A 55,322-nucleotide genomic window follows, 5' to 3' on the forward strand; every position below is an offset into this window, starting at 1 on the left:
GCTGGGGCCCGGACGATTGCACCATTCCGACGCCGCAAATCACCGGCAGCTACAACCACGAGAAGTCGCTGTCGCAGACCGCCGACTTCGAAGCCGAATGGCGCGGCAAGTCGATGGACGGCATTTTCAAGTTCGGCCGTACCTGGGCCAACGGTGGCCCGCAAATGCAGATGACGATGCCGATCAAGCCGCGTGTCCAGAATGCGGACGGCAGCTGGACCCTCGGCAACTACGCCAGCTCCTGGAACACAGTCGGCACGCCGGCCATGGTGTTCTCGCCGGAGCTGATGGCCAACCTGGCCAAGGGCATCGGCGAAATCGACCTCGGTTCCACCTCGTCCTCGTGGACGAAGAACAGCACCCAGCAGAAGTACGCCCAGGCCGACATGACCTGGCATGCCGACAGCAACTGGCTGGATTCGCTGCAGTTCGGCGCCAAGTATCGCAAGGGCGGCACCCATCGCGCCACCGGAAACAACTACTGGGTTTGCAAGGGCGCGGATCCAAAGGATTACGACATGCGCTACCAGGCAGGCTGCGATTCGAGCGCGAACAAGTTCCAGCCGCAGTTCCTGTACGGCCAGTCCCTGGGCAACCTGGCAGGCGGCATCAATGCCAGCGCATTCCCGGCGATTGACTACCCGGCCTATATCTCTTTCCTGAACCAGAACTATGGCCAGATGCAGACGCGTAACGAAGACAACTTCGTCTACAACGTGGACGAAAAGATCTCTTCGGCATATCTGCAGGCCAATGTGAAGGCCGATCGCCTGCGCGGCAACGTCGGCGTGCGCCTGGTGCGTACCCGGCAGCACGCCGATTCGACCGACCAGGTGGAAAGCTACAAAGACTACTTCTTCAACGGCGCCAATGGCAGCCCGGCACCTTGCCAGGCCGGCGGCTTGCCGGCTGCCGGCGCGCCTGCCGGTTCCGGCTGCACCAGCGGCTTTACCCGCCTGCCGGACAGCATCGCCCGTGATTCGTCGTTCGTGGTCAGCTCGCTCGACCGTACCTACAACGACGTGCTGCCAAGCTTTAACCTGGCCTATGACCTGACCTCGAACCTGCTGCTGCGTGCCGCCGCCTCCAAGGTGATCTCGCGTCCAAGCTACAACGACATCGCTTCGCCAGGCGCCCTGCGCTATTACAGCCAGGAGTACGTCAACGACCGCCGCCTGATCGGCGGCGGCGACCAGCAAGGCTGGTTCGGCGAAGGCAGCAACAAGCAGCTCGAGCCCTACAAGGCCAAGCAGGTCGACTTGGGCCTGGAGTGGTATTTCCATCGCGGCTCGGTGCTCGGCATCGACTTGTTCCGCAAGAACGTCAGCAACTTTGCGGTGCCGGTGGTGCGCGACGTGACCCTGAACGTGGGCGGCCAGAACGTGACCGTGCAGCGCTACTCGACCAGCGCCGGCGGCCGCGACGGCGTGTCGAAAGGCGTTGAGCTGTACGCCCAGCATACGCTGGACATGGGCCTGGGCTTCCAGTTCAACTACACCTACAACAAGACCAACCAGGCCGACATCACGATGGAAGATGGCACCAGGATCGGCAAGTCGCCGCTGGTCGGCAGCGCCAGGAACCAGGTGAACCTGACCGTGTTCTACGAGACCGACAAGTTCCTGGCGCGTGCGTCGTACAACCGTCGCGGCGAAGTGGTCGATGGCCTGGTCAACGGCTTGAACGTGTATGAAGAGCCGTACTACCAGGTCGACCTGAACGTGGCCTACAACATCACCAGGGAGTTGAGCCTGACCGCCTCGGTGCTGAACCTGACCAGGGAAGAGACGCGTTCCCACCTGGGTAACGACACCAAGGACCGCTTCTACTCCAACGGTTATGCCGGCCGTATTGCCTACTTTGGCTTGAACTACAAGTTCTGATGCTTCCCTCTTTCCTCCCCATGCCGTGCGGCTGGGGAGGTTTTTTCCTGTTTTGGGCCTGCCATGAACCAGCACAACCGAATCAGCAAGATCACCATCGCCGGCGGAGGGAGCGCAGGCTGGCTGGCCGCGGCAGCCCTGGCCACCTACCTCGGCAAGGGAGCCTCGGTGCGCCTGGTCGAGTCCGAGGAAATCGGCATCGTCGGCGTAGGCGAGGCGAGCGTGCCGCATATCCGCCTGTTCAATGGCCAGATGCTCGGCATCGATGAAGCAGAGTTCATGAAGCGCACCCAGGGCACGATCAAGCTCGGTATTGAATTCAAGGACTGGAGCCGCATCGGCGACAGCTATATCCATGGCTTCGGCACCATAGGCCGCTCGGTCGGGCCGCTGCCTTTCCACCAGTTCTGGCTGAAACTGTTCCAGTCCGGGCGCGCCGCGCCCATTGGAGAATACTCGCCGCAAACCGTGATGGCGCCGCAAGGCAAGTTCGCGCCCGGCGATCGCCGTGCAGCCCAGGGCTCGCCGCTGGCCGACATCGCCTATGCCTACCATTTCGACGCCAGCCTGTATGCGCGCTTCCTGCGCGAGCTGGGCGAGCAGCGCGGAGTGCAGCGCATCGAAGGCAAGATCGTTGGCGTCAAGCAGCGCGCCGACGACGGCTTTATCGAATCGGTGACGCTGGAAAGCGGCCAGGTGGTCGATGGAGAATTGTTCATCGATTGTTCCGGCTTCCGCGGGCTGCTGATCGAGCAGACGCTGAAAACCGGCTATGTGGACTGGTCGCACTGGCTGCCATGCGACCGCGCCATGGCCGTGCCTTGCGAAGGCGTGGCGCCGATCGCACCGTACACGCGTTCCACCGCCCGCACGGCAGGCTGGCAGTGGCGCATCCCGCTGCAGCACCGCACCGGCAATGGCTATGTATATTCGAGCCGGCATATCAGCGATGACGAAGCGGCTGCGACCCTGCTGGCGAACCTGGACGGCAAGGCGCTGGCCGAGCCGCGTGCGCTGCGCTTCACTACCGGCATGCGCCAGAAATTCTGGAACAGGAATGTGGTGGCGCTGGGGCTGGCCAGCGGTTTCCTCGAACCGCTCGAATCCACCAGCATCTACCTGGCGCAATCGGGCATTACCCGCCTGCTGGGGCTTTTCCCCAAGCGCGACTTCAACCCCTTGCTGGCGGAGCGCTTCAACCGCGAATCGGCGTTCGAATATGAACGGGTGCGCGATTTCCTGATCCTGCACTACAACGCCACCGAACGCAACGACTCGCCGTTCTGGGACTACTGCCGCACCATGCCCGTCCCTGACAGCCTGCGCGAGACGGTCGACTTGTTCCGCTGCGATGGCCGCTATTTCCGCAACGGCGAGGATTTCTTCGCCTTGCCAAGCTGGGTGCAGGTGATGCTGGGGCAGCGCATCATGCCGCAAGGCTATCATCCGATCGTCGACGACATGCCCGAAGAAAAGCTGGTTGACGTGGTCGAAAGCATGCGGGCGATGCTGGCCAATGCGGTCGACGCGATGCCGGTCCACCAGGATTGGATTGAGCGCCACTGGAAGGCGGCCGCGCCATGAGCACCCACCTGTACTGGCGTTCCCTGGCGGCCCTGATGCTGGGCCTTTGCCTTGCCGTGGTCGCCGTTGTGGCGACGGCTGCCACGCCAGGGCGCAGCGTAATCGATGGCGGTTGGGCCTTCCGCCTCATGCCCGGCAACGCGCAGCTGGCTGCGCATCCCGAAGCCTTGCCATGGCATGCGGCGAAAGTGCCAGGTACCGTGCATACCGACCTGCTTGCGAACAAGCTGATCCCCGATCCCTACGTTGGCGCGCCGGAAGCCGGCTTGCAATGGATCGGCCTGGCGGACTGGGAATACCGCACCCGTTTCGAGGCACCGCGCAGGGCAAAACGCAGCGACCTGGTATTCGAAGGCCTGGATACCTTCGCCGAGGTTTGGCTGAATGGAGAGAAGTTGTTCGAGGCGGACAATGCCTTCCGCACCTGGCGCATTCCGGTGCAGGACAAGCTGCGCGCGAAGGGCAACGAATTGCGCGTCGTCTTGCGTTCGCCGATCAGCCGCCTGCTGCCGGCCGTGCGGGCCATGCCGCGCAAGCTGGCCGGAAACTATCCCTCGCCCTATGGCGACGAATCGGCGGACGCGATGACAGCCAATTTCGCCCGCAAGCCGGGTTATCACTATGGATGGGATTGGGGGCCGCGCTACGTCAGCGCCGGCATCTGGCAACCGGTTGTGCTGGAAAGTTGGGACGCCGTGCGCATCGATAACCTGCAACTGAGGCAGGACCGCGTCGACCAGGCGCGCGCCGACATTGCCGCGGTCGTGCTGGCCGAAGCGGTGCGCGATGGCGCCTTCGACTTGCGCCTGTGGCAGGTCGCGCCGGACGGCAAGCGCTCGCTGGCGGCACTGCGACGCGTCGAGCTGCGCGCTGGCGACAACCGCATCGAACTTCCCGTGCGCATCGACCGCCCGCAACGCTGGTTCCCCAACGGATATGGGGCGCAGCCGCTGTACCGCTTCGAGCTGGAAATCGGCGACGGCAAGGCGGTTGCGGCCAGGGCCCGCGCCCGCACCGGTTTGCGCAGCGTCGCGCTGCGCCGTGAAGCGGACGACAAGGGCAGGAGTTTCTATTTCGAGGTCAACGGCATTCCGGTATTCGCCAAAGGTGCGAACAGCATCCCGTTCGACATGTTCCAGCCGCGCGTGGGCAAGGCGCAATTGCGCCGCGTGCTGCAATCGGCGCGCGACGCCAATATGAACTTCCTGCGCAGTTGGGGCGGCGGCTATTATGAAAGCGACGATTTCTTCGATCTCGCCGACGAACTTGGCCTGCTGGTATGGCAGGACTTCATGTTCGGCGGAGGCATGCAGCCGGCCTACGACGACGCCTTCCGCGCCAATGTGATCGCGGAAGCGCGCGACAATGTTCGGCGCCTGCGCAACCATCCGAGCCTTGTCCTGTGGTGCGGCAATAACGAGGAAGAAATCGCCTGGAAGTACTGGGGGCCGGGCAAGGCAATGACGGAAGCCGATCCGGAGTTCGCCGGCAAGGTGTGGAATGGCTATGTGCAGCTTTTCGGAACCGACCTGCGCAAGGTCGTGGCGGAAGAGGGGGGCGGGATTTCCTATTGGGCCAGCTCGCCCAGCGACGACCTGGCCGAAGTTGCCAATACGCCGGCCAGCGGCGACATGCATTACTGGGAAGTGTGGGGCAATCCGGCGTATCCGCCGTCGAAGTACCTGGAGATCACGCCGCGCTTCATGTCCGAGTACGGTTTGCAGGCGTGGCCGGTACAGCGCACGATCGAGGCTTTCGCCAGCCGTGGCCAGCAAGGCATCGCCACGCCGCTCATCGAGGCGCACCAGAAATTCATGGCAGGGAAGGGCAATGAACGCCTGATGAAGTACGTGAATTTCGAGTTCGGCGACCCGAAGGACTTCTCCAGTTTTGTCTATTTAAGCCAGGTGGCGCAGGCGGAAGGCATCGAGCTTGCAGCGTTGCACCATCGCGCCAGCCGGCCATACACAATGGGATCGCTGTACTGGCAACTCAATGACGTCTGGCCAGGAGCCTCGTGGTCGAGCGTGGACTGGTTCGGACGCTGGAAGGCGTTGCATTTCCATGCGCGCCGTTTCTACGCGCCTGTGGCCGTTGCAGCCCTGCGGAACGCTGAAGGCAGAACGAGGGTCAGCCTGCTCAACGACCGTACGCACCATGTGCGGGGCGAGCTGCGGCTGCGCCTGATGACGCTGGACGGCAAGCTGCTGCGTGACGAGCGCAAACCGGTGGAACTCGCACCGCTGTCGGCGTCGCAGTTAGCCAACTATAGCGACGCCGAGTTGCTTGGAAATGCTGATCCTGCGTCGACGGTCGCGGTCTTCGATTTGCAGTCGGAGGGCGAACCGGCCTCGCGCCGCGTGGTGTACTTCATGGCTGCCAAGGACATGCGCTGGCCCGATCCCGGCCTGCGCTCGGAATTGCGCCGGGACGGCGGCGGCGCCAGGCTCGCACTGCGCGCGACGAAGTTTGCCCGCGCAGTGTGGATCGACTTCGGCGGCACCGATGCAGGGATTGCCGACAACGCGATGACGCTGCTGCCCGGGGAAGCCGTGGACCTGCACATTGCTTCCAGTGCCAGACTGGCGACGCTGCGCACGGCGCTGCGACTGCGCTCATTGGCCGATGAGCTGCGTGTTTACTAAAACTTGCTAAAGATGATTGCTTCCGGCTGCTTTTGTTGACGCCTGCAAAAGGCGGCTGATATAAAACTTACCTATACCGGGAGCGAGAAAAGGCATTTCCGCTCGACGCTTGAAAGCGCCAGAATAGGCGTTTAATAAACTGAACATTGGAGACTCTTCATGCACTTGATTCCTTGCCCAGGGGTGCAGCCGTGAGCCAGGTCACTTTGCGCGACATCGCCGAAGCTACCGGGCTGTCGATCGGCACGGTCTCGCGCGCGCTGAAGAACCAGGCCGGCATGACCGAAGTCACCCGCAACCAGGTGCGCCAGGCCGCGGAGAAAATGGGCTACGACTTGGGACAGCTCAAGAAAGGGCGCATCCGCCGTATCGCCTTCCTCCTGCACAGCCAGCACAACACGCTGGCATCGAGCCAGTTCTATTCGCCGGTCCTGCATGGCGCGGAAGCGGCGTGCCGGCGCGAGGGTATCGCCCTGTCCTTCATCGCAGTAGGGCCGGCCGAACCGGTGCAGGGCCTGATCCGCGTGCACCAGCCAGACGCCATCCTGTGCGCAGGATTCTTCGAACCGGAAGTGCTGGCTGCCCTGCAGCAGTCCGGCAAGCCTATCGTGCTGGTGGACATGCACCGCCGCGGCTTCACTTCGGTCAACCCGGACAATGTGCGCGGCGGCTACCTCGCCACCCAGCACCTGCTGCGCTGCGGCCGCAAGCGCATCGCAATGATGTCCGGCTCGCTGGCCCACTACAGCATCCAGCAGCGCAACCGCGGCTTCCGCCAGGCGCTGTTCGATGCCAAGGTGTTTGCCGACCCGGAGCTGGAAGTCATCGTCCCTACCATGGGGGAGGGCGACGAGGCGGTGGTGGAAGCCATGCGCAGCCTGCTCAGTCTTCCCAAGCGGCCCGATGCCCTGTTCTGCTACAACGACAGCACCGCATTGGTCGCCATGAAGCATTGCCTGAACGAGGGCATGAAGATCCCGCATGACATTGCCATTGTCGGCTTCGACGATATCAGCAGCGCTGCCGCTGCCATTCCTCCGCTCAGCACTGTCCACGTCGACAAGGAGGACCTGGGGCGGGCGGGCATCGAATTACTGCTCCAGAAACCAGACGAAAACCCCTTTCAGATAACCATGCCAGTCGAATTGATCGTGCGCGAAAGCAGTTGCGACGACTAGCGTACCCACCAGGCCAAACATGAACAAACTCCCGAATTTCCGCAACCCGGACGTCCTGCTCGATCACGCGCGCCACACCATGCGCTTTTACCACCCGCGTGCGCTCGACCCTGCCGGCGGCCTGTATCACTACTTCAAGGATGATGGCACCGTCTACGACGCCGCGCACCGCCACCTGGTCAGCAGCACGCGCTTCGTGTTCACCTATTCCATGGCTTATCGCCATTTCCGCGATCCGGCCTACCTGGAGGGCGCACGCCATGCGTTGCGCTTCCTGCGCGAGGTGCACCGCGACCCGACGGGCAGCGGCTACGCCTGGATGCTCGATGGCCGTGACGTGGAGGACGGCACCCAGCACGCCTATGGCCAGGCCTTCGTGCTCCTGGCTTATTCGCATGCCACCATGGCCGGCCTGGAAGAGGCGCGCGGCTGGATCGGCGAAACCTTCGAGCTGATGGAAAAGCGTTTCTGGAACCAGCAAGACGGCCTGTACGCCGACGAAGCGAGCCGCGACTGGAGCGAGCTTTCGAGCTATCGCGGCCAGAACGCGAACATGCATGCCTGCGAAGCACTGCTGGCGGCGCACCAGGCCACCGGGGAGCTGCGCTACCTGGAACGGGCCTACACCGTGGCCTGCAACATCACCCAGCGCCAGGCTGCCCGTTGCGGCGGCCTGATCTGGGAGCACTACGACGCGAACTGGCAGCCGGACTGGCGCTTCAATATCGACGATCCGGAAAACCTGTTCCGCCCGTGGGGCTACCAGCCGGGCCACTTCACCGAGTGGGCCAAGCTGCTGCTGCAGCTGGAAGCGCGCGGCAGTGTGCTGGGCAAGGACCTGGGCTGGCTGCTGCCGACCGCGGAACGCCTGTTCCAGACCGCTGTGGACAAGGGATGGGATGCCGTGCATGGCGGCCTGGCTTACTCGCTGGCGCCTGACCTGACCGTGTGCGATCCGCACAAGTATTTCTGGGTGCAGGCCGAAAGCACGGCGGCTGCCGCTATGCTGGCCAAGCGCACCGGCAACGACGGGTACTGGGACTGGTACCAGCGCCTGTGGGCCTATAGCTGGACCCACTTCGTCGATCACGAGCATGGCGCCTGGTACCGCATCCTGTCCGGCGACAACCGCAAGCTGAGCGACGAAAAGAGCCCGGCCGGCAAGGTCGATTACCACACCATGGGTGCCTGCTATGACATCGTGGCGGCGCTGGGGGCGGGCGATCATGCATGACGCGCCAGTGATGCTGTGCGCTGGCGAGGCGCTGACCGACATGATTTACCAGGGCGACGAGCGCTGGGTCAGCCGCGTTGGCGGCTCGGTGTGGAACGTGGCGCGCGCGCTGGCCGTGCTGGGCGAGCGCACCGCCTTTGCCGGCGCAATCAGCCGCGATCGTTTCGGCGACGCCTTGTGGAGCGCCAGCGAGGCCGTAGGCCTGGACCTGCGCCTGCTGCAGCGCGTTGAACGCTCGCCGCTGCTGGCGATCGTGGAGCAGGGCGAGCCGCCGAGCTACTTCTTCATTGGCGACGATAGCGCCGACCTGCATTTCGATCCGGAGGCACTGCCTGAATACTGGTCGCGCGATTTGCGCTGGGCGCATTTCGGCGGCATCAGCCTGGCGCGCGAGCCGCTGGCGTCGAACCTGGTCGCGCTGGCCGAGAAGCTGAAAGAGCAGGGCGTGGCCATCAGCTATGACCCGAACTACCGCAACCTGATGGATGACCGCTACGCGCCAACCCTGCGCAGCATGGCCGAACTTGCCGACGTGATCAAGGTTTCCGACGACGACCTGCGCGGCTTGTTCCCCGGCGTGCCGCTGGATTCGGCCCTGCAGCAGCTGCGCGCCGCCGCGCCTTCCGCGTGCTGCTTGCTGACCCGCGGCGGCCAGGGCGCAAGCCTGTTCCATGGCGAGCAGCGTGCCGACGCGCGCGCGCCGGCGGTCTCGGTGGTCGACACGGTCGGCGCGGGCGATGCCAGCGTGGCCGGCCTGCTGCACAGCCTCGCACGCCATCCGGGCCGTTCGCTGCAGTCACACCTGCATGCGGCGCTGGCGGCGGGTTCCGCTGCCTGCCTGCAGTCAGGTGCAACCCCGCCGCCGCCCGCAGCCATGCAGCAGCTGTTCGAATTGCTTGAAGGAGAGGCACCGTAATGAAAGCAATCCGCTTTGCCATTCGCTCCGTCCTGCTGGCGGCATGCGCCCTGCCGCTGGCTGCAGCGCCGGCCGACATGCCGGTCAACACCTTCATCGGCACCCAGGACGAAGGCAATACCTTCCCCGGCGCCTCCGCACCCTTCGGCATGATCCAGGTCAGCCCGACCGGCGAACATTACGCCGGCTGGCACTATAGCGATGCGCGCATCCGCGGCTTTGGCCATTCCTTCCTGTCCGGCGCCGGCTGCTGGGAGCAGGGCGGCCAGCTTTCGGTGCTGCCGGTCACCGGCAGCATCGGCCCCGGCGGCGATTTCGACACCAAAAAGGCGGAAAGCTTCAATTACAAGCGCTATGCAGCCAACTACAGCCACGAAGGCGAAGTTGGCCAGGCAGGCTTCTACAAGGTGCAGCTCACCAGCTATGGCGGCATTACCGCCGAGGCCACAGCGCTGACCCGCGCAGCCGCGGAACGTTATACCTTTGCCCCCGGGACCGCCAGCGGCCACGTGCTGCTCAACCTGGGCCAGGCCAACGAGCGCCATTCCGTGGTCGGCAGCGAAGTGCGCGTACTGGACGAGCGCAGTGTCGAAGGCAAGATCGTCACCAGGAGTTTCTGCGGCGGCGCCCAGTACACCACCTGGTTCCGCATCGTGTTCGACCAGCCCTTCGTGGCCAACGGCATCTGGGATGACCGCGGCGGCTGGCCAGGCGTGAAGGGACCAAGCCAGCAAGGGGACAGCCGTCCGCATGGCGTGTGGCTGACATTCGACCTCAGGAACGGCCAGGCCGTGACGGCGGTCAGCGCCATTTCCCACGTTGACGCGGAAGGCGCACGCATCAACTTGAAGGCGGAAGGCATGGCCGGCGGCAAGCCGCTCACGTTCGACGCAATGCGGGCGCAGGCGCAGGCGGCGTGGCGGAAGGAACTGGGCACGGTCCGCATCGAAGGCGGCAGCAACGATGACCGCACCGTGTTCTACACCGCCCTGTATCATGCGCTGCTGCAGCCGCTGACGGGCAGCGATGCCGATGGCCGTTATCGCGGCTATGACGATGCGCTGCATAGCGCCAGGGACTGGACCTATTACGAGTTCTTCTCTCTGTGGGACACTTACCGCGCGCAGAACCAGTTGCTTGCCTTGCTGCGTCCGCAGCGCTCGCGCGACATCGCCAATTCCGTGCTGAAGATCCGCGAGCAGGGCGGCTGGCTGCCGCGCTGGGGCTACGCCAACTTCGACAGCAATGTGATGACTGGCGACCCGGTCACGCCGTTCCTGGTCGACCTGTGGCGCTTTGGAGCGTTGCAAGGACGTGAGCGCGAAGCGTACGCCGCGCTGCGCGAAAACGCCTTTGGCGTGCCGCCGTCGCGCATCCGCGCCGAGGGCCGCGCAGGCAATCCGAACTACCTGAGCCAGGGCTTTGTCCAGTATGACCGTGGCTTTGTCGCCAAGGGCATGGACATCGACCCGCACCACGGAGCGTCGGCGACGCTGGAATATGCGCTGGCCGACAGCTCGCTCGCGATCATGGCCAGGGCGCTTGGCCAACGCAAGGATGCAAAGCTGCTCGAACAGCGCGCCCTCAACTGGCGCAAGATTTGGGATCCGTCGGTTGTCGACGCACCAACCGGGCAGCGCGGCTTCCCGCGTCCGCGCACGCTGGATGGCAGCTGGTTCACCGACTTGAACGGCAGCTATGACCCGCGCGCCGAGCGCGGCTTCCACGAGGGCACCGCCTGGCAGTACCAATGGCTGGTGCCGCAGGACGTTCCGGGCCTGGCAGAGGCTATGGGCGGACGCGCCAAGGCCTTGCAGCGCCTCGACCAGTTCTTCGATTACGACGCCGTGCTGGCCGATCCGGCGGCCGTGCGCAAGTCGTGGGTGGTGGGCGCGTACAGCTACTACAGCCAGTTCCGCTACAACCCGAATAACGAACCGGACCTGCACGCGCCATGGATGTACACTCTGATGGGGCAGCCGTGGAAAACCACCACCGTGCTGCGCGCGGCGGAAACCCTGTTCGGTAACGGTCCCGGCGGCGTCACCGGCAACGACGACCTGGGCACGATGTCGGCCTGGTACCTGTTCAGTGCCCTGGGCCTGTATCCGGATGTGCCGGGCAGCGGCCGTTTCCTGCTGCACGCGCCGCGCTTTGCGCGCGCCGAGATCGACTTGCCGCAAGGCCGCACCCTGCGCATTGAAGCGCCGCAGGCCAGGCCGGGCGAGCGCCGCTTCGTGCAGTCGGTGCAGTGGGGCGGCCGGCCGCTGTCGCGCGTGTGGCTGGATTGGGAACAACTGCAGGGAGCTGGCACCCTGTCGTTCAAGCTTGCACCGCAGCCTGATACGGCCGGCTGGGGCACGCAGGGCCGTGACCTGCCGCGCCCACCAGCCGGCATGTAAACATAAAAACTGAGGAGACATTCATGGCATCCACCGTACCCAACGCTACGCCAACTGCACCGCCAGCGGCGGCAGGCGGCGCTCAGAACGGAACGAACACCGGCGCGCTGGTCATCGTCACACTGCTGTTCTTCATGTGGGGTTTGATTACCTCGCTGAACGACGTGCTGATTCCGCACCTGAAGGCGATCTATACGCTGTCCTATTTCCAGGCGATGCTGGTGCAGCTTTGCTTCTTCGGCGCTTACTTCATCGTATCGCTGCCGGCGGGCGCCCTGATCCGCCGCATCGGCTACCAGAAGGGTGCGGTAGCCGGCCTGCTGATTGCCGCCGGCGGCTGCGTGCTGTTCTATCCGGCTTCGTTCGGCGGCTACGGCCTGTTCCTGCTGGCGTTCTTTGTCCTGGCGTCGGGCATCACCGTGCTGCAGGTTGCCGCCAACCCGTATGTCACCGTGCTTGGGCCGCCGCGCACGGCCTCCAGCCGCCTGAACCTGACCCAGGCTTTCAATTCCCTCGGCACCACCATCGGCCCTTCCGTTGGCGGCATGCTGATCCTGTCGGCGGCCGGCGTGGCGGGCGCCGCGGCTGATGCAGCCACCGTGCGCGGCCCCTACCTGGCCCTGGCCGGTGCGCTGGCCTTGCTGGCTGTGCTGTTCTTTGTCGCCAAACTGCCGCAGATCGCCGACACCGAAGACGTTTCGCTGGCGGGCGAGGGACACGGTTCGGCCTGGGCCCACCGCCACCTCGTGCTGGGCGCCATCGGCATTTTCCTGTACGTTGGCGCGGAAGTCAGCATCGGTAGCTTCCTCATCAACTTCCTGGGCGAGTCGCACATTGCCGGCCTGGCCCACGCCGAAGCGGCGCATTACGTCAGCATCTACTGGGGCGGCGCCATGGTGGGTCGTTTCATCGGCTTCGTGGTGATGCGCGTGGCCAGCCCGGGCAAGACGCTGGCCGTCAACTCGCTGGTGGCAATCGGCCTGGTGCTGGCGGCGACCTTCGGCAAGGGCAGCGTGGCAATGTGGGCCATCCTGGCGGTGGGCCTGTGCAACTCGATCATGTTCCCGACCATCTTCAGCATGGCGCTGCATGGCCTGGGCAAGTACACCGGCCAGGGCTCTGGCATCCTGTGCATGGCCATTGTCGGCGGCGCGCTGGTGCCGTTCGCGCAGGGCGCGCTGGCGGATGCCATCGGCGTGCAGGCATCGTTCATGCTGCCTGCCGCCTGCTATGCCTTCATCCTTTACTTCGGCGCGAAGTATTCTTCGATGTATGCGGCCCAGTAGTGTCCTGGCCGTCCTCGCGCTGGGCGCAGCAAGTACGCTGCACGCGGAAACCGTGGAGCGCATGGTGCTCTCCCGCGGCGGCGTGGTGCTTGAAGTATCTGCACCGGCCAGCGGCATCGTGCGCATCCGCATGGGCCGCGGGAAATTGCCGGAAGATGCCTCGTGGGCGGTGCCGGCTGCAAGGCGCAGCGCGCGCCTGCCGCTGAAAGTCACGCGCCGTGGCGAACAGGTGCTGCTGCGCACGGCGAACATCGCCGCCCGCATCGATTTGCGTACCTTGCGGACGGACGTGCTCGATGGCGGCGGCCGGCTGCTGCTGGCCGACCTTGCCGGACGGGCCGCGCTTTCAGCCGATGGCGGCTTCCGCATGCGTGGGCGCATGGGCGGCGACGATCATGTCTTTGGCCTGGGAGACAAGACCGGGACCTTCGACCGCAAGTGTGGCGCCTACACCATGTGGAATACGGACACCTACAAGTTCACGCAGGCGACAGATCCCCTTTACAAGACCGTTCCATTCTTCCTGGCCGTGAGCGACCGTGGGCAGGCCCATGGCCTGTTCCTCGACAACACCTGGCGCACCACTTTCGATTTCGGCAAGACCGAACGGGGCGTGCTGTCGATCAGCGGCGAGGGTGGACCTGTCGATTACTACGTCATGGCAGGCCCCGCACCGAAGGACGTGCTGCAGCAATATGCCCGGCTGACCGGCTCGGCGCCGCTGATGCCGCAATGGGCGTTGGGCTTCCAGCAGTCCAAGTGGAGCTACAAGACGGACGCCGAAGTGCGCGCGATCGCGCGGCGCCTGCGCAGCGAAAGGCTGCCCTCGGACGTGATCTACATGGATATCGACTATCAGGATCGCTCGCGCCCATTCACCGTCAACCGCCAGGCCTTCCCCCACGTGCGGCGGCTTGCCGACGACCTTCGCACGCAGGGCATCCGCCTGGTGCTGATTACCGACCCGCATATCGCCAATGCTCCAGGCCAGGGCTACGCCGCCTACGACAGCGGTGCGGCGCAAGACCTTTTCCTGAAACTGCCGGGTGGCCGGTACTACTCGGGCGATGTGTGGCCCGGCGCAGCCGTGTTCCCCGACTTCAGCCGCGCCCAGGCGCGCCGCTGGTGGGGCGAGCTGTATGCCGGATTCGTGAGTGACGGCGTGGCGGGCTTCTGGAACGACATGAATGAGCCTTCGATCTTCAATGCTCCGGGCAAGACCATGCCGCTCGAGGTCGTGCACCGGATTGAAAGCGACGACTTCGCGCCGCGCAGCACCTCGCACGCGGAAATGCACAACGTCTATGGCCAGCTCAATTCGCGCGCCACGTACGAAGGCCTGCTGCGGCTGCAGCCGGACGTGCGTCCCTTCGTGCTGACCCGCGCCACCTACGCCGGCGGCCAGCGTTATGCGGCAACGTGGACCGGCGACAACGTCTCGAGCTGGCAGCACCTCAAGATGGGCATGCAGCAGCTGGTCAATCTTGGTCTGAGCGGTTTCTCCTACGCCGGCAACGACATTGGCGGCTACGCCGGCGAGCGGCCGTCGCCCGAATTGCTGACGCGCTGGTTCCAGCTTGGCGCCTTCATGCCGCTGTTTCGCGCCCATGCGGAAACCGGCCGGGCCGACCAGGAACCCTGGGTTGGCGTCGCGGCGCAGGTCGAGATCCGCCGTCGTTTCATCTCGGAGCGCTACCGCCTGATGCCCTACCTGTATGCCGCAGCGGAGGAAAACAGCCGCAGCGGCATTCCTCTGCTGCGGCCAGTCTTCCTCAACTTCCCTTCAGTACTGGCGCATGGCGACCGGCTTGGCGGTTCGGAGGACCAGTTCATGATCGGCGGCGACCTGCTGCTGGCGCCATCGCCGATGCTTGAATCGCCGGGCGACTACAACGTGGAGCTGCCCGGCAAGGGCTGGTACGACTACTGGACGGGACGGCGCCTGGACGGCAAAGGGCTTGTCGTCAAACCGGATATCGCCCAGTTGCCGGTCTATGTGCGCCCGGGTGCGATCATCCCCCGCCAGCCCCTGGTGCAAAGCACGGCCTTCATCCCTGAGGGCAGGCTGGAACTCCATGTTTATCCTGGTGCCGGCTGCCAGGGCGACATCTACGCCGACGATGGCGTCAGCCTGGCATACCAGCGCGGCGGCTTCCTGCGCCAGCGCATCCGCTGCGAGCAAACGCCATCGGGCCTGAAGCTGTTGTTCGAGCAGCGCGAGGGGAGCTGGAGGCCGTGGTGGAATGGCATGGCGCTTTATGTCCATGGATGGGATGCCGAGGCCGCGCCGCAAGCGTATGCGGCCGGCGGCGCACTGGCCACTTCCGTGGATCGCGAGCAGAATGCGGCCGTGATCCTGGCGCCGGACCTGGCAGGCGGGGTGGTCGAAATCGACCGGCAGCGAGCGGTTGACCCTCAGGGGCCGCCCCAGCCACCGGCAAGCGCCTTGTAGACCACGACCAGCGAAACGGCCGCACCGGACTGCGCCTGCGCCAGCCGGTCGCGCGCCGACAGCAGTTCGCGTTCGGCATCCAGCACCACCAGGAAATCGGTCGAACCAACCGCAAAGCGCTCGCGCGCAATTTTGGCCGCCTGCTCGGAAGCGACGACCGCGTCGTACAGCAGCGCGGCCTGCTGCTGCGAGCGCGTGTAGTTGATGAATGCGCCCTCTGTTTCCTCCAGCGCCGCCAGTACGGCGCGCTCGTAGTTCACCACCGCCGCATCGGCGCGTGCATCAGATGCGGCAATATTGGCGCGGATGCGGCCGAAGTCGAGCAGGTTCCACGCCAGTTGCGCGCCGAGGTTATAGGCGTAGGACGCGCCCTTGCCAAGGTCGCTCGCATGAGAGGCGTTCTGCCCCAGCGTCCCGCCCAGCGTGATGGACGGGAACCATGCGCTGCGAGCGACGCCGGCATTGGCTGCCGCCGCGGCCAGTTGCGCTTCCGCCAGCTGCACGTCGGGCCGGCGGCGCAGCAGGTTTTCCGGCGTGCCGATGCCGCCGATATCGAAGGATTTGAGCCCCGGCAGCGGGCGCGGCTCGCCCAGCTCCGCATCCAGCCCGGTCGGCGGCAGGCCGCAAAGCACGGCAAGCCGATAGCGCGTGCGGGCTAGCGCCGATTCGAATGCAGGCACCGAAGCGGCAGTCGAATTCACCAGCGAACGAGCGCGTTCCGTATCGAGCGCGGTGCCGCGCCCAACGCTCTCGCGGGCCTCGACCAGCTGCAAGGCGGCGCGCTGGGTCTCCAGGGAAGCAACGGCAACGCGCAATTGCTCCTGCAATCCCCGCAAGTTGAAATAGTTGCGCGCCACTTCGGCCGCCACGCTTAGCTGCGCTGCCCGATAGCCCGCCTCGCCGGCCAGGACGCCGGCTTGCGCCGCGCGCCGCGCGTCGCCCAGGCGGCCGAACACATCGACTTCCCAAAGCACGTCCAGGCCCACTAAATAAGCATTGTCGGTCTTGGGAACGCCGTTGCTATCCTTGGCCCGCACGCGTGCTGCCCCCGCGTTGAGGTTCACGGTCGGCCACAGGTCGGCGTCGGCGAAGCGTCCGATTGCGCGCGACTCGGCCAGGCTGGCAGCCGCGCTGCGCACGTCGGTATTGGCCTTCAGTGCGCGCAGGACCAGGGAAGACAACTGCTCGTCCTCGAAGCGGCGCCAGAATTCGGCCACCGGTTCGCTGTTCGCTGCCTGGCCGGGGGCGTTGACGAAGCCCGCCTGCGCGGGAGGCTGGTAGCGCGCCAGTTGCGGCGCATGGGAGCAAGCGCCAAGGAGCAGCGCCGCAAGCAAGGATAAGGTGCTTTTCATGATTTTCCCTCGGGCGGCGGACTGGCGTCGTCAATGCCGGCGTGGAAGGGGTGGGCGGCGGCGTCGACCGCGCGCCGCACTTCGGCCGCGTGTTCACGGCGCTTGGCTGTGCTCTTGCGCACCATGCTGTAGAACACCGGCGTCAGGAAGATGCCGAAGAACGTCACGCCAACCATGCCCGAGAAGACCGCAATGCCCATGGCCCGGCGCATTTCGCTGCCTGCGCCGCTGCCGAGTATGAGCGGGACGACGCCGGCGCAGAATGCGATGGACGTCATCAGGATCGGTCGCAGCCGCAGGTGGCAGGCTTCAAGCACCGCTTCGACCATGGGCCTTCCGCGCTCTTCCAGCTCCTTGGCAAACTCCACGATCAGGATCGCATTCTTGCAGGCCAGGCCGACCAGCACCACCAGCGCCACCTGGGTAAAGATATTCAGGTCCCCGGTCTGCCCGAAGGGCGGCCAGTGCGACAGCCAGACCCCGAACAGCGCGCACAGTATGCACATCGGCACGATCAGGATGATCGCCAGCGGCAGGCTCCAGCTCTCATATTGCGCAGTGAGCACCAGCACCACCAGCACAACGGACAGGAACAGGACCGCCGCCAGCGTGGGTATCTTTGCGCCGATCACCGGCAAGGTCACGTCGCGCGTCAGGCGGTCCTGGTAGGTCAGGTCGGTCCATTCAAAGCCCATGCCGCGCGGCAGGCCCTTGATCAGCTTTTCGATTTCCGCTTCCGCCTGGCCGCTGGAGAAACCCGGCTTGGGAGCGCCATTCAGGTCGGCGGCGGGAAAGCCGTTGTAGCGGGTCACGCGTGTCGGTCCAAAGGTAGGCTGGACCTGCATGAGGGCGCCGAGTTGCACCATCTGCCCTGCGTCGTTACGGGTTTCAAGGCGTGCGATGCTATCTGCGCTGGAGCGGTAGGGCGCGTCTGCCTGCACCACCACCTGGTAGGTTTTTCCGAAGCGGGTAAAGTCGTTGACGTACAGGGAGCCCAGGTTGATCTGCAGCGTATCGTAGATCGACTGCAGCGGCACACCCATCTGCTTTGCCTTGGTCCTGTCCACATCGGCGAACAACTGCGGCACATTGATATCGTAAGTCGAGTAAGGCGTCGCGATGGTCGACTTGGGATTGCCGTAGATCGGCCCGAGTATGCCCCACACGCTGCCATAAAGCGCTTGCTCGCCCTGGCTGCTGCGGTCCTGCACCATCAGCTTGAAGCCGCCGGCGGCACCCAGGCCCTCCACGGCTGGTGGCGGCACCACGAAGATACGGGCGCCCTGTATCTGCTGCATGGCGCCGTTCACCTTGCCCAGGATGGCGTCCTTGGACAGTGCGGCCGAGGTTCGCTCTTCGAACGGCGTCAGTCCCAGGAAGACAATGCCCTCGTTTGGCGCCGCCGAGAATCCTGCAATCGAAAGACCGGGGAAGGCGATTGAATCGCGGATGCCCGGCACTTTGCGGGCGATATCGCTCATTTCCCGAATCACCTTCTCCGTGCGATCGAGGGTCGCCCCGGCCGGCAACTGGGCTACGCCGATCAGGTATTGCTTGTCCGGCGCCGGCACGAACCCGCTGGGAATGGCGCCGAACAGCACTGCGGTCAGGGCCAGCAGCACGCCATAGACAAGCAACGCCGCAGATTTTCGCTTCAGGATAGCGTCGACGCCGCGACTGTACTTCTTGCTCTGGCGCTGGAAGAAGCAGTTAAACCAATGGAAGAAGCGTCCGAACAGCTTGTCCATCCAGATCATCACGGTATCCTTGGGCGCATCGTGCGGACGCAGGAGCAGCGCCGCCATCGCGGGCGAAAGAGTCAGCGAGTTGATCGCGGATATGACTGTGGAAATTGCGATGGTGACGGCGAACTGCTTATAGAACTGGCCGGACAGGCCGGGCACGAAGGTCAGAGGGATGAAGACTGCGCACAGCACCAGCGCAATCGCCACGATAGGCCCGCTGACTTCGCTCATCGCCTTGTGCGTTGCGGCGTGCGGAGTAAGTCCGTCCGCGATATTGCGCTCGACGTTCTCCACCACCACGATCGCATCGTCGACGACAATGCCGATTGCCAGCACCAGGCCGAACAGCGTCAGAGTGTTGATCGAATAGCCGAGCAGCAGGAGCACCCCGAAGGTGCCGACAATCGACACCGGCACCGCCAGCAGGGGAATCACCGAAGCGCGCCAGGTCTGGAGGAAGATGATCACCACAAGCACCACCAGCAAGATGGCCTCGACCAGGGTGTGCACCACCTTTTCAATCGAGGTCTGCACGAAGCGTGTCGGGTCGTAGACGATGTCGTAGTCGACGCCCTGCGGGAAGGACTGTTTTAGCCGGGCCATGGTGGCGCGGACATTGTCGGAGAGCGCCAGCGAGTTGGATCCGGGCGCCTGGAAAATACCGATCGCCACGGCATCCTTGTTGTTCAACAGGCTGCGCAAGGCGAAGGTGCTTGCGCTCATCTCGACGCGGCCGATGTCCTTGATCCTCACGACCGCGCCGGTGCGCGTATCGCTGCGAACAATGATGTTTGCAAAATCCTCTTCCTTGACCAGCCGTCCCTGCGCGTTGACCGCCAGCTGGAATTCCGTGTTGTTCACGGCCGGCGGCGACCCGACCACGCCCGCCGCGACTTGCGCGTTCTGCTCGCGAATCGCCTGGATGACGTCGCCCGCAGTCATGCTGCGCGAAGCCAGTTTCTGCGGATCGAGCCAGATGCGCATTGCGTAATCGCCGCCGCCGAAGAACAGCACGGACCCCATGCCGGGAATGCGCAGCAGTTCGTCGCGTACATACAGGTTGGCGTAGTTGCGCAGGTAAAGCGTGTCGTGGCTGTTGTCCGGGCTGGCCATGTGCACCACCATGGTCAGGCTGGAGGACTGCTTCTCCGTCGTCACGCCGATCTGGCGCACGATGTCCGGCAGGCGGGGAAGGGCGCGGTTGATCCGGTTCTGTACTGCCGTTTCGGCTTGCTCCGGCACCGTGCCGATCTTGAACGTGACCGTAATGCTCATGCTGCCGTCGGCCGTGGCCTGGCTCTGGAAGTACAGCACGTTTTCCAGCCCATTGATCTGCTCTTCGAGCGGGGCCGCGACCGTCTCCGCAATCACGCGCGGATTCGCGCCCGGGAATTGCGCGCGTACCACCACCTGCGGCGGCGCCACCTCGGGATATTCCGAAATCGGCAGTTGGAAGATCGCCAGCAGCCCTGTCAGGAAAATGAAGATCGAAATGACGGTTGCAAGGCGCGGATGCTCGATGAAATGTTTTGAGAAGTCCATGGCTCCTCCTCAACCCTTGGCCGGTGCAGGGGCTCCGGGCGGCGGGGCAGGGATGGGCATGCCTTGCTCATTCACTTTCAGCACCTGCGGCGTGACGGGCGCGCCAGGGAAGGCGCGCAGCAAGCCGTCCACGATCACAAGTTCGCCTTCCTTCACGCCTTCCACCACACGCATGCCGTCGATCAGTGCTCCGGGCTTGACCTCGCGCTGTTCGACGATATTGTTCTTGCCTACCACCAGCACGACCTTGCGAGTCTGGTCGGTGGTGAGCGCGCGGTCCGCAATCACGGTGGCCATGTACTTGCCGCTGCCCACCAGCTTCAGGCGCGCGAACAGTCCCGGGGTGAACAGGCCGTCCTTGTTTTCGAATACTGCCCGCCCGCGCAGCGATGCAGTGGCGGGATTCAGCCGGTTGTCGACGAAGTCCATCTTGCCTTCGTGGGGGAAACCCTCTTCATTGGCCAGGCCGAGGTAGATGACGTTCGGCGTATCGCGCGACGAGGCGCGGGTACCATCGCGGGCTGCGCGCATGTATTTGAGGTATAGCGCCTCGCTGGCGTCAAAGTATGCGTAGACCTTGTCGGTCGAGACGACCGTTGTCAGTACCGGCTCGCCCGCATTCACCAGGTTGCCTTCGGTGACGTTGGCGCGCGAAGTGCGGCCTTCCACCGGAGAGGTAATGTTGGTGAATTCCAGGTTGAGGCGCGCCTGCGTGAGCGCCGCCTCTCCGGCACGTATCGACGACTGCGAATTGGCGACGGCAGCGCGCAGCTGGTCCAGTTCCTGCTGGCTGACGCCACGAACGGCGACCAGTTTTTCCGCACGCGCGAATTCGGATTTGTTCAATTCGAACTGGGTGCGGGCGGACTGCAACTGCGCCTCGGCTCGCGCCACCTCGGCCGCGTAGGGGCGGGGATCGATGGTGAAGAGCGGCTCGCCTTTCCTGACGACCTGGCCCTCCTTGAAATGGACTTTGACCAGGTTGCCGGTCACGCGCGAGCGCACGTCGACTGTGTGCGGCGCTTCCAGCCGTCCTGTGAATTCATCGAACTCCTGGACCTGCCGCTTGACGACCGGCGCCACCGAGACGGCGGGCGGACCTCCGGCTTGTTTGGAGGGATCTTCCTTGGCGCCGCAAGCGGCGAGAAGTGCCAGGACGGCAAAGGGGACAAGACGTGCTGCCAGCGTATTCATAGCTCGAACCTTCCAAACTGCGTTGCACAGCGGGGAAACCGATTCTTACAGCGTGATACTTACGGCGGGTTTTCAGGAAAATAGCACAAAAATAGCAGCGTGGGCAGGACACGCTTCCACCTTATTAAGACAGGAAATCGCTCGCGGACATGGTTCCCGCGAGGGCTCCGGGTTTCAGCACATAGGCCGCTGTATCCGGCGGCAGCGCCATGTCGCCATCAGCCTTGTTCGGGGAGCTGGTTTCGCGGTCCACGCAAGAACATGGCGGACAACTGGCCGATCTTTTTGGCGAGCGGCCGTGCGCCGCAATTGGCCCGGGCTTGCCGCCCGACGCAATGGAAGTGCTTGCCCTGCTGGACCCCAAGCAGGATGTCGAAGTTTCGCTGAAAGGCTTCGGCGAGCGCGTGCTCAGAACCTTTTTCACGCCGCAGAAATTCGCCATGCGGCGCATGGTGATTGCGGCCTCAGGCAACAATCCCGAAGTGGGGCGCACATTCTACGAGAACGGCCCAGGCAAGGGCATGAAGCTGGTCGCCGGCTATTTTGAAGCTGTGATGAAAGCAGGGAAGTTGCGCATGGCCGATCCCCATGTGGCAGCAAGCCAGTTCCGTGCCCTGCTCGATTGCGAATTGGAAGAGCGCGGCCTGATGAATGCCTTGCCCGAGTTTCACGATGCGCAGGTTGTTGCAACGGTAGCCCGCGCCGTGGACACCTTCATGCGCGCTTACCGCCCGGACTGAAGCCTGCGGTTATTCGCCCAGCGCTGTTTTTTCTTCGGCGGTCAGGCGCTTCGCCTTCACCACGACGATTGGAGTGGTGCTTGCTTTAACGCTGGCGACTTGAGCGGCCGGTGCCAGCAATTTCGGCACGGCGGCGGTGGCTGCGGCAGACACGCCGATCAGGATCAAAGCGCCCAAGAAGATGAATTCCATATGCTTACTGAGTTCCATACTGTTCTCCATAAAATGTAATTCCTTGGAAACATTATGTGGCAGTGCAGCATATAACTCAAATTCAAAGTTTCGATAATCGTCATTCGCAAAGATAATGACTCGGTTGGCGCAGGGGAACCCCCAATGTGTTGTTCCGCACAGAACCGCCCAAAGCGTCGAGCCTAAACTGAAACAAAGAAACGCCAAGCTATTCGCGCATGTTCGGCGACCAGTTTATGCCACCAAATAGGCAGACACCATGCCCAGGGTTCCCGCCAATCCGGCGCAAGCCGCCTCACCCCGTTCACCACCGGCTATCGAAGTCAGCGGAGAAGGAGAGCGCCACGCACTGTCGGGCTCGCTCGTCATTGGCACCCTCACCACAGCCAGGAACTCGTTGAAGAGCTGGTCGAAGCCCGGGCCGTCGTGCACCCTTGATGTGGCCGGGATCACGCAGCTCGATACGCCGGGTGCCTTGTTTCTTTCAGCCCTCCGCAAACTGGGCGTGGCGCTCACCGGCGTGCGCCCGGAACACCAGACCCTGTTCGACTTGATCGACTCGCTCGATCTCAAGCCGCTGCCGGCTGTAGCAGCAGTTCCGCGCTGGCGCCAGCGGGTGATAGCGTTGGGAAAAAGTGCCCATGACACCTGGCACGAGGCGCGCTCCCTCATTACTTTTGTCGGCTGTGTCGCAAGCTGGACCTTCCATGCCCTGTTACACCCCACTTGCCTGCGTCCGGCGTCGATCTCGCGCCATGTCCGGGAGACCGGGATCCAGGCCTTGCCCATCATCGGCTTGATGGCGGTCATGATTGCAATCGTCATCGGCTACCAGGGTGTCGCGCAATTGCGCCAATATGGCGGAGAAGACCTCACCATCAACCTGGTCGCCGTCTCGGTGTTGCGTGAAATGGGCGTGTTAATCACCTCCATCATGGTGGCGGGCCGCTCCGGCTCCGCCTACACGGCTGAAATTGGCGTCATGAAGACGCGCGACGAAGTCGACGCGCTCACCGTGATGGGGCTGGAACCGATGCAGATGCTGGTCGTGCCCCGCGTGATCGCACTGGTCCTGACCTTGCCTGTGCTGGCCTTTTTTGCCGACATCATGGGCTTGATCGGCGGAGCGGCCATTGCACAAGTGCTGCTGCAGGTGGCGCCGGCGCAATACCTGGCGCGCTTGCCGCAGGTCGTCAGCCTCAGCGACCTGAATGTCGGCTTGTTCAAGGCGCCGGTATTCGCCTTCTGCATTGCAGTCATCGCGTGCATGCACGGGTTGCGGGTCAAGGGTACTGCCGAAAGCGTTGGCCGCGAAACCACCCGTTCCGTCGTGAAGTCGATTTTCCTGGTGCTGGTGCTTGATGCGCTCTTCTCGATCCTGTTTGAAAAGCTTGGAGTATGAAACCCGCCGCCACGCCCATCCTGTCTGCCCGGGGCATCGTCAACCGCTTCGGCAAACAGCTCATACATGACAAGCTTGACCTTGACGTCAAGCGTGGAGAAATCATTGGCATCGCCGGCGGCTCCGGTTCCGGCAAGTCGGTGCTGCTGAAGACCCTGATTGGCCTGCACCAGCCGGACGGCGGCGAAGTCTTGCTCGACGGCGTGGCGATCAGCACCATTTCAGCCCATGAGCGCGCCTTTGCGTTTGGTGTCCTGTTCCAGCAAGGCGCGCTGTTTTCCTCCCTGTCTGTGGCCGACAACATCATGCTGCCAATGCGCGAACATACGAGCTTGCAGGCCGACGACCGTGAGCAGATCGCCGCGATGAAACTGGCGCTGACCGGCCTGGAGGCGGACAGCGGCCTCAAGTTTCCGTCCGCACTGTCGGGCGGCATGGTCAAGCGCGCCGCGTTTGCCCGTGCCCTGGCGCTCGATCCTCAGATTCTTTTCCTCGATGAACCGAGCTCCGATCTTGATCCGATTGCCGCTGCAGGCATTGACGCCCTGATCCAGCAGCTCAATCGTAGTCTGGGGATCACGGCCGTCATCGTCACTCATGATCTCACGACCCTGGTGACCATCTGCGACCGCATCGCCTTGCTGGTTGACCGGAAGCTGACGATCGATACCGCCAGCCAGTTGCGGAAATCCAAACATCCGTGGATACACGACTTCTTCCACGGGCCGCGCGCCGAGGGCGCAATGTCCGCCAGGGAGGTGAGTCATGGAAACTGACAGGCGCTATTTCATGGAAGGGCTGTTCATCATCGCCTTTGCCGTTGCCGCCGCCTTGTTTGCCGTCTGGCTAGGCAGCCCGGGACAGCGCGATGATGTGCTGTACCGCATCCACTTCCCCGAATCGGTCGGCGGCCTGACCGTCGGCGACCCGGTGAAGTTCCGCGGCGTCGATGCCGGCACGGTCAAGTCGATCATCAATGATCCGGACGACCCGAGCCTGGTGCAGGTAGACGTGCGCTTGCGCAAAAATACACCGGTCAAGACAGACACCCGGGCCAGCCTTGCGCTCAAGGGCATTACCGGCGTCGTTTATGTCGAGCTGAGTGGCGGAGGAAAAACCGCCAAGCCCCTGCTTGCTGTGACGGCTCCGGACAAGATTCCCGAGATCCCGTTCCAGAAATCAGGGCTCAAAGCCATGCTCGATGAACTGCCCAAGGCCGTTGAAAAATTCATGGCGATCGAAAACCAGGCCAAGAAGGTCGTGACGGACGTTGGCGCCTTGACTGAGAAGGTCAAGGCTAATCCCTCTCTGCTGCTGCGCCGTCCTGACAAGGACAGCAATGACGGCGCCAAAAAATAGCGGCAATTTAAGAGCAGTGACAGTGCATCGAGATTTGCAACGGATATCGCGATAAGACTGAAGTCAACACAATTGAAAGACCATTGAGCTTCGTTCGTTTGAGGTGGAGCCGTTGACTTTAGTGCGTTGTCATTCATACTGTCTATATATACAGCATGCGCTCGGGTGTAATTGCAAATTGACAACAATTGCTCTTATTGATCAGCAAATGTCGTAATGCCTAACTCAATGAATGACCTAGCTGTAGTATTGTGACGCGATGGAAACACCAAAAGAACTTGATTTCAGCATTGATGCGTTCAGCCCTGACACCATACCAATGTCTCGGCTAGCTGAATACATGCAGCAGCTGGCCGCCTTGTACGGGAGCGAGCCTGCTGTGCATTTTCGAACAGTTCGACCAGGAAGCGCAATTCTCAGCGTGCTGATCGACACCGCCGCTGTCGATTGTGTTGAATCTAGGCTGCGTATGGTTCACGACGCTTCGGCACCCGATGACCTGAAGAAGGCCTATCAAAACCTCAATAATATGCTGAAGGCTGACAAGGCAATCGGAGAGGTTAGGCAGACGACCGGAGGAGTCGTCTTAGCCTTCCCTGGTAGAGACACCCCGATCCAAAAGACGTTCCGTGTCAAAGAAGCAGGCGTACTTGACGGCGTCGTCATTCGAATTGGTGGCAAAGACAACACTATCCCCGTTTGGTTGAAGGATGGCGACGGCACGATTCACAAATGCGAAGCAAACAGCGATATGGCGCGAGAGTTGATTCGAAATTACCTTTCGACCCCGATTCGCGTTTCGGGGCAAGGCGATTGGCTGCGCGGCGAAGATGGGGTTTGGTCGCTTGAGAAGTTTCGAATCAGTGGCTGGGAACCTTTAGACGATGTGTCGATAACGGACATTCTTAATGCAGCTCGGTTAGCTAAGGGCAATGGATGGAACGAAGTTGATGATCCAATCAAGGAGCACCTGCTGATACGAGGATCGGATTAATGGTAATTTTTGACGCGGGCATTCTCATAAAACTGCTTGATCCGCGCACATCGGATATTCAGCGCGATAAGCTGGACTATCTAGTAGTTCGATTGCAAAGATCGAAGACTAAGATATTGATTCCAACGCCGGCCCTTTCTGAGTTCTACGTCAAGGCTGACCCAGACGTTTTGGCTTCCTTCAAAGGCCGTTCGGCCTTCATCATTGCTCCCTTTGATGAAAAGGCTGCAATCGAGTGCGCGATAAGCGTCAGAGACGCGGTTCGTTCCGGTAAGAAGAAGGGTGTCCAAGATGCCGCACCCTGGCAGAAAGTGAAGTTCGACCATCAGATAGTCGCGATTGCCAAGGTTCACAGGGCTACCTGTATTTACTCCGAAGATGAAGGGCTGCGAAACTTTGCTGCATCACTTGGGCTGAGCGCTCAATGCACAGAAGAATTGCAAGAAAATCCGGAGTCTAAACAGCAGAAACTTGACTTGAACATGGAAGGCGACGGGGCAATCCCCCCCACCAAATGATAGCCGCAGAAAGTAGAGATGGCACGACACTATGTCGAAGCTGGGCGCATGACCATCAAGAGCGCTTGCCTGGCGGTTTGCATCAGCCAGACCTGGTTTGTTAGGTGCTACGCGAGGTCAGTAAACCTCGGCTGGCATAAGGGACACTGGGACAACAGATTTACTCCATATCGTTATCAATAACTGATCAGTGTGAGATGGGAAACCGTTTGGGTTTAAAAGTATCTTTGGTCGGACCTGTCAGGAATTTTGTGTGCCGGGGTCGCGGTTAATTAATTGATCGCGTTGGTAAAGCGTTCCCCAAACAGGATGGCAAATTGATTGGCGGCCATCTTCCAGGTCCGCTGCGGCATCTTCCAATCTTTTTCGATATTGCGCAAGGCCAGGTACAGCAATTTCGTCGCTGCCTCGTCGTTCGGGAAGTGCCCGCGATTCTTGACGATCTTCCGCAAGCGCATGTGCAGGCTCTCAATGGCGTTCGTTGTGTAAATGATTGAGCGTACTTCGGGCGGGTAGGCAAAGAACGGGATCACCTGCTCCCACTGGCGGCGCCACATGGCCACCACTGTCGGGAAACGCTGGCCCCAAGGGCCTGCTGCAAAGGCGTCTAGCGCCGCCGCAGCCGCGTCAGCGTTGGCAGCCTGGTAGATTGGCTTAAGCGCCGCTGCAAGCTCTTTACGGTCCTTCCACGACGCCAGCGTCATCGAGTTGCGAATCAGGTGCACGATGCAGGTCTGGATATGCGCCTGCGGGAACACTGCCTCAATCGCTTCGGGGAAGCCGCGCAGGCCGTCAACGACGGCAATCAGAATGTCTTCCAGACCACGATTACGCAGCTCGTTAAAGACTTTCAGCCAGAACTTGGCGCCTTCTGTTTGTTCGATCCAAAGGCCCAGCACTTCCTTGCGGCCATCGGCCCGAATGCCCAGCGCCAGGTACACGGCCTTGTTCTTGACGGTGCCCTCATCGCGGATCTTCAGGCGCAGTGCGTCAAAGTAGACGATTGGGTACATCGCTTCCAGTGGGCGTTGCTGCCACTGCGCCACTTCGTCCATGACCTCGTCGGTGATAGTGGAGATCAGGTCAGGCGACACCTCGGTACCATACAGCTCCAGCAGGTGCGCCTGGATTTCGCGAACCGTCATGCCACGGGCATACATGCCGATTACATGGTCGTCAAAACCCGGCATACGGCGTTGGTGCTTGGCGACCAACTTGGGCTCGAAACTGGAAAGACGGTCACGCGGGATCTCTAGTTCCAGCTCGCCGCCTGGTGCCAGCACGGTCTTGCGGCTCTTTCCATTTCGGTGGTTCTTGGCGTCGCCTTCGGTGGCGAGATGGTGGGTCAATTCAGCCGTCAGCATGCGCTCGGCCAGCATTTTCTTCAGCTGGCCGGCAAGGCCCGATTCACCCAGAATGGACTCGGCGTCCTTGTTCTCGACCTGGGCCAGCAACTGGTCGATCAGTTCAACGGGGAGTGGATACTGCTTCTTTGTCTTTGGCTTCTTAGTGGTCATTACGTCGGTCATGGACAATCCCTTTCGGTATTATTTCATGACCCCGGATTCACACTAAAATTCTGACAGGCTCCTTTGGTCGGGGTGAGAGGATTCGAACCTCCGGCCTCTACGTCCCGAACGTAGCGCTCTACCGGGCTAAGCTACACCCCGACTGGTGTGAGCTAATTCTACACATAATTTTGTGGATTTATCAACTCCCTTGCCGGTGATATAGTGCGGCTTTGAATTAACTTCATTTGCATCATGGGAATCACCATTTATCACAACAATTCGTGCAGCAATTCGCGCGGCGCGCTGGCGCTGATCCGCGAAGCGGGCATTGAGCCGGAAATCGTTGAATACCTGAAGGCGCCGCCATCGCGCGAAGTCCTGATAGACCTGATTGCGCGAGCCGGCCTGACGGCGCGCGGCGCCATGCGCAACAAGGGTGAGCTGTACGACCAGCTTGGCCTGGCAGACGAATCGCTGCCGGAGGATGAGCTGGTTGACGCCATGATGGCGCACCCGGAACTGATCAACCGTCCCTTCGTGGTGACCGACAAGGGCGTGCGCCTGTGCCGTCCGCCGGAAACGGTCAAAGAGATCCTTTAAGTGCGCAAAGCCTTCGTTACCGCTTTGCTGGCGCTGGCCGCCAGCGCGCATGCCGACACTTCGGAATGCGAGATCCACAAGCTGGCCACCTACCCATTTCCGCATCGTCCGACGGCGGAGCAGGCCGCGGCATTGAAGGACTGCAATGCTGACAAGCTGTATTACGGCATCGGCGTGCATTTCGATTATGTGAAGGCGCGGCACTGCGCCTTTGCGGCGGATAGCCAGGATGTCCTGATGATGCTGTACGCGAACGGCCTGGGCGTGCCGCGCAATTATGCGGTGGCGAAGATGGCGGCCTGCCGCGCCGATGCCACCGAGATCGAAGCGCGCCTGGCGCGTTTGGCGCGCATGCAGACCGGCAAGGAAGGCCCATCGCCGAAGATCGACATGTGCGATGACGCGGCAAACAGCCATCTGCTGTCGCGCTGTGCCGCGATCCGGCTGGACCTGGCCGACCAGGACCGCAACGCACGCATCGACACCATTTCGGCACGCTGGAACGATGCCGAGAAATCCGCTTTGCAGCAGGTGCGGCGTCACGGGACAGACCCTGCGCAAATTGAGGAAATCCTCAACTCCTTGCTGGATTTCGAGGCCGGCAAGCTGCCATCCTTCATGGCAGAAGATGCCGCGGCAGCCGAGCGTGAAATGAGCCAGATGAAGATCCCGGCCGAGAAGCAGCGCAGCTGGCTGGCCTACCGCGATGCATGGCTGGCGCTGGGCAAGCTGCGCTACCCAGCGGTCGCACCGCATGCGTGGAAGGCATACTTCGCCAAGCGGCGCATAGCCGCGGTCAAGGCGCAGTAAGAAAAAAGGCGCCGATTGGCGCCTTGTTCTTTAGTGGCTGCGGTCCACCGAGAAGCGGGCCAGTTGCAGCAAGGCTTGTTTGTAGGTGCCGTCCGGCATGCCTGCAATCGCGTCGATGGCGCGCTGCGCTGCCACTTCGGCGGCGCGACGGGTGTAGTCCAGTGCGCCGCTATTAGTGATCGCGGCCAGGATGGTATCGAAGTGCTGTTCGTCGCCGTTCTCGATGCAGGAACGGACCAGGGCGCGCTGTTCTTCGCTGCCGTTTTCCATCAGCCAGATCAGCGGCAGGGTAGGCTTGCCTTCGCGCAGGTCGTCGCCCACGTTCTTGCCGATCTCGCTTGCGTCGCCGGCGTAATCCAGCACGTCGTCGATCAGCTGGAAGGCAGTGCCCAGCGAGCGGCCATATTCGCCTGCGGCGGCGATGTCGGTGTCGGAAGCACCGGCAACCAGCGCGCCCAGTTCCGCAGCCGCTTCGAACAGCTTGGCAGTCTTGGAGCGGATCACCTGCAGGTAGCTTTCTTCGGTCACGTCCGGGTCGTGCATGTTCAGCAGCTGCAGCACTTCACCCTCTGCGATCACATTGGTCGCATCGGACAGGATCTGCATCACGCGCATGGAATCCAGCGACACCATCATCTGGAAGGCGCGGGAGTAGAGGAAGTCGCCCACCAGCACCGACGCGGCATTGCCAAACAAGGCGTTGGCCGTCTGGCGGCCGCGGCGCATTGACGATTCGTCAACCACGTCGTCATGCAGCAGGGTCGCGGTGTGGATGAACTCCACCACGGCGGCCAGTTCATGGTGGCCGGCGCCCTTGTAGTTGTATGCATTCGCTACCAGTAGGACCAGGACTGGTCGGATACGCTTGCCGCCCGCGCTGATGATATATTCAGCAATCTGGTTGACCAGCGCCACTTCCGAGTGAAGGCGCTGGCGGATCACCGAATTGACCGCGTCCATATCGGCGGCAATGGTGCTCATGATGTTGTTCTGGGCGTTGTTCGACAAGGCAAACCTACTGGTAAGGTTGGTAAGAGTGCCGCGATTATACGTTACTCGTTGCCGACATACCACGACGGCCGCCCGTCGACAATACCTTTTGACCAGTTTCCCGAAACTATGTATAATCAGCGGTTCCCCGGCTTTCGTCTGTTGTTTTTGGGCGTCGAGCAAGCGGGACTTATTAACAATTCAAGAGGTTTCCAATCATGTACGCGGTCATAAAAACCGGCGGCAAACAATACAAAGTTGCTGCTGGCGAAAAAATTAAAGTAGAACAGTTGCCGGCTGACATTGGTTCCGAAATCACTATCGACCAGGTTCTCGCCGTTGGCGCGGGCGACAGCATCAAGTTTGGTGCTCCTCTGGTTGCAGGTGCATCGGTTCTGGTGAAAGTAGTTGCCCAAGGTCGTCACGACAAGGTACGCATCTTCAAGATGCGTCGTCGTAAGCACTACCAGAAGCGTCAAGGCCACCGCCAGAACTTCACCGAAATCCAAATCGTTTCGATCAACGGCTAATTGCTGCTTGCCCGAATTTACCGAGCTATCAAGGAGTAACTAAATGGCACACAAAAAAGGCGGCGGTACTACCCGCAACGGTCGCGACTCTGAATCAAAACGCCTGGGCGTTAAAGTGTACGGCGGCCAGTCCATCAATGCTGGTGGCATCATCATCCGTCAACGCGGCACCCCAGTGTCCGCTGGCGAAAACGTCGGTACCGGCAAGGACCACACCCTGTTCGCACTGGTGGACGGCGTTGTGAAGTTCGTGACCAAGGGTCCGGACAGCAAGAAGTACGTTACCGTCGTAGCTGCTGCTTAAACCAGCAAATACAGGTACAGTAAGGCGAAAGCCTTCTCTCCAAAAGGCTCTGCCAGTGGTAGGGCCTTTTTAGTTTTCAAGGTGGTCTTATGAAGTTTATTGACGAAGCACGCATCGAAGTTATCGCCGGCAGCGGCGGCAATGGCTGCGCCTCTTTTTGCCGTGAAAAATTCCGTCCATTCGGCGGCCCTGATGGCGGCGACGGCGGCAAAGGCGGCAGCATCTGGGCGGTAGCCGACCGTAACGTCAATACGCTGGTGGACTATCGCTATTCCAAGATGCACCGCGCCGGCAACGGCGAATCCGGCCGTGGCTCCGACTGCTACGGCAAGGGCGCAGACGACATCTTCCTGCGCATGCCGGTCGGCACCCTGATCATCGACGAAGTCACCGGCGAAATCATCGCCGACATGACCGAACATGGCCAGATGGAACTGCTGGCCAAGGGCGGCGAGGGCGGCTGGGGCAATATCCACTTCAAGACCTCGACCAACCGCGCACCGCGCCAGAAAACCGACGGCAAGGAAGGCGAACGCCGCGAGCTGCGCCTGGAGCTGAAAGTGCTGGCCGACGTTGGCCTGCTGGGCATGCCGAATGCCGGCAAGTCGACCTTCATCACCGCGGTATCGAATGCCCGTCCGAAGATTGCGGACTACCCGTTCACCACCCTGCACCCGAACCTGGGCGTGGTGCGTGTGTCGCACGAAAAATCGTTCGTGATCGCGGACATTCCTGGCCTGATCGAAGGTGCCGCCGAAGGTGCGGGCCTGGGCCACCAGTTCCTGCGCCACCTGTCGCGCACCGGCCTGCTGCTGCACATCGTCGACCTGGCGCCGTTCGAGGCGACTGTCGATCCGGTCAAGGAAGCCAAGGCCCTGGTCAAGGAACTGCAAAAGTACGATCCTGCGCTGGGCGACAAGCCGCGCTGGCTGGTGCTGAACAAGCTGGACGTGATTCCGGAAGAAGAACGCGCCAAGCGCGTCAAGGACTTCGTCAAGAAGTTCGGCTTCAAGGGTCCGGTATTTGAGATCTCCGCACTGTCGCACGAAGGCACGCAGGAACTGGTCAACGCCATCTACCTGCACCTGGAGCAGCAGCGCTATTCCGAGCAGCGCTCGGAAGAAGTGCAGATGACCGAAGAAGCCCGCGGTATCTCCTCCATCGACCCGGACGACCCACGTTTCAAAGTTCTCGATTAAAATCGAGACAACCTCTTATCTTTGCCGCCCCTGCCAACCGCGGGGGCGAGCATTGTCTGCGGCAAGCCGGCATCACCCCGCCCGGCGCATCACCAGAAGTTTCGCGTACCTTTTGTTTGATCAGACTTTTGCCGTCCTATGAATTCGCTTATCCAGAACTCCACCCGCATCATCATCAAAGTGGGCTCCTCGCTCGTCACCAATGACGGCCGCGGGCTCGATCATGCCGCTATCGCCCGCTGGGCCTCACAGATTTCCGCCCTGCGTGCGCTGGGCAAGGAAGTCGTGCTGGTCAGCTCCGGCGCCGTAGCAGAAGGCATGCTGCGCCTGGGCTTCGAAAAGCGACCGACGGACATACACGAACTGCAGGCATGCGCCGCCGTGGGCCAGATGGGCCTCGCGCAGATTTATGAAACCAGCTTCCGCGAGCACAGCATCGGCACTGCCCAGGTGCTGCTGACCCACGCCGACCTGGCCGACCGCGAACGCTACCTGAACGCGCGCTCCACGCTGACCACCTTGCTGCGCCTGGGCGTGGTCCCGATCATCAACGAGAACGACACCGTCGTCACCGATGAAATCAAGTTCGGCGACAACGACACGCTCGGCGCGCTGGTGGCAAACCTGATCGAAGCCGACGCGCTGATCATCCTGACCGACCAGCGCGGCCTGTTCAGCGCCGACCCGCGTAAGGACCCGGCGGCCTACCTCATCACACATGGCCGCGCCGGCGACCCTGCGCTGGAAGCGATGGCGGGCGGCGCCGGCTCCGCGCTGGGACGCGGCGGCATGCTGACCAAAATCCTGGCCGCCAAGCGTGCGGCCAAGTCCGGCGCCCATACCGTGATCGCCTTTGGCCGCGAAGCAGATGTGCTGACCCGCCTGGCTGCAGGCGAGAATATCGGCACCGAATTGTCCGCGCAGACCGGCCACCTGACGGCGCGCAAGCAGTGGATGGCAGACCACCTGCACACCGCAGGCCAGGTTGTGCTGGATGCCGGTGCCGTACAAAAGCTGGTGAAAGAGGGTAAATCCCTGCTGCCGATTGGCGTGACAGAAGTACACGGTGAATTCGGCCGAGGCGCGGTCGTCACCTGCATCGGCGAGGACGGTCACGCCATCGCGCGCGGCATCAGCAATTACACCAGTGCTGAAACCCGCCGCATCAAGCGCAAGCCCTCCGCCGAGATCGAAGCCATCCTCGGCTATGTCGAAGGACATGAGCTGATCCACCGCGACAATATGGTTTTACTCTAAACCGGTAAACCAGTGTCAGACCCGCGGGGTCTGACACTAACCCGCGGCGGCCGCTGGCCAGGTGTCTGACCCTGCGGGTCGGACACCGAAGTTCCGGTTTTCAGGCGTTGGCGGGGGCGGGCGTCTTGCCCTTGAATTCGCATAGGTCGGCGATGATGCAGTTCCAGCACTTGGGCTTGCGCGCGACACAGGTGTAGCGGCCGTGCAGGATCAGCCAGTGGTGCGCATCCATCAGGAATTCTTTCGGCACGAACTTCATCAGCTTCTGCTCGACGATGTCGACGTTCTTGCCCGGCGCGATGCCGGTGCGGTTGGAGACGCGGAAGATATGCGTGTCGACCGCCATTGCTACCTGCCGGAAGGCGGTATTCAGCACCACGTTGGCGGTCTTGCGGCCTACGCCCGGTAATTGCTCCAGTTCTTCGCGTGTCTGCGGTACTTCGCCGCCGTATTGGTCCACCAGGATCTGGCAGGTCGCAATCACGTTCTTCGCCTTGGTCTTGTACAGGCCAATGGTGCGGATGTATTCGGTGAGTTCGTCGAGGCCCAGGTCCAGGATCGCCTGCGGTGTGTTCGCCACCGGATAGAGCTTGCGCGTGGCCTTGTTCACGCCTACATCGGTCGCCTGCGCTGATAGCAGCACGGCGATCAGCAGCTCGAACGGCGTCGTGTATTCCAGTTCGGTTTCGGGATTGGGATTCGCCTCGCGCAGGCGTTCAAAGATCTGTTGGCGTTTGGCGTTGTTCATTGATTCTTGTCGGCTTCGGCGCGCTGGCGGGCGCGCTCCATGGCGGCGGCGATGATCTGGCGCTTGCGTTCCTTTTCCGCCAGCTCGGCTTCATTTTCCGGCGTCAGGCGTTCCACGGCAGCGGCTTTCGCGTGGGCCTTGGCGGCAAGGCGCGCATCGTTTTCTTCGCGCTCGCGGATCAGGCGCGCCAGGCGGAAGTCGTGGCGATCGCGCGCCTCGTCGGCCTGCGGTTGGGTCCAGGCATCCCAGCCGGTGGTTTCGGTCACCGGGTACATCACGATGCAGTCGACCGGGCAGGCCGGCACGCACAGGTCGCAGCCGGTGCACTGTTCCGGGATGATGGTATGCATCTGCTTGGCCGCGCCCATGATGGCGTCGACCGGGCAGGCCTGGATGCACAGCGTGCAGCCAATGCATAGCGATTCGTCGATGAAGGCCACCGCGCGCGGGCGCTCGAAACCATTGACGGGATTCAGCGGAATGACGGGGCGCCCGGTTACGCTGGATAAGCGGCGGATGCCTTCGGCGCCGCCAGGCGGGCATTGGTTGATGTTCGCTTCACCGGACGCAATCGCTTCTGCATACGGTCGGCAGCCCTTGTAGCTGCACTTCGTGCACTGGGTTTGCGGCAGCACGTCCTCGATGCGGTCGGCCAGGGTTTTCGGATCAGTCACGGCGAAAAGCGGAACGTTAAAGCGCTATTATCCAATATCTGCGCGGGCTTTGCGGAAGTTGCTTCGTATAAACTTGTGTGGAACATGCCGCTTCTTACCGGTCAACGTCTCCACGCTCCGTGAGCTGCGCGAGGAGAGAATCGGCATCGTGGCCGCAAATTCGAACGCGACTACCTGCGCCGCCTCGACACCGACCGCCCGACAGCCAATTGACCTGCCTCAAAGCTTGTTAGCTTGGCCTTCCTGCTCGCCTTTCGACAATTTCGAATAGCGCCATCCCGCCAAGCATCGCAATGAAAAAAGTCCATGGCTTGCTGCCGCCTGTCGCCAGCGATGCGACTGCCGGACCAGGACAGTAGCCGGCCAGTCCCCAGCCGATGCCGAAGCCAAGATTGCCCAGCACCAGGCGGCGGTCGATGTCGCGTTTGGTGGGAATGTTCATCGGGTTGCCAAGCAGTGCGCGCTGGCGCTTGCTGGCGAAGCGAAACGCGATGGTGCCAACCAGCAGGGCGCCGCCCATCACGAAGGCCAGCGATGGGTCCCATTTCCCGAACAGGTCGAGGAAGCCGATGATTTTGGCCGGGTTGGTCATGCCTGAAACGATCAGGCCAATCCCGAACAGAAGGCCGGCCAGCATGGAAGCCAGCGCGTTCATGCGAAGCTCCTTACGACGGCAACTGTCGCAAAGCCGGCTGCCATGAAGCACAGCGTGGCAACCAGCGAACGGGGCGATAGCCGCGATAGTCCGCACACGCCGTGGCCGCTGGTGCAGCCGGAGCCATAACGCGTTCCCACACCGACCAGCAAGCCGGCGGCGGCCAACGTGAGCGTGCCCGCATCGACCTGCACGGATGGCAATGCGGCGAAGGCGCCATACACTAGCGGTGCGGCCACCAGGCCGCCGAGGAAAGCGAAACGCCAGGCCGCATCGCCTTCCGTGGCCTGGCCAGGGAAGGCGCGCGACAGCAAGCCTCCCACGATTCCGCTGATGCCGGCAATCCGGCCGTTGACCAGCAACAGCATCGCTGTCGCCAGCCCGATCAAGATGCCGCCTGCCAGCGGCGCGTAGTAAGCACTCATTTGCATCACTCCTTGGGACAGTAAAGTTTGTACAGCACCTGCAGCACGGCCATCGCTTCCGCGCTGGCGATGCTGTAGAAAATCTGCTTGCCTTCGCGCCGCGTGGCAACCAGCTCGCCGTTGCGCAATACGGTCAATTGCTGCGACAAGGTCGGCTGCGAGATCCCGGTTGCCGCTTCCAGCTCCCCGACTGAATGCTCGCCTTGCACCAGCTGGCAAAGCAGCAGCAGGCGGTCCTGGTTGGACAGGGACTTCAACAATCCGGACGCGCGACCGGCAGCGGCCTGCAAAGCAACGGGATCAATCTTCATATTATATAAAAAAGTATAATGTATACGGTAATAAAAGCCGGGCACGCAGGCCCGGCCGGCTGAAGGGCAGGCCCTTAGCCGTGTTTCTTGATGAACGCCGCGATCCGCGGGCAGACCATCTCGCGCCAGCGGCGGCCGGAGAAGATGCCGTAGTGGCCGGCGCCCGGCACTACGAAGTCTTCCTGCATATTGGCTGGAATGCCGGAGCACAGGTCGTGCGCCGCCTGCGTCTGGCCGGCGCCGGAAATATCATCCAGTTCGCCTTCGACCGTCATCAGCGCCACGTTCTTGATGTCCTGTGGGCGCACGAACACGCCATCGACTTCCCAGGTGCCTTGCGGCAGGCGGAATTCCTGGAATACGGTCTTGATCGTGTCGAGGTAGTACTCGGCCGGCATGTCCAGCACTGCATTGTATTCGTCGTAGAACTTGCGGTGGCTTTCCGCCGGTTCATCGTCGCCGCGCACCAGGTGCATGTAGAACTCTCGATGCGATTGCGCATGGCGGCCCGGATTCATGGCGATAAAGCCCGCGTGCTGCAGGAAGCCAGGATAGACCTTGCGGCCAAAGCCCGGATAGTTCGGCGGCACCGCATAGATCACGGTGTTTTCGAACCACGAGAACTTCTTTTCCACTGCCAGGTTGTTAACCTGGGTCGGCGACTTGCGCGGATCGATCGGGCCGCCCATCATGGTCATGGTCTTCGGCAGCTTTGGATCCTTGGCCGTCGCCATCAGGGAGATGGCCGCCATGACGGGTACGGTAGGCTGGCAGACGGAAATGACATGCAGGTCAGGGCCGAGCAGGCGGATGAATTCCTGCACATATTTCACATAGTCGTTCAGGTGGAACGGGCCTTCCGACAGCGGCACCAGGCGCGCGTCGATCCAGTCGGTGATGTACACGTCGTGTTCAGACAGCAGCGCCTGCACGGTATCGCGCAGCAGCGTCGCGTGGTGGCCGGACAGCGGGGCCACCAGCAGCACGGTCGGCTGCTTGAGGGCCTTGAACTCCTTCTCGCTCAAGTCCTTGCGGAAGTGGAGCAATTTGCAGAAGGGCTTGTTTTCCACGACGCGTTCATCGATGTGGACTTGCTTGCCATTGACCACAGCCTGCTTGATGCCGAACTCCGGCTTCTCGTATTCCTTGCCCAGGCGGTACATCAATTCGTAGCCCGCTGCGATACGCTGTGAGAACGGTGTGTGCGCAAACGGCGAGACAGGATTGGTGAACAGCTTGGACGAGGCTTCAGCCCACTGCATCAGTGGATGCAGGAGCGAGCGTTGCATTTCGTGCAATTGGTAAAGCATAGTATGTCCCGCCGAAAATTGTGGCAATGCGCAAAGATGGTCCAATTATAGGCCATTTATACATGACCTACAGCATTCCGCAGTACCCCTCAGAAAGTACGTAAACAACGGCTAACACAACATGATTCCAACATAATACGAGGCGGGAAATAAAAAAAGCAGCGTTTCCGCTGCTTTTTTGTAGGATGCGTCCGAAGAACCGGTCGGATCAGTCGAACACCGGAGTTTCCACGCCCAGCACCTTGTGCAGTTTTGGCGACGTGGTGGTGTACTGCATGTGGATCTTCTTGTCCGGGAAGATATATGGTGCAGCGCCGAAAGCGGCCAGCGCGGCTTCGTGGAAGCCCGACAGGATCAGCTTTTTCTTGCCTGGGTAGGTGTTGATGTCGCCCACGGCGAAGATGCCCGGCACATTGGTTTCGAACTTCTCGGTCGACACCACTTTCAGCTGCTTGCGCTCGATGTCCAGGCCCCACTCGGCGATCGGGCCCAGCTTTGGCGACAGGCCGTAGAACACCAGCAGCATGTCCAGCGGCACGCGGCGGGTCACGCCGTCGGCGCCGGTTACGCGCAGTTCAGACAGCTTGTCATCCTTGGTTTCGATGCCCGACACCTGGCCGATGATCAGCTGCATCTCGTACTCTTCGCACAGCTGCTTCATCTTCGCCACGGAAGCCGGGGCAGCGCGGAAGTCTTCACGGCGGTGCAGCAGCACTACGGACTCGGCCTTGCCGACGAAGTTCAACGCCCAGTCCAGCGCGGAGTCGCCGCCGCCGCAGATGACCAGGTTCTTGCCTTCGAACATGGCCGGGTTTTTCACGCGGTAGAACAGCTGCGAGCCTTCGAAGGCGTCGATGCCGTCCACCTTCATGGTGCGCGGCTGGAACGAACCCACGCCGGCAGCGATGAAGATGGTCTTGGTGATGAACTTGGTGCCCAGCGAGGTCTCGACGTCGAAGCGGCCGTCTTCGCGCTTTTGCACGACAGTCACTTCCTGGCCCAGGTGGTAGGTCGCGCCGAACGGCTCGATCTGTTTCAGCAGGCCGTCGGTCAGTTCCTGGCCGGTGCAGGATGGAATGGCTGGAATGTCGTAGATCGGCTTGTCCGGATACAGTTCCACGCACTGGCCGCCAACGGCGCTCAGCGAGTCGATCACGTGGGCTTTGATCTCCAGCAGGCCGAGTTCGAAGACCTGGAACAGGCCGACCGGGCCGGCGCCGATGATGACTGCATCGGTCTCGTGGAGACCGCCTGGTGGGGTGCTGACGACATTCATAATGATTCTCATTCCATCTGAATAAGCGAACACCGCGTCAGGCGCGGTGTTGCACGGTGAATAACAGGCTGCTGGAAGCGTTTAGCGCTTCAGCAAGTGGGCCTTTTCCTTGACGTCCTTGAACTGCTCGGCTTCCGGCAGGGCAGGCTTGGTCTTGGTGATCGAAGGCCAGTTGCGCGACAAGTCAGCATTGATCTTGATGTATTGCTGCTGGTCGGACGGCACGTCTTCCTCAGCGAAGATGGCGTTGACCGGGCATTCGGCCACGCACACGGCGCAGTCGATGCACTCGTCTGGGTCAATGGCCAGGAAGTTCGGGCCTTCGCGGAAGCAATCTACCGGGCAAACATCGACGCAATCGGTATAGCGGCAGGCGATGCAGGATTCGGTGACAACGTGGGTCATAACAGTCCTATCTATGTTGGAGCGCTGGAAAAAGCTCAGCAAAGCACTGTATTTTAAGGCAATCCGCTATTTCTCACAATTCGGGCTTAGATACAATCTAAATAAGCAAATTCGTGGCGTGACTCTAACAGTCTTGCTTTCAGGCAGCGGAACGGATCAAATCGAGCAGATTTTGCCAGGGCGGCGCGCCAGTCTCGACAAAGCTTAAGCTATGTCGTCGACGGCCATCGTCGGCTGTGATAGTCCAGTGCCCCAGATCGGCGCCAAGCGGGGGCGAAAAATTTTCTGCGGACGCGAAAAAACCACTGGAGGCGAGGGCCGCCTCCAGCGCCGAACCGACTGGACTTGCATCCGTGTCAACTTCGAAGTGCTGGCTGAGGCCGGCGAAGCCGCCTCCACCGGTCGCGGTGATCTTCATTTTTCGACGGTCAATTCTCCATGGCGGGTACTGTAATTTTTGCACCAGGCCGCTAAAGCCTGGCGCTCGGCATCGAGCACGCCTTCCAGGTCGAAGTATTCGGCATGGTTCATGGTACCGCAGCAGGCGCGGCGGTCCTGGCGCGCGTCGGGGGCGTCTTCCACCATGGCCGGCAGTTCCAGGTTTTGCGGCTGGTCCTCGGTAAGCGGCACGGGCGAGACCACCACCTCGCGCAGGGCGAAGCGGTTGCGGATGAAGTTGGCGTAGTCGACAGGCTTGCCGTCTTCCTGCGCAATGCGCAGCATCTGGTTGACCACGTCGGCATACTTGGCGTTGGCGTCGGGTGCTGCGACCAGGGCGCGCAGCACCAGGCTGCACAGGTAGCCTGCCACGCCGTGCAGGCAGGCTGCATCGTCGCGCAGGCCCGGGGCGCGTTCGAACGAGAAGATGTCGGCCAGGATGTCATAGATGGCGCCGGTGAACACCTGGGAGATCGCGTGCACTTCATTGCCGGTTTCGGACAGCTTGAGGTCGTTGTCGGCATTGCGCAGGCCGTTCGGACGGCCGAGTGCGAGGCCGAACTGTTCCGCCATATCGGCCAGGAAGGTCTTGTCGTGCAGGTCAGCCTTGGTTTGCGCGATCACCGCTTCCACCTGGTCGAGCTGGGACAGCGCCAGGAAGATCGCCGTCAGGTCGCCGAAGGATTCATGCAGGCCGCCGGTTTGCGGCGGCGCGCTGTTCAGTATCCATTGTGGTTTCAGCCCGTCCAGCACGGCGTGGCCGGTCTCGTGCGAGACGATATCGAAGGAGCGGCAGGTGAACACGCGCCCGGCGGCGCCGGTCGGCACGAAGTCGCCGAATTTCAGCGCGCGGTCGCTGCGGCTGTAATAGGCGTTCATTACATTCGGCAGCCCATGCGGGAACACCTGCAGCGGATCGGTGTTGCTGCCGCTGTTCCAAGCCCAGGGCAGGGGCGCGCTTGTGTCGGCACGCGATAGCACGCGCTGGTACATGGTCAGGGTCGAGCGCACCACGGCAAAGGCATGCACGGCATCGAACTGGTCGGTGTCCGGCGCCATGATGAAGTCGCCGAAAGCATTCGGGCTGACCGGGGCAATGCCGGGCTGGCCGTACGTGATGCGGGCGTCGCGCGGACCTTCCAGGATCACGCCGGGCAGGAAAATCTTGCGGGTGCCGAGTTCGCTGACGGAAGGGTCCTGCTTCCAGATCAGCACGCGGGCGCCAGCGGGCGGTGCGGCGGCGGGACGCGTTGGCAACGCGGTATCTTTCAGGCGTGGCAGGCTGGGCTGCTGTAGCAGTTGCGCCGACTTACGGTGTGCGCGGTACAGGGCGGATGGTGTCGGCACAAAGCTGACAGGCAAAGTCATGCACATATTCTCATCCATGATCACTCTCCCAAGGGCGGTTGAATGACCATGGTTACCCTGTCTGTGGCATCGCCCTTTGATCCAGCACAAAGGTGCGTGCGTTAAAATAGCGCTTTTTGTGCTTTTTGATTAGCAGAGTATGGCCGATATCAACATCACCCAGGCCCACAGCCTGGAACCTGCGCAAGCGCGCGCAGCAGCAGAACAAGTCGCACAACGTATCGCCAAGGAATTCGACCTGGCCTGCCAATGGCACGGCGATACCCTGAAGTTCGGCCGCAGCGGCGTGGAGGGCACGCTGACCCTGGCCGACAGCGCAGCCCATATGAATATCAAGCTCGGCTTCCTGATGGGTGCCTTCAAGAGCGCCATCGAAGGCAAGGTGGCCGAGAAGATGCGCGCGGTATTCGCTCCGGCCTAAGCGGCCCTGGTGGGTTGGCCCACCGTCTCGCTCATCGCCACCGCAGCACGCTCCAGTTCCTGCCTGCCTGGCTCATGCTTGCCGCTGCCTGCCATGCGCTGCTCGATGTGCAGCAGGCGCTTGCTTCTTCATCGTTCCAGGTCCTTTCTCATCGCTAGGGCGGCTCGGCAGGCTGGATCTTCCTCGCCAAACTTACACGATTTCTTGAGCGCTTCGAGGGCTTTCTGCCTGTTGCGCGGATTGCTCTTGTCCCCGCCCAGGATAAACCCGCACATCGAACAGCCCCATGGGTCGTTTGCCGCACAAGTTCGCTCGAACGTGCGCGCAGGGCAGCTTTGCGCGTCCACCTTCGCTGGACGTTCCGGCATCAAGGTGGCTGCACGGTTGGTGCAACCGGATGCCACGCCTAATTTGCAGGATCGCTGGAACAGAATGTCCGACGCGCGATCATCCTGCTCCGATGCTTGCAGCGCAACCCCTAACCAATAACAATATTCGCCTTTGCCGGCCTTGCAAGCAGCCATGCATGCCGGCTGGCTGGACGCGGTCTCGCATTGCGCCTTGACGCCGTGGTTGTAGTCTGGCTGGCTGGTTGCAGGCATCAGGTCGGCAGGGCATCTTGCGAGATCGCCTGCCCAGTCCTTGCTTGCATTTATCTCCTTGACCAGCGCCGAAGTGTTTGATTCGGCCCACGCTGAAGGCAGCATCAAGCAAAGCAGCAGGAACATTAACTTCTTCATTCTTCTTCAAGGAATCGATGTAAAACGTAGGCGTCGACCAGTCCAAGTTCGCGATGACGGAAAGCTTGCGGCAAGATGCCGGCGATGTTGAAGCCAAGCTTGCGATACAGCGCCAACGCCGCGGCGTTGGTACTGACGACGTAATTGAACTGCATGGCGAGGAAGCCTTCGCGACGCGCCTGTGCCAGGCTGTGTTCGACCAGCGCGCGGCCGATGCCATTCCCATGCGCCGGTGCGGCGACGGCGTAGGTGGCGCTGGCGACGTGGGCTCCGTGGTCGGGATAGTTGGCGCCCATTTTGTACATGCCGAGAATGACGTTTCCCGCGCAGGCAACATAGGCCGGGTGGCTGCCGAACCAGTGCAACTGGAAGGTGGATTTCTCAAATCCCTGGCCAAACGGGAATGCGTCGCCGCCTGCCAGCAGCGGCTGGAAAATGCTCCACATTGAATCAAGGTCGCGCGGTTCGGCAAGGCGAATCGTCGTCGCTCGCTCGAGCCGGTAGTGCACATCGACGCCATTGCTGATCTCACCGCGCTGCCAGCCTTGGGCCAGATAGAAGCGATCGGCGCGCGTGTCGGCCGCAGTGGAGAGTTTGATGGATTGGGCGCCGCTGGCAAACAGCCATTGCGTCGCCAGTTGCAGCAAGCGCTTGCCCGCGCCCAATCCTTCAAATGCCGGCTCAACGAATAGTGCCCAGATCGAGTTGTCTTCGCGCGCAGCGCAAGAAAAGCCGATTACTGCTCCTTCGCGTTCGCACACCCAGCCCTGGCCAAGGCGATCCAGGTAATCTTCATACATCTGTTGCGTAACGCGAGCCGGATTGGAAAGTGCGTTTTCGCGCACGGCCAGCCTGATCGCACTCATGGCGGGAATATCGGCAGTTGTCGCGCGGCGGAAAAGAAGTGTCATGCGTCGGGATTGGCTTATAAAAAGCGCAACTCTAGCATGCAGGTGGAAGAGGTGGCGAGCTCGCGCGCCTGCTTGCACATTGGCGGCGTGTGCTACCGACAGCGATGCGCGAACGTCGCCAAGGCTGTCCTCTTCAGCATTGTCCTGACAATTATCTTGTGCAGAGGCGTGACCGGCAACATGTACAAGCGCCCCAGCCAATTGTGCACATGGACGACAGTGGTCACGCTGACCGCACCTTGCGGCGCTTTGCAGACGGATAGCACCACGTTCAGGTGCTTGTCCGAGTCGCCCAGCAGCACTTCATCCTGCGACAGGTAAAGCAGGGAGAAGATGCCGACGCGATCGCCGATACGATATTCGCTTACCGGTTTGGCCGCGCGCAGCGCGCCCAGGTGGCCCAGGTTTTTCAGCCCGGCCAGGCCGGCCAGCCAGTTGCGCAAGGCCATGAGCCGGTTTACCCAAGCTGGAGTCTGCTCCACAACGTGCAAGTACAGCTCCAGCGCGGAGACGTTGGCGTCCGGCGAGACGATCTGGTAGCAGTCATGGAAGTACGCGCCCGGCAGGCGCAGGCTGGCCTGGCTGCCCGCTGGCACTGAGGCGGGAGTAACTTGGCCGCGCATCATTTGCGCAGCAGCGCCCACAGGGAATAGCCGCCTGTCACGGTGCCGACTGGAACGTTGAACAGGGCGACAATGCTGAAGATGATCAGGGGCGTGCGCGCGGCGCGCGAACCCTTCAGGTAAGCGATGGCTGAGCCGATTTGCAGCAGGCAAAGCGCAACCAGCAGGCCAAGAATGATGGTGCCCGCACCCGTGATGAATTCAACGACACCCGGGGCATTGCGTACGATCTCCGCCAAGGCGTGGAAGAAGACGGCCAGGCAGGCCACCAGTAACAAGGAAAGGAAGCCGAGGACGATGTGGGCAATCGCGGCGATCCTGGAGTGGTTGCCCAGCATTTGACTGTTAATTATTTTGCAAATACTGGAGTGTGCAGCGCCGCGCTGGTTTTGACAAGCGCGGCGTCAAGGCGGGAGGATTACTTCAAGCTTTCGATCAGGTCGATGTACTGCTGCTTGGCGTCGTCCTGGCTGGTGCCTGCCAGTGCCGCCCATGCGTCGAACTTGGCGCGGTTGACGAAGTCGGTCATGCCAGGGCGCTCGCCGGTGGCGTCGCCTGCCGAGCCTTGCTTGAACAGGGCGTAGATCTTCAGCAGGGTCATATTGTCTGGGCGTTCCGGCAGGTTCTTGGAATCGGCCATCGCTTGGTCAAACTGTTCTTGCAGGCTCATGGTGTCTACCTTTGGTTTAGTGGAGTTATGAAGCGCCATCATACAAAAGAAAGCCTGCGCTGCCTTAGAGGGGAGGCTCCAAATTCTCCTACTCCTGGGTCACCACGGTTGGCAGGTGCCAGGTTCCGCCAGGTGCGATCGCCTGGCACATGCCGGTCGTGGATGCTGCGGTGAGCTGAAATTGCTTGCCGTTCCAGCGCAGGGTTTTATAGGTCCAGCAGTCACCGAGGCCACGTCCCTTGTGCATCTCGCTGATCTTGCCGGAGGCGTAGTCGCTGCCGGTCGTGGTCACCAGGACTGGCCGGAACGGCGGCTTGTCGTTGACGACCCAGTAGCCAGCTCCTGCGTTATAGGCCGCTATCCAGCAGCGCATGGATACCAGCATCTGATTGGAAGTCAGCCTGACCGCTTTCAGCGAGTACAACATCTCGTCGTCAAAAAGTTCTTCGCAATCGTCCGGCTTCACGCTGGTGCGCAGGGCAGCCACCAGGTTCTTGCGATGGCGATCCACGAAGCGGGAGTCCGCCTGCTGCGTCATGGCGGTTGGCGCGGGCAGGAACTTCGGCTTGGCGACAGCCGGCGGGACGCTTGATTCGGGCCGCGAACCCTTGCGAACCACCGCGCCGGGCGTGCCAACCCGTCCCTGGTATTCGTCCATCTTCAGCAGGACTGCGGTGGCGCCAGCGTCGGATATCTCTCCCCATAGCTCGTCTCCCCGCTTCAGTTCAACGGTGGCATGCTGGGGCAATGCGGCCAGCAGCGCCGCGATCTGAGCCTGTGAAAGCTCGGCCACAAACGTTTCCCGGGCAAATTCCAGCGAACCTGTCGCCGTGTCGTTGATCCACAGTTCAAGCTTGAACTTTGCCGGCATGTGCGCGATCGCTTCCCTTTCGTCATAATGGCCCAGCATGACTTGTCCGCTGACTTGCTGGCCAGGGCCGGCTTGCCTGGTCAGCAGGATGGATGCTGCCTGGTCTTTCTGGAGATTCCCGCCGTAGCCGGCAGCACGGCAGGCGCCGGTGTTGTCGCAGGCCAGTTCCCATGCGTCGTGTTCGAAATACAGGCCGGACGGATTGAAGGCGTGGGCGCAAAGCGGCAGCAGTGCCGCGGCGAGGGCAAATATCAGGCGCATGAATTTTCCTGGCGTGGGCGCCGTGTGCGGCGCACCATATAAAAACGGCGGTTCAAGACAAGCCGCTTGGGCCAGCCTTGAACCGCCGTTCTGGCGGTAAGCCTGAAGAATTACTTCTTCTTGGTTGGGTTCACAGCGGCTTTCAGGGTTGCGCCAGCCGAGAACTTAGGGGTCTTGGATGCAGCGATCTTGATCGCTTCGCCGGTTGCCGGGTTGCGGCCTTTACGGGCAGCGCGCTTGGCGACGGAGAAGGTGCCGAAACCGGTGATGCCAACGGTGTCGCCCTTTTTCAGACGCTCGGTAACGATCGCGATCAGGGTGTTAATTGCGTCGTTAGCGGCTGCGCCGGACATTTCGGTACGCTTCGCAAATTCTGCAATCAGTTCGCCTTTTTTCATTACTACCTCCTTGGTTAATGGAGCGCGCAGATTAGCACATTAATTGAAAAAAGTGTGTACCGTTTTTTGAAGAAGCCCATATAGTGACTGGCTCGCCACGAAATCTGGGGCGGTTTATGGCGAAAACCTCAGCTAGTTTAAGCTTTTCCGCCGCGCCGCCCCAGCCTGGTGCGTCATTGCGCGGAGCCTTCAACGGCGGCGTTCCTGCCTGCCTGGGCGCTGAAACCGGCGTTCACACCGCCGTTTGCGGAAGCGCTTTTCGGCGATTGCTGCGCTGCGGTTTGGCTACCGCTGCGGGCGCTTTTGCTGGCGCTGGCGGAACCGTTGGCCGAGCCGTTTGCCGCGGCGTTGGCATGGCGGGAAGGCGTCGCTGCCTTGCCGCTGGCCGCGCCGTCTGCGCTGCCGCTCACCATGCTTGTGCCGCGCGCCAGGCTGGCGCCCAGGCCGGACGCGCCGTTGCCGCTGCCGGATGCCGAACCGGACTTGCCGCCGTTCGAAGTTCCGCTTGGGGTGTTATTGGCAGTGCTGTTGGAAGCGCCGTTCGCGATACCGCTTGCCGCGCCGTCGGCGTTGCCGCTGGCCGCACCTGCATTACGCGCGACCTGAGCGCCCAGGGAATGTGCGCCCGCTGCGCCGCCTGCCAGGCTACCCGCCAGGCCATTCGCCGCACCATTCGCCGCGCCGTTTGCTGCGCCGCCTGCGTTGCCGCTGGCGTTGCCGTTCGAGGTGCTGCTGGATGCTTTGTTTGCCGTGCCGTTTGCGGTGCCCGATGCGGCGCCGTCCACTGCACCGTTTGCGGAACCTGCACGGTGCGCCACCTTGCCGCCGAGGGCGGATGCGCCTGCCGCTGCGCCAGCCAGGCCGCCTTCCGCACCATTCGCGCCGCCACTGGCCGCGCCGCTAGCCGCGCCGTCGGCGCTGCCGCTGGCAGTACCAGCACCGCGCGTCAACTGGCCGCCGAGCGCAGATGCGCCGCCGGCACCACCGGCCAGGCTGCCGGCGATGCCGTTCGCCGCTCCATTAGCGGCGCCATTTGCTGCACCGTCTGCGTTACCGCCTGCCGCGCCAGCATTGCGCGACAGGTTGCCGGTCAGGTTGGCGGCGCCGTTGGCCGCACTGCTGGCGTCCAGGCCGCGCTGGGTGGCATTGTTAGCCGCCGAATCCGCAGCTGCGGCGCGGGAAGCGGTAGCGGTGACATTGCCTGCCGCATTGCCGGCGATATCCGCGCCGGCGCGATTGCCGCGCATGGTGCTGCCGGCGATATCGCCGGTCATTCCGCCGCGCATGGCGCCCATGCCGCCGCCAAAAGCACCGCCGATACCGCCGCCGATATTCCCCCCCAGTGCGCCGCCGAGCGGGCCAGCCTGGGCGATGGATGCGGCGCTGGCAGCAGCGATAAAGGCAGCGCGGATGATGGTTGCGATGTTGGTCTTCATATCAGTTCTCCTTGGTCTGGCTGCGGGAAATCCGCCGCGTACATACAGAGAACGAACCGGGAAATGGATTTCTTCCATCCATCCGGAAAAAAAATTCAAATTCTTTTCAGCGGAAGGCTGAAGGGGGAACGCGCAGGTTTTCGGCAACCACGCCGCGGCCGGTGCCGTCGCCGGCTGCGCTGGCATCGGCGGCGAGGGCGGAAAGCGCTTCGGCGGCCTGCGCCGGGGAGGGCGAGTGCAAGCGCGGCGCCAGTAGCGCCGCCACCAGGGGCGAGGCGAAACTCGTCCCGCGCACAAGCTTATACGGCGGCGTGCCGATGGCAGCTGCGGCCATCTGGCTGCCTGGCGCGGCGAACATCACTTGCGGGCCGCGCGCAGCTTCCGGCAGCGGGCGGCGCTTCGGATCGATGCCCGTCACGCCGACCACGCCGGGGTAGCTGGCCGGATATAAAGGAGGTGCAGCAGGCCCGTCGTTACCGACCGCAGCCACCAGCAAATGGCCGCGCGCCACCATCGCCTGCACCACACGGCCCAGCATCTGGTTGGGTGGGCCGACCAGGCTGATATTAATGACGCCGACTTGTTCCCTTGCCAGCCAGGCCAGTGCCTGTACGATCTGGCTGGCGGAGCCGCCGGTCGGCTGGTCGCAATATATATCTGCTGCATAGAGTTTCGCGCCCGGCGCCGCGCCGGTGAAGCGCTCGGACTTGCCGATCATCAGGGCGCCTACCGCCGTGCCATGGGGCGCAGGACGGGCCGCTCCGTCGCAGCCCCAGCGCACGATGCGGGCGTTCTCGAAAACCTCGTGGCTGCCATCGATGCCGCTGTCCACCAGGCCAACGCGCACATCGCCGCCAACCGCGCGGGCTGGCGCGGTACGCGGCAAGCTGCCCGCATTGTCTCGCGCCGCTGCCGGATCGGCATCTGGCGCATCGTTCGCACCGGCGCCTGTATACACATGGTTGAAATCGTAGCTGCTATCAGGATCGGCGGCGCGCAGCCTGGCCAGCGCGTCCGCCGTGGCAACGCCATCGGGCACCCGCAAGGTCACCAGCACCTGGCCGACCTCCGGCATTTCCTGCCGGCCGGTCAGCGTCAGCCCGGCCGCGACGGCTGCCGCAAGTCCGGCCTCCGATGGCGACCAGGCCAGGATTTCCGTGCGCACAATAGGAAATCCGGCGGGATCCGGCTCAAGCTGCGCCGGATGCCGCTGCAGCAATTGGCGCATGTTCAGCGCACGGAGCTGGTCCAGCGACACCTTGCCTGGCAGTTCGGCCGTGTCCAGCAATTTTTCGCGCAGCCGGTCGCGCAAGCCGTTGTCGCCAAGACGGGATGGCAGGCCGCCGGGCAACTGGGGCAAGCCAGGCAGGCCGATTTGCGCCGCCGCCGGCCCCGCGCCGGCCAGCAGGCCAAGGGCCAGCAGCAGGCAGCGGCAGGAACGCAACAAGGAATAAGTCGGGCGCAAGGTTGGCATGGTCGGATGATAATATAAGCTACCGGTATCTATTCTGTATTAACGACGGAGAGAGGGAAGAAAATCCCGATCCCGTTCGTTATCTTCATATGATGGACAACGATAGCGCCCTGCACGAGGAAATCGCCACACTGTTGCCGCGACTGCGGCGTTTCGCCCGTACCCTGGCCTGGCACCGCGAGGATGCCGACGACCTGGTCCAGCTCTCCGTGGAGCGCGCCATCCTGCACAGCAGCTCTTACCAGCCGGGAACCCGCCTGGATAGCTGGTTGTTCCGCATTATTAAAAATGCCTGGATCGACGAAGTGCGTTCCCGTACCCGCCGCAGCGAACTGTTTGCGCCGGAGGAGGAAGGCGAGCACGTAGGCGACGATTATGCCGAAGCGCACCAGCAGCGCATGGCGGTGCAAAAAGCCGTCAGCCTGCTGAGCGAAGAGCACCGGCTGGTGGTCGGCCTGGTGCTGGTGGAGGGGCTGCCTTATAAAGAGGCGGCCGAGGTGCTGGATATTCCGGTCGGCACCCTGACCAGCCGCCTGGCGCGTGCCCGCACCGCGTTGCAAGAAATGTTATCGGAACAAGCGAGGACAGTATGAAGAGTTTTTCCGACGAAATCCTGATGGCCTATGCCGACGGCGAGCTGGATGAAGTCACCCGCCGCGCAGTGGAAGAAGCCATGCACAAGGATGCCGCGCTGGCGCGCCGCGTCGCCCAGCACAAGGCCATGCGCAATGACGTCTTTGCCGCCTTTGCCCCGGTGGCGGAGGAAGCGGTGCCGCCAAGGCTGGCGCAGCCGCTGCGCCAGGCCACGGTGGTCAGCCTCGATTCCGTGCGCGCCCGGCGCGAGGCCGAGCAGCAGGCTGCCCGCAAGGCCACTCGTGGCCGGCGCTGGTCATGGCCGGAGTGGGGCGCGCTGGCGGCGATGTTGATGGTGGGCGTGATGGCCGGCCATTACGGCGTCGGCATGCTGCCGATCGACCGCGGCGAAACGGTGGCCAGCCGCGATGGCGTGCTGGTGGCGCAAGGCCGCCTGGCAACGGCGCTGGACCAGCAACTGGCCGGCAGCGGCGGCCCGGTGCGCATTGGCACCAGCTTCCTGGCGCAGGACAACAGCTACTGCCGCAGCTTCACCACGGCCCAGGATATGTCGGGCCTGGCCTGCAAGCAGGGCGGTGCATGGAAGGTGCAGCTGGCGGTGCAAAGCCAGGGCAAGGCCCAGCAGGGGGAATACCGGCAGGCGGCGGCGGACATGCCGACGCAGGTGTTGGATGCGATCGACCAGCGTATTGCCGGCCAACCGCTCGATGCAAAAGCGGAGCAGGAGGCCGTGCAGCGCAAGTGGCAGCGCTAGGCCTCCCGTCGCAGGGCTGGCTTATACGCCCAGCAGTTCCACGTCGAAGATCAGGGTGGCGTTTGGTGGAATCACGCCGCCGGCGCCGCGCGAGCCATAGCCCAGTTCAGCAGGGATGATCAGCTGGCGGGTGCCGCCTACCTTCATGCCTTGCACGCCTTCATCCCAGCCGCGGATCACCATGCCGGCACCCAGGGCGAATTCGAACGGATCATTGCGGTCCTTGGACGAATCGAATTTCGGGCCTTTGCTGCCGTCGTCGTTGCGCAGCCAGCCGGTGTAATGGACGGTGACGTTCTGGCCAGCTTTTGCTTCCGCGCCATCGCCAACCTTGATGTCGTCGTATTGCAGGCCGGATGCGTTAGTGATGATAGTCATTTGGATTCCTTAGAAATGTGGGGCTTAGGCCGCGATTGTAGTCCATTCGCGGCCGATACCCATTAAATGTTGTCGGTAATAACTTAATGCAAGACGTTTGACCGTAAAATACTGGTTGGCTTAACCAATAAGCGAGTTTTCATGTTCCGCAGTATCCGTAGCGCAGCAGTTTTATGTGGTTTGCTGGCAGGCGTGCAGCCTGTCCAGGCAAACGTCGTCGTCGTGCTCAATTCGCGCGATGCCACGGTCCAGTTGCTGGACCAGGTAAGCTACAAGAGCCTGCAGACCTTCCCGGTGGGGAAAGAGCCCCACCACCTGATGGCCACGCCCGATAACAAGTCGCTGATCGTCGCCAGCGCCGTGGGCAATGAGCTGGTCTTCCTGGACCCTGTGACCGGCCAGGTGCAGCGCCACGTCAAGGATATCCTAGATCCATACCAGATCGGCTTTTCGCCGGACCAGAAATGGTTCGTCGCGACTTCGCTGCGCTTGCACCGGCTCGATGTCTATTCGTATAACGGCAAGGAAATGACCCTGGCCAAGCGGATTCCGCTGCCCAAGCTGCCCAGCCATATCGCCTTCGATGCCAAGAGCACCACGGCCTTCGTCACCCAGCAGGGCAGCGACCAGGTCAGCGCGGTCGACCTGAAGACGCAGAACGTGCTGTGGACTATCCCGGTCGGCAAGCTGCCGGCCGGTATCGCCATGACGCCGGACGATAAATACCTGCTGGTCGGGATCATGGGCAGCGACTACGTCGAAGTAATCGACTGGCGCACCCGCCAGACCGTCAAGCGCATCAAGGCCGGCGCCGGCACCCACAACTTCCGCGCGCTGGGCGATGGCCGCTACACCTATGTGTCGAACCGGGTGTCGAATACCATCAACATCATCGACCAGAAGACGCTGGAGAACGTCGGCACCATCGACGTGCCCGGCGGCCCCGATTGCATGGAAATCACGGCCGACAAGAAATACATGTGGGCCACGCTGCGCTGGATTAAAAAAGTGGCAGTGATCGACCTGCAGCAGAAGAAGGTCGTCAAGATGATCCCGGTCGGCCGCTCGCCGCACGGCGTCTTCTTCGCCAACTCGTCCGCGAGGATGTAATGCGGTTGCAGGCATGCGTGCTGGGACTGGCCGCTGCGGCGGCCACCGGCGCGTCGGCCGCCGCGCAGGCGCCCGCGCCGGCATGCCGCGGCACGATCTACCTCACCTTCGACACCGGCAGCCAGTCGCAGGCCGACCTGATCGCGACGGTCCTGGCGCGGCAAAACGTCAAGGCCACCTTCTTCCTGGCGAACGAAAAGACCGTCAAGGGCGACTACAGCCTGGACCCGTCCTGGCAAGCCTACTGGCGCGCCCGCGTCGCCGAGGGCCATGCCTTCGGCAGCCACACCTTCGACCACACCTATTACGTGCGCGACGCCGGCAACGGCAAGATCAGCGTCAAGCCGCAATTCGGCGCCCGCGCCGGCAAGGTGCAGGACTGGACTTCGCAACAGTACTGCGCAGAGTTGCGCCGCGTCGACCAGCGCTTCCAGGAACTGACCGGCAAGGCGCTGGACCCGTTCTGGCGCGCTCCCGGCGGCAAGACCAGCCCGCGCACCCTGGCTGCCGGCAAGGCCTGCGGCTACCAGTATGCGGGATGGGCCACGCCCGCCGGCTTCTCCGGCGACGAACTGCCGGTGGAACGCGCCTCCAACGCGCAATTGCTGAAGCGCGCCCTGGACGGCCTGCGCGACGGCGACATCTTCATGGCCCACATGGGCATCTGGTCGCGCAAGGATCCATGGGCGCCGGCCAACCTGGAACCCCTGATTGAAGGCCTGAAGCAGAAAGGCTTCTGCTTCGCCACCCTGAGAGAACACCCGGATTACCGCAAATGATTCAATTCTTCCTGGACCTCCTGGGCCAAGCCCAGGGCTGGCTGTTTGAAAACGCCATCCAGCCGCTGATTTATTACTCCGGCATGGGCGACATCACCGAAGAAGCCTTTGAAGGCACGGAATGGCTGCTGATCGGCATGGCCGAACTGCTGCTGATCTACCTGGTGCTGCGCCCGCTGGAAGCGGCCATCCCGGTGCACCAGTTCAGCGACAAGCGCGCGCGCTGGAATGACTTCATCTACACCGTGCTGCAGCGTATCGGCCTGATTCCGCTGCTGCTGTTCTTTACGCTCGATCCCGTCATGGACGCCATTTCCGGCGCCTTGCACATGGAAGGCGTGCAGCCCTTCAACCTGGAAAACCTGGTCACCAATATGCACCCGCTGGCCAGCTTTGCCGTCTACCTGCTGGTGCTGGACTTTTTCGATTACTGGTTCCACCGCGCCCAGCACCAGTTCAACTGGTGGTGGGGACTGCATAGCCTGCACCACAGCCAGCAGAACATGAACCTGTGGAGCGACGACCGCAATCATTTGCTGGACGACCTGCTGCACGACGTCTTTATGGCGGTGCTGGCGCTGGCCATTGGCGTGCCGCCAAGCCAGTACGTGCTCCTCGTATCGCTGTCCCGTATCGTACAAAGCTTACAACACGCCAATGTTCGTATACACTTCGGCCGCATTGGCGAACGGCTGCTGGTGTCGCCGCGCTACCACCGCATGCATCACGCGATTGGCGTCGGCCATGAATCGAAGGGCCAGGGCACGCTGGGTGGTTGTAATTTCGCCGTGCTGTTCCCGATCTGGGACATTATTTTCCGCACCGCTAACTTCACGCCGCGCTTCGAAGCGACCGGCGTGCGTGACCAGTTGGCGGGCCGCGATTACGGCCGCGGCTTCTGGGCCCAGCAATGGCTGGGCCTGAAGCGGATGTTTGAATATTTGAGAAAGAAACCGAGTTAATGCGCGCTGTTATCCACGCTTATGGCAGGGCCCTGCTGTCCCAGTTCCACGGCAAGATCTTATTGCTGAGTATTGTTCCTTTCATTTTGTCAGTCGCCCTCTGGGCATTGCTGCTCTGGCTTGGCCTGCAGCCGCTGCTGGACTGGCTGCACGGCCACTTCGTGGAATTCGAGGTATACCGCGTCACCAGCGACTGGCTGCAATCGATCGGCCTGGGCGGCTTGCGCTCGATCGTGGTGCCGCTGTTTGCGCTGCTGCTGCTGCTGCCGCTGATGATCGTGACGGCCATGATCTTCATCGGCGTGGCTGCCATGCCGTTCATCGTGCGCCACGTCGGCGGGCGCCATTTCCCGCAGCTGGAAAAGAAGCAGGGCGGTTCGATACTGGGCGGCGTCGTCAAGGCGCTGGGTGCCTTCGGCATCTTCGTCGTGGCCTGGCTGTGCATCCTGCCGATGTATATCTTCCCGCCGCTGGCCGGCCTGGCCACGGTGCTGCTGTGGGGCTGGCTCACCAGCCGCGTGATGAGCTATGACGCGCTGGCCGACTATGCCAGCCCGGAAGAACTGTCCAAGCTGCAGCGCGAACATCGCTGGCAGCTGATGTCGATCGGCGTGGTGTCCGGCCTGGCCGGCTCGCTGCCGGCACTGGTGTGGGTGGGCGGCGCGGCTGCTGCCATTGCCTTCTTCCCGATCCTGCTGGCCGCATCGATCTGGGTGTATGTGGTGATTTTCATCTTCACCGGCCTGTGGTTTGAGTATTATTGCCTGCAAGCGCTGGCGCAATTGCGCCATGAACCCTTCGAGGAAAGCCTATGCGAATCGGACTGATCATCATTGGCGACGAAATCCTTTCCGGCAAGCGAACCGACCAGCACTTCCCCAAAGTGGTGCAGCTGCTGGCGGCACGCGGCTTGCAACTGTCCTGGGCCGAATTCCTGGGCGATGACCGCGAGCGCATCACCGCCACCCTGAAGCGCACCTTTGCCAGCGGCGATATCGTGTTCTCCTGCGGCGGCATCGGCGCCACTCCGGACGACCATACGCGGCAGGCCGCCGCTGCGGCACTGGGCTTGCCGCTGGTATTGCACGAAGGCGCAAAAGACAGCATCCAGCAGCGCGTGCGCCAGGTGGCTGAAGAGAAGGGCGAGGTAGCCGATCTCGCTTCGGCGGAAAATCTGCAGCGCCTGCAAATGGCCGAATTCCCGCAAGGCGCTGCGCTTATTCCAAATCCGTATAACAACGTGGCCGGATTCGTGCATGGAACACATTACTTCGTGCCCGGCTTCCCGGTCATGGCGTGGCCGATGATCGAATGGGTGCTCGACACGCACTACACCGACCTGTTCAATCGTGAGCCTCGCGCTGAGCGATCGGTGTTAGTGTACGAGGCAGCGGAAGCCGCGCTTACTCCGCTGATGCTGGCCCTGGAAGCAGCCTGGCCGCGCATCAAGGTCTTCAGCCTGCCAAGCGTGGGCGATGCGAACACCAGGCGCCATATCGAGCTTGGCGTGA

The 55,322-nt window shown here is 62.3% G+C and carries 55 protein-coding genes and 1 tRNA gene (2 of these 56 running past the window's edge); 29 read left to right on the forward strand and 27 right to left on the reverse strand.

The features are described from left to right. From ACN9MU_RS08485 to ACN9MU_RS08525, 9 genes are all read left to right on the forward strand, one after another. Window positions 1-1,883, forward strand: the 3' portion of a protein-coding gene (locus tag ACN9MU_RS08485) for a TonB-dependent receptor (RefSeq protein WP_426321680.1). Its footprint begins 1,216 nt before the window's first position; the window shows 1,883 of its 3,099 coding nt (coding positions 1,217-3,099); the start codon falls outside the window, past its left edge; the stop codon is at window positions 1,881-1,883. A 63-nt stretch (window positions 1,884-1,946) separates the two neighbouring features. Further along, window positions 1,947-3,467, forward strand: a complete 1,521-nt coding sequence (locus ACN9MU_RS08490) for a tryptophan halogenase family protein (protein WP_426344419.1) — start codon at window positions 1,947-1,949, stop codon at window positions 3,465-3,467. Further along, entirely contained in the window at window positions 3,464-6,112 is a 2,649-nt protein-coding gene (locus ACN9MU_RS08495; protein ID WP_426344420.1) for a beta-mannosidase, read from the forward strand. Before ACN9MU_RS08490 ends, ACN9MU_RS08495 begins: the two co-directional genes overlap by 4 nt. Before the next feature lie 191 nt (window positions 6,113-6,303). Then, a complete protein-coding gene (locus ACN9MU_RS08500; RefSeq protein WP_426344421.1) occupies window positions 6,304-7,290 on the forward strand; it encodes a LacI family DNA-binding transcriptional regulator in 987 nt (328 codons plus the stop codon). Between the two features lie 19 nt (window positions 7,291-7,309). Then, on the forward strand, window positions 7,310-8,524 hold the full coding sequence (locus ACN9MU_RS08505) for an AGE family epimerase/isomerase (RefSeq protein ID WP_426169617.1): 1,215 nt from the start codon (window positions 7,310-7,312) through the stop codon (window positions 8,522-8,524). Then, entirely contained in the window at window positions 8,517-9,440 is a 924-nt protein-coding gene (locus ACN9MU_RS08510; RefSeq protein ID WP_426321686.1) for a carbohydrate kinase family protein, read from the forward strand. Before ACN9MU_RS08505 ends, ACN9MU_RS08510 begins: the two co-directional genes overlap by 8 nt. Further along, complete coding sequence (locus ACN9MU_RS08515; protein WP_426344422.1) at window positions 9,440-11,842, forward strand: GH92 family glycosyl hydrolase; 2,403 nt, start codon at window positions 9,440-9,442, stop codon at window positions 11,840-11,842. The genes ACN9MU_RS08510 and ACN9MU_RS08515 overlap by 1 nt, the downstream gene beginning before the upstream one ends. A 23-nt stretch (window positions 11,843-11,865) precedes the next feature. Next, window positions 11,866-13,128 carry a sugar MFS transporter gene (locus tag ACN9MU_RS08520; RefSeq protein ID WP_426321690.1) on the forward strand — a complete coding sequence of 421 codons (1,263 nt, stop codon included), beginning with the start codon at window positions 11,866-11,868 and terminating at the stop codon, window positions 13,126-13,128. Further along, the gene (locus ACN9MU_RS08525; protein ID WP_426344423.1) at window positions 13,115-15,580 is read left to right on the forward strand and encodes a TIM-barrel domain-containing protein; all 2,466 of its coding nucleotides are present in this window, start codon (window positions 13,115-13,117) and stop codon (window positions 15,578-15,580) included. The genes ACN9MU_RS08520 and ACN9MU_RS08525 overlap by 14 nt, the downstream gene beginning before the upstream one ends. Here ACN9MU_RS08525 and ACN9MU_RS08530 read toward each other — a convergent pair. Genes ACN9MU_RS08530 through ACN9MU_RS08540 form a run of 3 tightly spaced genes read right to left on the reverse strand, consistent with a single transcriptional unit; the run spans window position 15,544 to window position 21,413 of the window. Next, window positions 15,544-16,932, reverse strand: coding sequence for a TolC family protein (locus tag ACN9MU_RS08530; protein WP_426169628.1), 1,389 nt, complete (start codon window positions 16,930-16,932; stop codon window positions 15,544-15,546). The genes ACN9MU_RS08525 and ACN9MU_RS08530 overlap by 37 nt on opposite strands. Then, on the reverse strand, window positions 16,929-20,219 hold the full coding sequence (locus ACN9MU_RS08535) for an efflux RND transporter permease subunit (protein WP_426169631.1): 3,291 nt from the start codon (window positions 20,217-20,219) through the stop codon (window positions 16,929-16,931). The genes ACN9MU_RS08530 and ACN9MU_RS08535 overlap by 4 nt, the downstream gene beginning before the upstream one ends. 9 nt (window positions 20,220-20,228) lie before the next feature. Beyond that, window positions 20,229-21,413 (reverse strand): efflux RND transporter periplasmic adaptor subunit, encoded by a 1,185-nt coding sequence (locus tag ACN9MU_RS08540; protein ID WP_426169634.1) that lies wholly within the window; start codon window positions 21,411-21,413, stop codon window positions 20,229-20,231. A 209-nt stretch (window positions 21,414-21,622) separates the two neighbouring features. Between ACN9MU_RS08540 and ACN9MU_RS08545 the strand changes: the two genes are divergently transcribed. Next, window positions 21,623-22,153 (forward strand): TetR/AcrR family transcriptional regulator C-terminal domain-containing protein, encoded by a 531-nt coding sequence (locus ACN9MU_RS08545; RefSeq protein ID WP_426321693.1) that lies wholly within the window; start codon window positions 21,623-21,625, stop codon window positions 22,151-22,153. Window positions 22,154-22,162: 9 nt separating this feature from the next. On the opposite strand, the gene ACN9MU_RS08550 is transcribed toward ACN9MU_RS08545, so the two are convergent. Continuing rightward, window positions 22,163-22,375, reverse strand: a complete 213-nt coding sequence (locus ACN9MU_RS08550; RefSeq protein WP_426321695.1) for a hypothetical protein — start codon at window positions 22,373-22,375, stop codon at window positions 22,163-22,165. A 229-nt stretch (window positions 22,376-22,604) separates the two neighbouring features. Between ACN9MU_RS08550 and ACN9MU_RS08555 the strand changes: the two genes are divergently transcribed. The 5 genes from ACN9MU_RS08555 (at window position 22,605) to ACN9MU_RS08575 (ending at window position 26,618) form a co-directional block, all read left to right on the forward strand. Next, window positions 22,605-23,747 (forward strand): MlaE family lipid ABC transporter permease subunit, encoded by a 1,143-nt coding sequence (locus ACN9MU_RS08555; protein WP_426169643.1) that lies wholly within the window; start codon window positions 22,605-22,607, stop codon window positions 23,745-23,747. Beyond that, complete coding sequence (locus ACN9MU_RS08560; protein WP_426169645.1) at window positions 23,744-24,523, forward strand: ABC transporter ATP-binding protein; 780 nt, start codon at window positions 23,744-23,746, stop codon at window positions 24,521-24,523. The genes ACN9MU_RS08555 and ACN9MU_RS08560 overlap by 4 nt, the downstream gene beginning before the upstream one ends. Further along, complete coding sequence (locus tag ACN9MU_RS08565) at window positions 24,513-25,106, forward strand: MlaD family protein (protein WP_426169648.1); 594 nt, start codon at window positions 24,513-24,515, stop codon at window positions 25,104-25,106. The genes ACN9MU_RS08560 and ACN9MU_RS08565 overlap by 11 nt, the downstream gene beginning before the upstream one ends. A gap of 259 nt (window positions 25,107-25,365) precedes the next feature. Continuing rightward, window positions 25,366-26,100: an MFS transporter gene (locus ACN9MU_RS08570; RefSeq protein WP_426344424.1), complete on the forward strand. Its 735-nt coding sequence runs from the start codon at window positions 25,366-25,368 to the stop codon at window positions 26,098-26,100. After that, complete coding sequence (locus ACN9MU_RS08575) at window positions 26,100-26,618, forward strand: hypothetical protein (protein WP_426344425.1); 519 nt, start codon at window positions 26,100-26,102, stop codon at window positions 26,616-26,618. The genes ACN9MU_RS08570 and ACN9MU_RS08575 overlap by 1 nt, the downstream gene beginning before the upstream one ends. Before the next feature lie 272 nt (window positions 26,619-26,890). Here ACN9MU_RS08575 and ACN9MU_RS08580 read toward each other — a convergent pair whose 3' ends face one another. Together ACN9MU_RS08580 and ACN9MU_RS08585 are read right to left on the reverse strand one after the other, a co-directional pair. Beyond that, complete coding sequence (locus ACN9MU_RS08580; RefSeq protein WP_426323405.1) at window positions 26,891-28,147, reverse strand: IS256 family transposase; 1,257 nt, start codon at window positions 28,145-28,147, stop codon at window positions 26,891-26,893. Between the two features lie 64 nt (window positions 28,148-28,211). Continuing rightward, window positions 28,212-28,288, reverse strand: a tRNA-Pro gene (locus tag ACN9MU_RS08585). 93 nt (window positions 28,289-28,381) lie between these two features. On the opposite strand from ACN9MU_RS08585, the gene arsC reads away from it, so the two are divergent. Both arsC and ACN9MU_RS08595 read left to right on the forward strand, forming a co-directional pair. Beyond that, window positions 28,382-28,729, forward strand: a complete 348-nt coding sequence (gene arsC / locus ACN9MU_RS08590; protein ID WP_426169656.1) for an arsenate reductase (glutaredoxin) — start codon at window positions 28,382-28,384, stop codon at window positions 28,727-28,729. Beyond that, window positions 28,730-29,539: a hypothetical protein gene (locus ACN9MU_RS08595; protein ID WP_426169659.1), complete on the forward strand. Its 810-nt coding sequence runs from the start codon at window positions 28,730-28,732 to the stop codon at window positions 29,537-29,539. Window positions 29,540-29,569: 30 nt separating this feature from the next. On the opposite strand, the gene ispB is transcribed toward ACN9MU_RS08595, so the two are convergent. Next, complete coding sequence (gene ispB, locus ACN9MU_RS08600; protein ID WP_426344877.1) at window positions 29,570-30,520, reverse strand: octaprenyl diphosphate synthase; 951 nt, start codon at window positions 30,518-30,520, stop codon at window positions 29,570-29,572. A gap of 227 nt (window positions 30,521-30,747) precedes the next feature. Here ispB and rplU point away from each other — a divergent pair, with 227 nt between their 5' ends. The 4 genes from rplU (at window position 30,748) to proB (ending at window position 33,819) form a co-directional block, all read left to right on the forward strand. Then, complete coding sequence (gene rplU, locus ACN9MU_RS08605) at window positions 30,748-31,059, forward strand: 50S ribosomal protein L21 (RefSeq protein WP_055933037.1); 312 nt, start codon at window positions 30,748-30,750, stop codon at window positions 31,057-31,059. Between the two features lie 43 nt (window positions 31,060-31,102). Next, complete coding sequence (rpmA, locus tag ACN9MU_RS08610) at window positions 31,103-31,363, forward strand: 50S ribosomal protein L27 (RefSeq protein ID WP_155456463.1); 261 nt, start codon at window positions 31,103-31,105, stop codon at window positions 31,361-31,363. An 89-nt stretch (window positions 31,364-31,452) separates the two neighbouring features. Further along, window positions 31,453-32,562: a GTPase ObgE gene (gene obgE, locus ACN9MU_RS08615; protein WP_426169663.1), complete on the forward strand. Its 1,110-nt coding sequence runs from the start codon at window positions 31,453-31,455 to the stop codon at window positions 32,560-32,562. Window positions 32,563-32,700: 138 nt separating this feature from the next. Beyond that, window positions 32,701-33,819 carry a glutamate 5-kinase gene (proB, locus tag ACN9MU_RS08620; RefSeq protein WP_426321705.1) on the forward strand — a complete coding sequence of 373 codons (1,119 nt, stop codon included), beginning with the start codon at window positions 32,701-32,703 and terminating at the stop codon, window positions 33,817-33,819. A 100-nt stretch (window positions 33,820-33,919) separates the two neighbouring features. Here proB and nth read toward each other — a convergent pair whose 3' ends face one another. From nth to ACN9MU_RS08670, 10 genes are all read right to left on the reverse strand, one after another. Next, window positions 33,920-34,567, reverse strand: coding sequence for an endonuclease III (nth, locus tag ACN9MU_RS08625; RefSeq protein WP_426169667.1), 648 nt, complete (start codon window positions 34,565-34,567; stop codon window positions 33,920-33,922). Further along, window positions 34,564-35,241, reverse strand: coding sequence for an electron transport complex subunit RsxB (gene rsxB / locus ACN9MU_RS08630; RefSeq protein WP_426344426.1), 678 nt, complete (start codon window positions 35,239-35,241; stop codon window positions 34,564-34,566). The genes nth and rsxB overlap by 4 nt, the downstream gene beginning before the upstream one ends. Before the next feature lie 229 nt (window positions 35,242-35,470). After that, window positions 35,471-35,896 (reverse strand): YeeE/YedE family protein, encoded by a 426-nt coding sequence (locus ACN9MU_RS08635; RefSeq protein WP_426344427.1) that lies wholly within the window; start codon window positions 35,894-35,896, stop codon window positions 35,471-35,473. Next, window positions 35,893-36,321, reverse strand: coding sequence for a YeeE/YedE family protein (locus tag ACN9MU_RS08640; RefSeq protein WP_426169675.1), 429 nt, complete (start codon window positions 36,319-36,321; stop codon window positions 35,893-35,895). Before ACN9MU_RS08640 ends, ACN9MU_RS08635 begins: the two co-directional genes overlap by 4 nt. Before the next feature lie 5 nt (window positions 36,322-36,326). After that, window positions 36,327-36,632, reverse strand: a complete 306-nt coding sequence (locus ACN9MU_RS08645) for a metalloregulator ArsR/SmtB family transcription factor (protein WP_426169677.1) — start codon at window positions 36,630-36,632, stop codon at window positions 36,327-36,329. Window positions 36,633-36,706: 74 nt separating this feature from the next. Next, window positions 36,707-37,942 (reverse strand): polyhydroxyalkanoate depolymerase, encoded by a 1,236-nt coding sequence (locus tag ACN9MU_RS08650; protein ID WP_426169680.1) that lies wholly within the window; start codon window positions 37,940-37,942, stop codon window positions 36,707-36,709. A gap of 208 nt (window positions 37,943-38,150) precedes the next feature. Then, a complete protein-coding gene (locus ACN9MU_RS08655; protein ID WP_426169682.1) occupies window positions 38,151-39,218 on the reverse strand; it encodes an NAD(P)/FAD-dependent oxidoreductase in 1,068 nt (355 codons plus the stop codon). Between the two features lie 81 nt (window positions 39,219-39,299). Further along, window positions 39,300-39,623, reverse strand: a complete 324-nt coding sequence (fdxA, locus tag ACN9MU_RS08660) for a ferredoxin FdxA (RefSeq protein ID WP_028100735.1) — start codon at window positions 39,621-39,623, stop codon at window positions 39,300-39,302. 139 nt (window positions 39,624-39,762) lie between these two features. After that, a complete protein-coding gene (locus tag ACN9MU_RS08665; RefSeq protein WP_426169685.1) occupies window positions 39,763-40,041 on the reverse strand; it encodes a protealysin inhibitor emfourin in 279 nt (92 codons plus the stop codon). Next, complete coding sequence (locus ACN9MU_RS08670) at window positions 40,038-41,447, reverse strand: hypothetical protein (protein WP_426321714.1); 1,410 nt, start codon at window positions 41,445-41,447, stop codon at window positions 40,038-40,040. Before ACN9MU_RS08670 ends, ACN9MU_RS08665 begins: the two co-directional genes overlap by 4 nt. A gap of 121 nt (window positions 41,448-41,568) precedes the next feature. Between ACN9MU_RS08670 and ACN9MU_RS08675 the strand changes: the two genes are divergently transcribed. After that, complete coding sequence (locus ACN9MU_RS08675; RefSeq protein WP_426169690.1) at window positions 41,569-41,850, forward strand: polyhydroxyalkanoic acid system family protein; 282 nt, start codon at window positions 41,569-41,571, stop codon at window positions 41,848-41,850. A gap of 128 nt (window positions 41,851-41,978) precedes the next feature. On the opposite strand, the gene ACN9MU_RS08680 is transcribed toward ACN9MU_RS08675, so the two are convergent. From ACN9MU_RS08680 to ACN9MU_RS08720, 9 genes are all read right to left on the reverse strand, one after another. Then, a complete protein-coding gene (locus tag ACN9MU_RS08680) occupies window positions 41,979-42,578 on the reverse strand; it encodes a hypothetical protein (protein ID WP_426344428.1) in 600 nt (199 codons plus the stop codon). Between the two features lie 8 nt (window positions 42,579-42,586). After that, entirely contained in the window at window positions 42,587-43,501 is a 915-nt protein-coding gene (locus ACN9MU_RS08685; RefSeq protein WP_426344429.1) for a GNAT family N-acetyltransferase, read from the reverse strand. Between the two features lie 92 nt (window positions 43,502-43,593). Then, the gene (locus ACN9MU_RS08690; protein ID WP_426337140.1) at window positions 43,594-44,127 is read right to left on the reverse strand and encodes a DUF2867 domain-containing protein; all 534 of its coding nucleotides are present in this window, start codon (window positions 44,125-44,127) and stop codon (window positions 43,594-43,596) included. Further along, window positions 44,124-44,462, reverse strand: a complete 339-nt coding sequence (locus ACN9MU_RS08695; protein WP_426344430.1) for a hypothetical protein — start codon at window positions 44,460-44,462, stop codon at window positions 44,124-44,126. Before ACN9MU_RS08695 ends, ACN9MU_RS08690 begins: the two co-directional genes overlap by 4 nt. A gap of 80 nt (window positions 44,463-44,542) precedes the next feature. After that, complete coding sequence (locus tag ACN9MU_RS08700) at window positions 44,543-44,794, reverse strand: acyl-CoA-binding protein (RefSeq protein WP_028100729.1); 252 nt, start codon at window positions 44,792-44,794, stop codon at window positions 44,543-44,545. A gap of 88 nt (window positions 44,795-44,882) precedes the next feature. Beyond that, entirely contained in the window at window positions 44,883-45,926 is a 1,044-nt protein-coding gene (locus ACN9MU_RS08705; protein WP_426321721.1) for a DUF1176 domain-containing protein, read from the reverse strand. A gap of 110 nt (window positions 45,927-46,036) precedes the next feature. Then, window positions 46,037-46,324, reverse strand: coding sequence for an HU family DNA-binding protein (locus tag ACN9MU_RS08710; protein WP_057261775.1), 288 nt, complete (start codon window positions 46,322-46,324; stop codon window positions 46,037-46,039). Between the two features lie 173 nt (window positions 46,325-46,497). Further along, a complete protein-coding gene (locus tag ACN9MU_RS08715; RefSeq protein ID WP_426321723.1) occupies window positions 46,498-47,760 on the reverse strand; it encodes a hypothetical protein in 1,263 nt (420 codons plus the stop codon). Window positions 47,761-47,866: 106 nt separating this feature from the next. Next, the gene (locus ACN9MU_RS08720) at window positions 47,867-49,234 is read right to left on the reverse strand and encodes a S8 family serine peptidase (protein WP_426344431.1); all 1,368 of its coding nucleotides are present in this window, start codon (window positions 49,232-49,234) and stop codon (window positions 47,867-47,869) included. An 89-nt stretch (window positions 49,235-49,323) separates the two neighbouring features. On the opposite strand from ACN9MU_RS08720, the gene ACN9MU_RS08725 reads away from it, so the two are divergent. Further along, entirely contained in the window at window positions 49,324-49,827 is a 504-nt protein-coding gene (locus ACN9MU_RS08725) for an RNA polymerase sigma factor (RefSeq protein ID WP_130315233.1), read from the forward strand. Further along, the gene (locus ACN9MU_RS08730; protein ID WP_426169715.1) at window positions 49,824-50,582 is read left to right on the forward strand and encodes an anti-sigma factor family protein; all 759 of its coding nucleotides are present in this window, start codon (window positions 49,824-49,826) and stop codon (window positions 50,580-50,582) included. The genes ACN9MU_RS08725 and ACN9MU_RS08730 overlap by 4 nt, the downstream gene beginning before the upstream one ends. 21 nt (window positions 50,583-50,603) lie before the next feature. Here the strand turns inward: ACN9MU_RS08730 and ACN9MU_RS08735 are convergent, their stop codons facing one another. Continuing rightward, window positions 50,604-50,960, reverse strand: a complete 357-nt coding sequence (locus tag ACN9MU_RS08735) for an FKBP-type peptidyl-prolyl cis-trans isomerase (RefSeq protein WP_057261771.1) — start codon at window positions 50,958-50,960, stop codon at window positions 50,604-50,606. Between the two features lie 141 nt (window positions 50,961-51,101). Here ACN9MU_RS08735 and ACN9MU_RS08740 point away from each other — a divergent pair, with 141 nt between their 5' ends. The 5 genes in view from ACN9MU_RS08740 to ACN9MU_RS08760 are tightly spaced (each overlapping or abutting the next) and all read left to right on the forward strand, a layout consistent with a single transcriptional unit that may run on beyond the window. Beyond that, the gene (locus ACN9MU_RS08740) at window positions 51,102-52,070 is read left to right on the forward strand and encodes a cytochrome D1 domain-containing protein (RefSeq protein WP_426169718.1); all 969 of its coding nucleotides are present in this window, start codon (window positions 51,102-51,104) and stop codon (window positions 52,068-52,070) included. Beyond that, window positions 52,070-52,849 carry a polysaccharide deacetylase family protein gene (locus ACN9MU_RS08745; RefSeq protein WP_426344432.1) on the forward strand — a complete coding sequence of 260 codons (780 nt, stop codon included), beginning with the start codon at window positions 52,070-52,072 and terminating at the stop codon, window positions 52,847-52,849. The genes ACN9MU_RS08740 and ACN9MU_RS08745 overlap by 1 nt, the downstream gene beginning before the upstream one ends. Then, window positions 52,846-53,811 (forward strand): sterol desaturase family protein, encoded by a 966-nt coding sequence (locus tag ACN9MU_RS08750; protein WP_426169723.1) that lies wholly within the window; start codon window positions 52,846-52,848, stop codon window positions 53,809-53,811. The genes ACN9MU_RS08745 and ACN9MU_RS08750 overlap by 4 nt, the downstream gene beginning before the upstream one ends. After that, the gene (locus ACN9MU_RS08755) at window positions 53,811-54,638 is read left to right on the forward strand and encodes an EI24 domain-containing protein (protein WP_426169726.1); all 828 of its coding nucleotides are present in this window, start codon (window positions 53,811-53,813) and stop codon (window positions 54,636-54,638) included. Before ACN9MU_RS08750 ends, ACN9MU_RS08755 begins: the two co-directional genes overlap by 1 nt. After that, window positions 54,623-55,322: the 5' portion of a competence/damage-inducible protein A gene (locus ACN9MU_RS08760; protein WP_426169728.1), read on the forward strand. Its footprint extends 86 nt past the window's final position; only the first 700 of its 786 coding nucleotides appear in the window; it begins with the start codon at window positions 54,623-54,625; its stop codon lies off the right edge, out of view. The genes ACN9MU_RS08755 and ACN9MU_RS08760 overlap by 16 nt, the downstream gene beginning before the upstream one ends.

The sequence above is a fragment of the Pseudoduganella sp. R-32 genome (genome assembly GCF_049913245.1).
GTDB lineage: Bacteria > Pseudomonadota > Gammaproteobacteria > Burkholderiales > Burkholderiaceae_D > Rugamonas.

Excerpts from the sequence above, each read along its gene's own strand:
- ACN9MU_RS08490 (WP_426344419.1), top strand. The coding sequence starts at position 1,947 with ATGAACCAGCACAACCGAATCAGCAAGATCACCATCGCCGGCGGAGGG.
- ACN9MU_RS08495 (WP_426344420.1), top strand. The coding sequence starts at position 3,464 with ATGAGCACCCACCTGTACTGGCGTTCCCTGGCGGCCCTGATGCTGGGC.
- ACN9MU_RS08505 (WP_426169617.1), top strand. The coding sequence starts at position 7,310 with ATGAACAAACTCCCGAATTTCCGCAACCCGGACGTCCTGCTCGATCAC.
- ACN9MU_RS08510 (WP_426321686.1), top strand. The coding sequence starts at position 8,517 with ATGCATGACGCGCCAGTGATGCTGTGCGCTGGCGAGGCGCTGACCGAC.
- ACN9MU_RS08515 (WP_426344422.1), top strand. The coding sequence starts at position 9,440 with ATGAAAGCAATCCGCTTTGCCATTCGCTCCGTCCTGCTGGCGGCATGC.
- ACN9MU_RS08520 (WP_426321690.1), top strand. The coding sequence starts at position 11,866 with ATGGCATCCACCGTACCCAACGCTACGCCAACTGCACCGCCAGCGGCG.
- ACN9MU_RS08525 (WP_426344423.1), top strand. The coding sequence starts at position 13,115 with ATGCGGCCCAGTAGTGTCCTGGCCGTCCTCGCGCTGGGCGCAGCAAGT.
- ACN9MU_RS08530 (WP_426169628.1), bottom strand. The coding sequence starts at position 16,932 with ATGAAAAGCACCTTATCCTTGCTTGCGGCGCTGCTCCTTGGCGCTTGC.
- ACN9MU_RS08535 (WP_426169631.1), bottom strand. The coding sequence starts at position 20,219 with ATGGACTTCTCAAAACATTTCATCGAGCATCCGCGCCTTGCAACCGTC.
- ACN9MU_RS08540 (WP_426169634.1), bottom strand. The coding sequence starts at position 21,413 with ATGAATACGCTGGCAGCACGTCTTGTCCCCTTTGCCGTCCTGGCACTT.
- ACN9MU_RS08545 (WP_426321693.1), top strand. The coding sequence starts at position 21,623 with ATGTCGCCATCAGCCTTGTTCGGGGAGCTGGTTTCGCGGTCCACGCAA.
- ACN9MU_RS08550 (WP_426321695.1), bottom strand. The coding sequence starts at position 22,375 with ATGGAGAACAGTATGGAACTCAGTAAGCATATGGAATTCATCTTCTTG.
- ACN9MU_RS08555 (WP_426169643.1), top strand. The coding sequence starts at position 22,605 with ATGCCCAGGGTTCCCGCCAATCCGGCGCAAGCCGCCTCACCCCGTTCA.
- ACN9MU_RS08560 (WP_426169645.1), top strand. The coding sequence starts at position 23,744 with ATGAAACCCGCCGCCACGCCCATCCTGTCTGCCCGGGGCATCGTCAAC.
- ACN9MU_RS08565 (WP_426169648.1), top strand. The coding sequence starts at position 24,513 with ATGGAAACTGACAGGCGCTATTTCATGGAAGGGCTGTTCATCATCGCC.
- ACN9MU_RS08570 (WP_426344424.1), top strand. The coding sequence starts at position 25,366 with ATGGAAACACCAAAAGAACTTGATTTCAGCATTGATGCGTTCAGCCCT.
- ACN9MU_RS08575 (WP_426344425.1), top strand. The coding sequence starts at position 26,100 with ATGGTAATTTTTGACGCGGGCATTCTCATAAAACTGCTTGATCCGCGC.
- ACN9MU_RS08580 (WP_426323405.1), bottom strand. The coding sequence starts at position 28,147 with ATGACCGACGTAATGACCACTAAGAAGCCAAAGACAAAGAAGCAGTAT.
- arsC (WP_426169656.1), top strand. The coding sequence starts at position 28,382 with ATGGGAATCACCATTTATCACAACAATTCGTGCAGCAATTCGCGCGGC.
- ispB (WP_426344877.1), bottom strand. The coding sequence starts at position 30,520 with ATGAGCACCATTGCCGCCGATATGGACGCGGTCAATTCGGTGATCCGC.
- rplU (WP_055933037.1), top strand. The coding sequence starts at position 30,748 with ATGTACGCGGTCATAAAAACCGGCGGCAAACAATACAAAGTTGCTGCT.
- rpmA (WP_155456463.1), top strand. The coding sequence starts at position 31,103 with ATGGCACACAAAAAAGGCGGCGGTACTACCCGCAACGGTCGCGACTCT.
- obgE (WP_426169663.1), top strand. The coding sequence starts at position 31,453 with ATGAAGTTTATTGACGAAGCACGCATCGAAGTTATCGCCGGCAGCGGC.
- proB (WP_426321705.1), top strand. The coding sequence starts at position 32,701 with ATGAATTCGCTTATCCAGAACTCCACCCGCATCATCATCAAAGTGGGC.
- nth (WP_426169667.1), bottom strand. The coding sequence starts at position 34,567 with ATGAACAACGCCAAACGCCAACAGATCTTTGAACGCCTGCGCGAGGCG.
- ACN9MU_RS08635 (WP_426344427.1), bottom strand. The coding sequence starts at position 35,896 with ATGAACGCGCTGGCTTCCATGCTGGCCGGCCTTCTGTTCGGGATTGGC.
- ACN9MU_RS08640 (WP_426169675.1), bottom strand. The coding sequence starts at position 36,321 with ATGAGTGCTTACTACGCGCCGCTGGCAGGCGGCATCTTGATCGGGCTG.
- ACN9MU_RS08645 (WP_426169677.1), bottom strand. The coding sequence starts at position 36,632 with ATGAAGATTGATCCCGTTGCTTTGCAGGCCGCTGCCGGTCGCGCGTCC.
- ACN9MU_RS08650 (WP_426169680.1), bottom strand. The coding sequence starts at position 37,942 with ATGCTTTACCAATTGCACGAAATGCAACGCTCGCTCCTGCATCCACTG.
- ACN9MU_RS08655 (WP_426169682.1), bottom strand. The coding sequence starts at position 39,218 with ATGAATGTCGTCAGCACCCCACCAGGCGGTCTCCACGAGACCGATGCA.
- fdxA (WP_028100735.1), bottom strand. The coding sequence starts at position 39,623 with ATGACCCACGTTGTCACCGAATCCTGCATCGCCTGCCGCTATACCGAT.
- ACN9MU_RS08665 (WP_426169685.1), bottom strand. The coding sequence starts at position 40,041 with ATGAAGATCACCGCGACCGGTGGAGGCGGCTTCGCCGGCCTCAGCCAG.
- ACN9MU_RS08670 (WP_426321714.1), bottom strand. The coding sequence starts at position 41,447 with ATGGATGAGAATATGTGCATGACTTTGCCTGTCAGCTTTGTGCCGACA.
- ACN9MU_RS08675 (WP_426169690.1), top strand. The coding sequence starts at position 41,569 with ATGGCCGATATCAACATCACCCAGGCCCACAGCCTGGAACCTGCGCAA.
- ACN9MU_RS08680 (WP_426344428.1), bottom strand. The coding sequence starts at position 42,578 with ATGTTCCTGCTGCTTTGCTTGATGCTGCCTTCAGCGTGGGCCGAATCA.
- ACN9MU_RS08685 (WP_426344429.1), bottom strand. The coding sequence starts at position 43,501 with ATGACACTTCTTTTCCGCCGCGCGACAACTGCCGATATTCCCGCCATG.
- ACN9MU_RS08690 (WP_426337140.1), bottom strand. The coding sequence starts at position 44,127 with ATGATGCGCGGCCAAGTTACTCCCGCCTCAGTGCCAGCGGGCAGCCAG.
- ACN9MU_RS08695 (WP_426344430.1), bottom strand. The coding sequence starts at position 44,462 with ATGCTGGGCAACCACTCCAGGATCGCCGCGATTGCCCACATCGTCCTC.
- ACN9MU_RS08700 (WP_028100729.1), bottom strand. The coding sequence starts at position 44,794 with ATGAGCCTGCAAGAACAGTTTGACCAAGCGATGGCCGATTCCAAGAAC.
- ACN9MU_RS08705 (WP_426321721.1), bottom strand. The coding sequence starts at position 45,926 with ATGCGCCTGATATTTGCCCTCGCCGCGGCACTGCTGCCGCTTTGCGCC.
- ACN9MU_RS08710 (WP_057261775.1), bottom strand. The coding sequence starts at position 46,324 with ATGAAAAAAGGCGAACTGATTGCAGAATTTGCGAAGCGTACCGAAATG.
- ACN9MU_RS08715 (WP_426321723.1), bottom strand. The coding sequence starts at position 47,760 with ATGAAGACCAACATCGCAACCATCATCCGCGCTGCCTTTATCGCTGCT.
- ACN9MU_RS08720 (WP_426344431.1), bottom strand. The coding sequence starts at position 49,234 with ATGCCAACCTTGCGCCCGACTTATTCCTTGTTGCGTTCCTGCCGCTGC.
- ACN9MU_RS08725 (WP_130315233.1), top strand. The coding sequence starts at position 49,324 with ATGATGGACAACGATAGCGCCCTGCACGAGGAAATCGCCACACTGTTG.
- ACN9MU_RS08730 (WP_426169715.1), top strand. The coding sequence starts at position 49,824 with ATGAAGAGTTTTTCCGACGAAATCCTGATGGCCTATGCCGACGGCGAG.
- ACN9MU_RS08735 (WP_057261771.1), bottom strand. The coding sequence starts at position 50,960 with ATGACTATCATCACTAACGCATCCGGCCTGCAATACGACGACATCAAG.
- ACN9MU_RS08740 (WP_426169718.1), top strand. The coding sequence starts at position 51,102 with ATGTTCCGCAGTATCCGTAGCGCAGCAGTTTTATGTGGTTTGCTGGCA.
- ACN9MU_RS08745 (WP_426344432.1), top strand. The coding sequence starts at position 52,070 with ATGCGGTTGCAGGCATGCGTGCTGGGACTGGCCGCTGCGGCGGCCACC.
- ACN9MU_RS08750 (WP_426169723.1), top strand. The coding sequence starts at position 52,846 with ATGATTCAATTCTTCCTGGACCTCCTGGGCCAAGCCCAGGGCTGGCTG.
- ACN9MU_RS08755 (WP_426169726.1), top strand. The coding sequence starts at position 53,811 with ATGCGCGCTGTTATCCACGCTTATGGCAGGGCCCTGCTGTCCCAGTTC.